Origin of the sequence: Microbacterium martis (assembly GCF_047246685.1) — a bacterium.
In the GTDB taxonomy this organism is placed as follows: domain Bacteria; phylum Actinomycetota; class Actinomycetes; order Actinomycetales; family Microbacteriaceae; genus Microbacterium.
In genome coordinates, this window is the sequence record NZ_JBFOKT010000004.1 from 90,626 (window position 1) to 146,542 (window position 55,917).

A 55,917-nucleotide genomic window follows, 5' to 3' on the forward strand; every position below is an offset into this window, starting at 1 on the left:
CGATGGATCGAGACCGAGTTCGTGAACGACATCCCGGCATGGGACGGCGAGCTGGAGTCGCCCGAGGCGAGCGCCTCGCGTCACACGGTCGTCGTCGAGGTCGGAGGCAAGCGACTCGAGGTCAGCCTGCCCGACCGCGTGGCCGTCGCCGCCGGCACCGCGGGGCGTCCGGCCGTGGTGCCGCCGTCGCGCCGCAGTCATGCCACCACGGCCAACGCCGGAGCCTCGGGCGACGCCGTGAAGTCGCCCATGCAGGCGACCGTCGTCAAGGTCGCGGTCGAAGACGGTCAGCAGGTCGTCAAGGGCGACCTCGTCGTCGTGCTCGAGGCCATGAAGATGGAGCAGCCGCTGCAGGCGCACAAGGACGGCGTCGTCGGCAACATCAACGCCGATGCCGGGACGACCGTGTCGGCCGGCCACCAGCTGCTCACCATCAGCTGACGCGACGCTTCGACAGGCTCAGCGACCCAAAGCAGCGACGCTTCGACAGGCTCAGCGACCCACGCAGCGACGCTTCGACAGGCTCAGCGACCCAGGCAGTGGGGTCCCTGAGCCTGTCGAAGGGCCATCAGCTGATGTAGCCGAGGTGCATCGCGCGGCTGGCGTCGGTGATGCTGCTCGACAGCGACGGGTACGCGGCGAACACGCGCGAGACCTGATCGACCGTGAGTCGTCGCTCGACGGCGACGGCGATCGGGTAGATGAGCTCCGAGGCCTTCGGAGCGACGATCACGCCGCCGATCACGGTGCCCGACCCCTTGCGGGCGATGATCTTCACGAAGCCGTCCTTGATGCCCATCATCTTGGCGCGGGGATTCGCGGCGAGCGGCAGCTTGTAGACGAGCCCGTCGGCGATTCCGTCCTCCACGTCCTTCTCGGAGTAGCCGACGGTCGCGATCTCGGGAGCGGTGAAGATGTTCGAGGTGATCTTGATCAGCTCGAGCGGGATGACGATGTCGCCGAGCGCGTGGAAGACCGCGGTGCGGCCCTGCATCGACGCGACGGATGCCAGGGGGAAGAAGTTCGTGCAGTCGCCGACGGCGTAGACGTTGGGCACCGAGGTGCGCGCGACCTTGTTGACCCGCACGTGCCCCGATTCGTTCAGCTCGATGCCGGCCTCCTCCAGCCCGATGCCGGCGGTGTTGGGGATCGACCCGACCGCCATCAGGCAGTGGCTGCCCTCGACCGTCCGTCCATCCGACAGCGTCACGACGACGCCGTCGGCGGTCGCCTCGACCCGCTCGGCGCGCGACTTGGACAGCACCTGCATCCCGCCGCGCTTGAACACCTTCTCGAGCACGTGCGCCGCATCCTTGTCCTCACCGGGGAGCACCTGGTCGCGGCTCGAGACCAGCGTCACCTTCGCGCCGAGGTTCATGTAGGCCGAGGCGAACTCCGCGCCGGTCACCCCCGACCCGACCACGATGAGGTGCTCGGGGAGCACCTTCATGTCGTACAGCTGGGTCCAGGTCAGGATGCGCTTGCCGTCGGGCTTGGCCGAGTCGAGCTCGCGGGGCGAGGCGCCGACGGCCACGACGATCGTGTCGGCCTCGACGCGGTCGAAGTCGGTGCCGCCGTGACCCGTGGAGACCACGATGGCGTTGGGCCCCTCGAGCCGGCCGTGGCCGGACAGCATCCGCACCCCCGCCTCGAGCAGCGTGGTGCGCATGTCCTCCGACTGCTGGCCGGCGAGGGCGACGAGCCGCTTGTTCACCGCGGCGAGGTTGATCGCGATCTCGGGCTTGAGGGGCTTGCCGTGCTCGCCCGTGGCGTAGAAGTTCACGCCGAGGTCGCTCGCCTCCGAGATCGCGACGGCCGCGTCGGCGGTCGCGATCAGGCTCTTCGACGGCACGACGTCGGTGAGCACGGCGGCGCCGCCGACGCCCACGCGCTCGATCAGCGTCACCTCGGCACCGAGCTGGGCGGCCGCCAGGGCCGCCTCGTATCCGCCGGGTCCGCCGCCGAGGACGGCGACGCGCTGAGTGCGCTCGAAGGGGGTGGAAGTCATGCAACCCATTCTTCCGCAATCCTGGCACGGGGACCCGCACCTTCCTAGAGTGGATCCATGCCCCACACGCACAGCAACCCTCTCGACGACCCGACCGCGAACCCGTTCGAGGTCGCCGCGCAGGCCGCGGCCGACATCGCCCGGCTGACCGGAGTCGAGAAGCACGACATCGCCCTGACCCTCGGCAGCGGATGGGGCAAGGCCGCCGACCTCATCGGCGAGACCGTCGCCACCGTCCCCGCCACCGAGGTCACCGGGTTCTCGAAGCCGGCCCTCGAGGGGCACGTGGGCACCCTGCGCAGCATCCGCACCCCCGGCGGGAAGAACGTGCTGGTGATCGGTGCGCGCACGCACTACTACGAGAACCACGGGGTGCGCCGTGTCGTCCACAGCGTCCGGACCGCCGCCGCCACGGGAGCCGGGATCATGGTGCTGACCAACGGCGCCGGCGGCATCCGCGAGACCTGGAAGCCGGGTCAGCCCGTGCTCATCAGCGACCACATCAACCTCACGGCCGACTCCCCTCTCGAGGGCGCGACGTTCATCGACCTCACCGACCTGTATTCGCGGCGCCTTCGCGACCTCGCACGGTCGATCGACCCGAGCATCGACGAGGGCGTGTACACCCAGTTCCGCGGCCCGCACTACGAGACCCCGGCCGAGGTCCAGATGGCCAAGCACCTCGGCGGCCACATCGTGGGCATGTCGACCGCGCTCGAGGCCATCGCCGCGCGGGAAGCCGGTATGGAGATCCTCGGCTTCTCGCTCATCACGAACCTCGCCGCCGGCATCCAGCAGACCCCGCTCAGCCACGAGGAGGTCATCGAGGCGGGGCGCGAGGCGGAGCCCGTCATCTCGGCACTCCTGGCGAGGGTGGTGGAGGCCCTGTGAGCGACGACAGGCTCGCCCAGGCCCGCGCCTGGCTGCGACAGGATCCCGACCACCAGACCCGCGACGAGCTCGCCGGCCTGATCACGCGAGCGGCCGGTGGTGACGCCGCCGCCCTCGCCGACCTCGACGACCGGTTCCGCACGCGACTCGCCTTCGGCACCGCCGGTCTGCGCGGCGCGCTGGGCGCCGGAAGCAACAGGATGAACCGGGTGCTCGTCGCGCAGGCGGCCGCGGGATTCGCGGCCTACCTCCGCGAGAAGGCGCACGGCGGCACGCCCACAGTGGTGATCGGGTACGACGGTCGCCGCAACTCGAGGGTCTTCGCCACCGACTCGGCGGAGCTGTTCGCCGGTGCGGGGCTGCGCGCGGTGCTCCTGCCCCGCCTCCTCCCGACGCCCGTACTCGCCTTCGCGGTGCGCCATCTCGGCGCGGATGCCGGCGTCATGGTGACCGCCAGCCACAACCCGCCCGACGACAACGGATACAAGGTCTATCTCGGAGGCGCGGATCAGGGGTCGCAGATCGTCGCTCCGTCCGACGCCGAGATCGCCGGGCACATCCAGCGGATCGCGGATGCCGGCGACGTCTCGGCACTTCCACGCTCCACGGCGTACGAGACCGCCGGGGAGGAGGTCGTCGAGGCCTACATCGCGGCGACCGCCGCCGTCGCCCCCGCACCGGAGGGCGCCGAGGGGCTGCGCTGGGTGTACACGGCCATGCACGGGGTCGGCTGGGAGACGCTCTCGCGCATCCTGAAGGCCGCCGGGTACCCGCAGCCCACGGTCGTCGACGAGCAGCTGACACCTGACGCGACCTTCCGGACCGTGTCGTTCCCGAATCCCGAGGAGCCCGGCGCGATGGACCTGTCGTTCGCCGCCGCGCGACGGGCGAAGGCCGACTTCATCCTGGCCAACGACCCCGACGCCGACCGGCTCGCCGTCGCCATCCCCGACGACGAGGCCGCGGGCGGCTGGCGCCGTCTGACCGGCAACGAGATCGGGCTCCTGCTCGGTGCGCGAGCGGCCCGGGCCGCGGCCGGCGTCGCGGGGGCATCGCTGGCGTGCTCCCTGGTCTCCTCCCCCGGACTCGGTGCGGTCGCCGCGCACCACGGGCTCGACTTCCACGAGACGCTGACCGGGTTCAAGTGGATCTCCCGCGCCCCCGGCATCGTGTTCGGCTTCGAGGAGGCGCTGGGATACCTCGTCAACCCCGAGACGGTCCGCGACAAGGACGGCATCTCCGCCGCCGTCGCGATCCTCGGCCTCGCCGCCGAGGCCCGCGGCCGCGACGCCGGGATCGCCGACCTCATCCGCGAACTCGGCGACACCTACGGTCATTTCGCCAGCGGGCAGGTGTCGGTGCGCGTGGAGGACGTCTCGCTCATCGCCGATGTGATGCTCGCGCTCCGCACCCTCCCGCCGACCCACCTCGGCGACAGGTCCATCGCGTCGGCCGAAGACCTGCTGCAGGCCGGGCCCGGGCAGCCCTCCGGCGACGTGCTGCGGTACCGCCTGAGCGACGGCTCGCGGGTGATCGTGCGGCCGAGCGGCACCGAGCCCAAGCTCAAGGTCTACATCGATGCCCGCGCCGACTCGGCCGAAGGCGCCGTGGCGGCCGTGGCAGAACTCGAGGCGGCCGTCCGCTCACTCCTCGACGAGCGCTCCTGATCATGCCCACCCGACGTGTCGTGGTCAGCGCGCACAACGGCGTGCACGCGCGCCCCGTGGCCGAGCTCGTGCGACTCGCGCAGTCGCACCGGGCACCGATCACGCTCCGCACCGCCGACGGCTCCACCGTCGACCTCAGCAGCGTTCTGGCGGTGATGGACCTCGCGATCGGCCCGGGCGACCTGGTGGTGCTCGAGACGCGGCCGTCCGACACGTCGGACGCCGTGCTCGACCAGCTGGCCGCCGTGCTCGATCCGCGCGGCTGAGCCGTCGCGTCAGCCGTCGATGACGGCGACCAGCTCGTCGAGGAAGGCCTCGAACGTGGCGCCCCGGCGCACGATGCGCTGCACGCTCTCGCGTTCGCTGAACACCTCGACGAGCTGCTCGAACACCGTCTGGAACGCGGCACGGTCGCTCTCGCTGAAGGCGGCGAGGGCGACGACCTGCACCCGGCTGCCGCCCCAGGCCGCCGACCCGTCCGCGACGCCGATGGCGATGGCGGTGCGGGTCGCCGTCATCTGCAGCGCGTGCGGCACCGCCAGGGCGTCGGTGAAGGCCGTCGACGACATGCGCTCGCGCGCGATCGTGTTGTCGACGTAGTCCTCGCCGATCAGTCCGGCGTCGACGAGGAGACCGCCGAGGCGACGGATGATCGCCTCCTCCCCCTCGTCGGGGAGGGGGTGCACGTAGGCGTCGGCGTCGAAGTACCGCGCGAGCTCGCCGCGAAGCCGGGTGAGCCGGCGACCTCGCCGGAGCCGGGCGGCGGCCTGCTGGATGCGGTCGACGTCGGCGTCGGTGAGGAACGGCTGGATGCGCACGAAGCGGTCGCCCGCCGAGCCCGGTTCGATGGTGCTCAGCACGAGGTCGGTGTCGAACGACGACCACTCCGGGTCGACGTTGGTGACCACCCGGGTGACCTCGATCGCCGATCCCAGAGAGCGGTCGACGCTGGAGCGCAGCAGCTCGTGGAGCTCGTAGTAGCCGGGGCAGACGATCGTCGCCGTCAGGATCGATTCGGCCTTCCTGCTCCGTTCGAGGCGCCCGCCGACGTGCATGGCGATGTAGGCGATCTCGTCGTCGTGGATCGGTGTGCCGAGCCGATCGTGCAGACCGCTGGCGATCGACACGGCCACCTCGAAGATCATCGGGTACGAGGACTTGAGCGAGCGCGTGAGCGGGTTGCGGGTCAGGGCGCTCTCTTCGGCGCGGCGCAGCAGGTTCTGCACGTGCAGAGCCAGGCGCAGCACGAAGGTCTCATCGACCAGATCGACCTGGTAGTCGTCGGCGGCCCGGGTGATCTCCGCACGCACGGCGTCTTCGACATCACGGTCCACGCCGCTGCGCGCGACCTCGCGCGTCGCCTCTCCTCCCGGGGCCACGATGCGCGTCAGCACGAGCGACGCGAGGTGTCCGCTGTCGCCCTCTCCCAGCACCACCCCGAAGTGCTCCTCCGCGAGTCGGGCGATGACCGCGCCGACGCGCGGCAGCTCCTCCCGAGCGGCGGGGGGTGCGGCGTCGAGGGCGTGCCCGGCCGCGACCCGCTCCGCCGCGATGGCGATGTGCAGCAGAACGTCGGCGATCGCGAGCTCGTTGACGTAGTAGCCGAGCTCGCCCAGCTCCCGCACCAGCGACGACTTGAAGGGCCCGACCGCGTGCGCTGCGACCGCGCTGCCCGACAGCGCCCGGCGGAAGGTCTCGGGATGGAACGACGCGTCGTCCATCTCGTCGTGCGCCAGCCGGCTGAGCAGACGGCGCTGGGCCGCCTCGTTGCCCCGCAGACGCACGAGCTCACGATCGCGCTCGAGCTCGAGATCGGTGCCGTCGAGCAGAGCGCGCACGCGCACGAGGTCCGCCTCCAGAGTGGCCTCGCTCACGTGCAGCTCGGCCGCCGTGTCGAACACGTCGACGCCGCCCGGCGCGTCGAGGAGCATGCGCACCAGGGCGTGCAGCCGGTCGCGCGGCGCCGAATCGCCGGTCTGCCGCATCCGGACGGCTCCACGGGCTCCGGGACCCGCGCGGTACCCGGCCGGGCCCGACTCGATCACGCCGGCGCCGGGCGTGCGCGCGTTGAGCGCGGCGACATAGGAGCGGATGCTGCGCGGCGTCACCCCGAGCAGATCGGCGAGGTTCCCCGCGGTGGCCCAGCCCTCCTGGCGGAGAAGGGTCGCGAGGAGCCGGTCCTGACGCTGACGCGACATGATCCCTCCGACTCCCGCGTGCTGACGGCGCTGTCCTGGCGTGATCTCCATGATGTCAGCAAGCACGGGCCGACGCGCGGAAGCGCTCGTTCCGCGGGGGCGGAAAGGAATGTGTTGGCACCCCGCGGCCGCGGTTCACAGACTGTTCTCAGGAAGGTGGAATCGATGAGGATCCTCGTGGTGTGCGGCGCCGGCGCGTCGAGCACGTTCGTCGCACAGCGACTCCGTCGCGCGGCCTGCGATGCCGGCCTCGACTGGCAGGCCGCCGCGGGCATGGAGCACTCGGTGGCCGCGAGCGACCACGATCTCATCCTCGTCGGCCCGCATCTCGCGGATCGACTCGACGTCATCCGCGGACGCGCCCACTCCCCGGTGGCCGTGCTGCCCGACGACATTTTCGCCGATCGCGACGGTTCGCTCACCCTCGCGTTCGCCCGCGCCTTCCTCGCCGATCTCCGGAACACCCCGAAAGGAACACCATGACCGTCACACGCACCGTTCGGATCGGCTCCTCCCATGGGCTCCACGCCCGCCCGGCGAAGCTCTTCGCGCAGGCGGCCAAGGAGTCCGGCGTCGCCGTCACGATCGCGAAGGACTCGGGCAAGCCGGTCAACGCCGCCAGCATCCTGGGCGTCATCGCACTCGCCGTCGAGCACGGAGACTACGTGACCCTCACGGCCGAGGGCGACGGCGCGGAAGGCGTGCTCGACACCCTCACCGAGCTGCTCACGACCGATCACGATCAGGATGCCGCCGGATGAGCGAGCTGCGCGGAGTGGGCATCGGGCTGGGCGTCGCCCACGGCCCCGTCGTCCGCATGACCGAGGCGCTGCCGGCACCGGAGAGCACCCCGAGCACGCTGGGGGCGGATGCCGAGCGGGAGCGCGTCCGCGAGGCCGTCTCCGTCGTGGCCCGCGAACTGACCGAGCGCGGGGAGGCCGCCGGCGGATCGGCGCAGGAGGTGCTCGAGGCGCAGGCGATGATCGCCGAGGACCCGACCCTGCAAGACGAGGTCGACGCGCGCATCGACGCCGGCTCGACCGCGGAGTGGGCGGTGCACGATGCCTTCGCCGGTTTCCGGGCGACGCTCGAGGCCGTCGGCGGGTACCTCGGCGAGCGCGCCGCCGACCTCGACGACATCGCCCAGCGCGTGCTCGCGCGCCTGCGCGGGGTCGACGCTCCGGGCGTGCCCGATCCCGGCCACCCGTTCGTGCTCGTCGCGCGCGACCTCGCGCCGGCCGACACCGCCCTGCTCAACCTCGACCAGGTGCTCGCGCTGATCACGGTCGACGGCGGGCCGACCTCGCACACCGCGATCCTCGCGCGCGAGAAGGGCATCGTCGCCGTGGTCGGTGTGGCCGACGGCTTCACGCTGACGAACGGCGAGACGGTGATCGTCGACGCGTCCGCAGGGGTCGTGACGACCGACCCGACCGACGATGACACGCAGCGCGCCGCCGAGCGGGCGGCGGCCCGCCGGTCGGCGGACACCGCGCCGAAGAGCCCCGGCGTCCTGGCCGACGGCACCCCGATCGCCCTGCTGGCCAATCTGGGCAAGCCGTCCGATGCGCCCGACGCCGTCGAGCGGGGAGCAGAGGGTGTCGGGCTCTTCCGCACCGAGTTCCTGTTCCTCTCCTCGTCGCAGGCACCGACCGTCGCGCAGCAGCGCGAGGCGTACCGCGAGCTCCTGGAGGCGTTCCCCGGCAAGAAGGTCGTCGTCCGGGTACTGGACGCCGGAGCCGACAAGCCGCTCGCCTTCCTCAACGACGCGCACGAGGAGAATCCGGCGCTCGGACTGCGCGGGCTCCGCGCGCTGCGCGCCAGCGAAGACATCCTGCGCGAGCAGCTCACCGCGCTCGCCGAGGCGGATGCCGCGACAGCGGCCGATCTCTGGGTCATGGCGCCCATGGTCGCCACCGTCGAGGAGACCGTCTACTTCACGGCTCTCGCGCGCGAGTACGGCCTGAAGACCGCGGGGGTCATGGTCGAGGTGCCGGCGAGCGCCCTCCTCGCCGACCGAGTGCTGGCGCACGCCGACTTCGCGTCCATCGGCACCAACGACCTCACGCAGTACACCATGGCCGCCGATCGCATGCTGGGATCGGTGGCCGGGTTCCAGAACCCGTGGCATCCGGCCGTGCTCCGTCTCGTGCGCGAGGTCGGATCCGCGGGCGCCAGCCTCGGCAAGCCGGTCGGCATCTGCGGCGAAGCGGCCGCCGACCCTCTGCTCGCCGTCGTCCTCGTCGGGCTCGGCGCGACGAGCCTGTCGATGGCGCCCTCTGCCCTGTCCGACGTGCGGCAGACCATCTCCCGATACACCCTCGAGCAGGCCCGCAGCCTGGCCGAGATCGCGCTGGCGGCCGATGACGCCGCCGGTGCCCGCGATGCCGTGGCCGAAGCCGCCGCGGCGCTCCCCCCACAGAAGAAAGAGACGACATCATGACGACGACGTCACCAGCCGCCACGAAGAAGGGCGGCGCCCGCGTGGGCGTGCAGAAGTTCGGCACGTTCCTCTCCGGCATGGTCATGCCGAACATCGCCGCGTTCATCGCGTGGGGATTCATCACCGCCCTGTTCATCCCCGATGGCTGGCTGGGCAGCAACAGTCCGGTCGCCGCGTGGCGCTGGGCCGATTCGGCGATCCTCGGCGGCGGTGAGATCGACGGCGTGGCCTACCCGGGCCTCGTCGGGCCGATCATCACCTATCTGCTGCCCCTCCTCATCGCCTTCACGGGTGGCCGCATGGTGCACGGTCACCGCGGCGGCGTCGTGGGTGCGGTCGCCGCGATGGGCGTGATCAGCGGCGCCAACGGAACGGTCATGTTCTTGGGCGCGATGATCGTCGGTCCGCTCACCGCCCTGGTCCTGAAGTGGGTGGAGAAGCCGTGGCAGGGCAAGATCAAGCCCGGCTTCGAGATGCTCGTCGACAACTTCTCCGCCGGCTTCGTGGCCTTCTTCATGGCGCTCGCCTCGTTCTTCTGGCTCGCACCCGTGATGCGCTGGATCACCGACATCCTCGGCGGCGCGGTCGGCTGGCTGGTCGAGACCGGCCTGCTGCCCCTCGCGAGCATCATCGTCGAGCCGGCGAAGGTGCTGTTCCTGAACAACGCGATCAACCACGGCGTGTTCACTCCGCTCGGCACCGAGCAGGTGCAGGAGACCGGGCGCAGCCTGCTGTTCCTCGTCGAGGCGAACCCCGGTCCTGGCGCCGGCCTGCTCCTGGCGATCTCCCTGTTCGGTGTCGGAGTCGCCCGCGCTACCGCCCCCGGCGCCTTCATCATCCAGTTCCTCGGCGGCATCCACGAGGTGTACTTCCCGTACGTCCTCGCCAAGCCGCTCCTGATCCTCGGCCTCATCGCCGGTGGCGCGACGGGCGTGCTGACCAACATGATCTTCCAGTCGGGGCTCGTGGCGCCGGCGGCGCCCGGGTCGATCTTCGCGGTGCTCATCCAGACGGCACCGGGCAGCCACATCGGAGTCATCCTGTCGGTCGTGTTCTCCGCCGCGGTGACGTTCGCGGTGTGCTCGCCCATCCTGCTCGCCTCGCGCCGCCGCGACATCGAGGCCGAGGCGGCGAACGGCGACCCGCTCGCCGCCGCGATCGCTCAGACCGAGGCGAACAAGGGCAAGTCGTCCGCTGCCATGGACGCGCTGCGCGCGTCGTCGGGCACCGCGGCAGCCGGCGCCGCCGGCGCAGGAACCGCCGTCGCCACCGATCGCCGCATCTCGAACATCGTGTTCGCCTGCGACGCCGGCATGGGTTCCTCGGCGATGGGCGCGAGCGTGCTGCGCAACAAGTTCAAGAAGGCGGGCGTCGAAGACGTCACGGTCGTCAACCAGGCCATCGCGAACCTCGACGGCACGGCCGACCTCGTGATCACGCAGCAGCAGCTGACCGATCGCGCGAAGGCCCAGTCGCCGAACTCCATCCACGTGTCCGTCGACAACTTCATGAACTCTCCGAAGTACGAAGAGGTCGTGGAGATGGTGCGCGAGCAGCGCGACGCCGGCGCGTGACCGACCAGGCGGGGCGGATGCTGCGGCATCCGCCCCGCCTCACCACTCAGAGAGGAAACACCATGAGCGTTCTGACCCTCGGCCAGGTCCGCATCCATTCCGGGAGCACGAGTCAGGAGGCCGCGCTGCAGGAGGCCACCGACATCCTGGTCTCGGCGGGCGCCGTCACGCCCGCGTACGTCGACGCGATGCGCCAGCGGGAGGAGACGGTCTCGACCTTCATGGGCAACGGCCTCGCCATCCCCCACGGCACCAACGAGACGAAGGACGCGATCCTCGGATCCGCGCTCTCCGTGGTCCGCTACGACGGCGGCGTCGACTGGGCGGGCGAGCAGGCGACCTTCGTGATCGGCATCGCGGGGCGCGGCGACGAGCACCTCGAGATCCTCTCCCAGATCGCGATCCTGTTCTCCGACGAGGACGACGTCGCCCGGCTCAACGCCGCGCAGACGCCCGACGAGCTGTTCGCCCTGCTCTCGTCGGTGAACGACGGATGAGCGGCGGACGAAGCATGAAGGCCGTCCACTTCGGAGCCGGCAACATCGGCCGCGGCTTCGTCGGCCTGCTGCTGCACGAGGGCGGCTACGAGGTCGTCTTCTCCGACGTCGCGGATGCCCTCGTCGACGCGATCAACGCGGTCGACGAGTACACCGTGCATGAGGCCGGCCCGGGCGGCGTCGACCGCACGGTCACCCGCTTCCGCGCCGTCAACAGCCGCACCGACCCGGAGGCGCTGACCCGGGAGATCGCCACGGCCGACGTCGTCACGACCGCTGTGGGGCCGACGGTGCTGCGCTTCGTGGCACCGGCGATCGTCGCCGGCCTCGCCGAGCGGTCGCCCGATGCCGCGCCGCTGCAGGTGATGGCCTGCGAGAACGCGATCGGAGCGACAGACCTGCTGCGCAGCGAGATCACCCAGGCCGCGGGGACGGATGCCGCCGAGCTGCTGCCGCGGGCGGTGTTCGCGAACACGGCCGTCGATCGCATCGTGCCGGCTCAGCCCGAAGGCGCCGGCGTCGACGTCACCGTCGAGCCGTACTTCGAGTGGGCGATCGAAGCGCGGCCATTCGGCGACGCCCCGCCCCGCATCCCCGGTGCGCACTTCGTCGACGACCTCGCCCCGTTCATCGAGCGGAAGCTCTTCACGGTCAACACGGGCCACGCGGCGACCGCCTATTTCGGGGCGCGCGCCGGAGTGGAGCGCATCTCCGACGCGCTGGCCGATGACGACATCGCCGCGCGGGTGTCGGCCGCGCTCGAAGAGACGTCTGCGGTGCTCGTCGCCGCGCACGGGCTCGACCCGGCCGAGCTGGCGGACTACCGGGCCACGATCCTCGACAGGTTCCGCAATCCGGCTCTCGTCGACACCGTACAGCGCGTCGGACGCCAGCCGCTGCGCAAGATCTCGCGCAACGAGCGGTTCATCGGTCCGGCCGCGATGGCCGCCGAGCGCGGTCTGCCGGCAGAGGCGCTCATCGCCGCCGTGGCCGCCGCGCTCGAGTTCGACGACTCCGACGACGAGCAGTCGGTGGAGCTGCAGCGCCTGCTCCGCACAGAGGGCGCACGGGCATTCACCGAGGTGGTCACCGGACTCGATCCCGAGCATCCGCTCTTCTCGGCCGTGCAGGATGCCGTCGCGGCACGGCAGCGCGATCTGCAGGCCGACTGAACCCGCGCCGCTCCGTCGCCGCCCCCGCCCACCGATACGATCGGTGGGCGGGGGCGATTCCGATGGCACGAGGATGTGCGGGGAGAGGCATGAACAGATACGCCGTGATCGGCGCGGGCCCGTCCGGGCTCGCCACAGCGCGCGCTCTGCAGCGACGGGGCATCGCGGTCGACGGGTACGAGGCGTCGCACGGCGTGGGTGGACTGTGGGACATCACCAATCCGCGCAGCACCATGTACGAGTCGGCGCATCTGATCTCGTCGCGCACCACGACCGAGTTCGCCGAGTTCCCGATGCGCACGCGCGTCGACTACCCCGGCCACCGGATGCTGCGCGCGTACTTCCAGGACTATGCGGATCACTTCGGCCTCTCGGAGCTCTTCCGCTTCGAGACGCGCGTCACGCGCCTCGAACCGCGTGACGGCGGGTGGGACCTCACCAGCACCGGTCCCGACGGCGACATCACGCGGTGGTACGCCGGCGTGGTGCTCGCCAACGGCACCCTCGCCGAACCGAACGTTCCGGTGTTCCCGGGGTCGTTCTCGGGCGAGCTGCTGCACACGAGCGCATACACGTCGCCTCGTCGGCTCGAGGGCAAGCGGGTGCTCCTCGTCGGTGCCGGCAACTCGGGGTGCGACATCGCCGTCGATGCCGTCCACCGTGCGGCGTCCGTCGACATGAGCGTGCGCCGGGGGTACTACTTCGTGCCCCGGTACCTGTTCGGGCGTCCGAGCGACACCCTGAACCAGGGCCGCCCGCTGCCGGCGCGCCTCAAGCAGGGGCTCGACAGCCGGGTGCTCCGGGCCTTCACCGGCGACCCGGTGCGCTTCGGGTTCCCGCGCCCGGACTACCGCATCTACGAGTCGCATCCGATCGTGAACACCATGATCCTCAACCACCTGGGGCAGGGCGACCTGCGCATCCGCGCCGACGTGGTGCGGTTCGACGGACCGACGGTGCACTTCCGCGACGGGACCGCGGGCGACTACGACACGGTCCTGCTCGCGACCGGGTATTCGCTCGACTACCCGTTCGTCGACCGGGAGCACCTGGCGTGGCGGGGCGCCGCGCCTCGACTCTTCCTCAACATGTTCCCCGCCTCGTTCAACGGGCTGTACGTCGTGGGCATGATCGAGGCGTCGGGCATCGGCTGGCAGGGGCGCTACGAGCAGGCCGACCTCCTCGCGGCCTATCTCGAGGCCGTCGAGCACGACCCGACCCGCGCCGCGAGATTCCGCGAGCGGGTCATCGGCTCACCGTGGCCCGACGTCTCGGGGGGCTATCGCTACCTGGGCCTCGATCGCATGGCGTACTACGTGAACAAAGACGCCTACCGCTCGGCGGTGCGCCGCGAGAAGAACGCACTGGAGTCCGCATGAACGTCGACGACGTCGTGCTCTCCTTCACGCCGGGAACGCTCACGATCCTCAACGTGGTGCTCGGTCTGATCATGTTCGGCATCGCGCTCGACACGTCGCCGAGCGATTTCCGCGTCGTGGCGAAGCATCCGAAGCCGTTCGCCATCGCCCTGCTGGCACAGCTGCTGCTCCTGCCAGTCGCCACCTTCCTGCTGACGCTTGTGCTGCCCGTCGCGCCGTCGATGGCGCTGGGGATGCTGCTCGTCGCCTGCTGCCCGCCGGGCAACATCTCGCAGGTGCTCACCCATCGGTCCGGCGGCAACGTCGCCCTCTCCGTCTCACTCACGGCGGTCGGCAATCTGCTCTACATCGTCGCGATGCCGCTGAGCATCACCTTCTGGGGCTCGCTGCATCCCACCGCCCGTACCCTGCTGCGCGAGGTCGCGCTCGATCCGTGGCGGATGCTGCTCGAGATCGTGCTCATCGTCGGCCTGCCGTTCGCTCTCGGACTGGCGCTGCGGGCGCGCGCGCCGCGCTTCGCCGCCCGGGTGCAGCCGTTCGTGAAGTGGTTCAGCCTCCTCGCCCTGGTGGGCTTCATCGTGGCGGCGCTCGTCGGCAACTGGGCGGTCTTCGTGCAGGTGCTCGGCGTGATCCTGCTGGTCGTCGCGGTGCACGACGCGGTCGCGCTCGCCGTCGGCTACGGCACCGCGGTCGCGGGCGGCCTGGGAACGCGGGAGCGCAAGGCCATGACGTTCGAGGTCGGCATCCGCAACGCCGGGCTCGGGCTGGGTCTGGTCTTCCTCTTCTTCGACGGGCTCGGCGGCATGGCGATCGTGGCGGGCTGGTGGGGCATCTGGGACATCGTCGCGGGGCTCGTCGTCGCCGGCCTCTGGGCGCGACACACACGCCGACGCACGGGCACGGCGACCGGCGACGCCACCGGGCGCACCGCCGCCGAGGTGGGTCCGTGAGCCGGGTCCTCATCACCGGCGGCGCGGGCTTCCTCGGCACACATGTCGCACGAGCCCTCGCCGCCGACGAACGCGTCGAGATCGTGGTCGCGGCCGACGTGCGCACCGTCGCGGTCGACGACGGCGTCGTCGGCGCCGCGCTCGACGTCACCGACGCCGCCGCGATCGCCCCCCTGCTGCGTGAGCATCGCATCGACACCGTGGTGCACCTCGCGGCCATCGTCGACCCGGGCCGAGATGTCGACCGGGAGTACCGCGTCGACGTGCTCGGATCAGCGAATGTGCTCGCCGCCTGCATCGAGACGGGCGTGCGCCGGATCGTGGTCTCGAGCTCGGGTGCCGCCTACGGATATCACGCCGACAACCCGGAGTGGATCGACGAGGACCAGCCCCTCCGCGGCAACGACGCCTTCCCCTACTCGCGGCACAAGAGGCTCGTCGAAGAGCTGCTCGCCGAGCACCGCGTCACGCATCCGGGCCTGGAGCAGGTGGTGCTCCGCATCGGCACCATCCTCGGTCCGACCGTGCGCAATCAGATCACGGCGCTGTGGGACGCTCGCCGGCTGCTGCGCATCGCCGGCTCCGAGTCACCCTTCGTCTTCGTGTGGGTCGACGATGTCGCGGCGATCATGGCGCGGGCGGTGATCGACGGCCCGCCCGGCGTCTTCAACGTCGCCGGCGACGGCCGCATGACCGTGCCGCAGATCGCCCGTCGCCTTCACAAGCGCGAGCTGGTCGTGCCCGCCGGGGTGCTGACGACCGCGCTCCGTCTCGGACGGATGCTGCGCCTCACCGACCACGGTCCGGAGAAGGTGCCGTTCCTGCGGTACCGTCCCGTGCTCGCCAACGACCGCTTGAAGAAGCGGTTCGGCTACACGCCGCGGCGCACGAGTCTCGAGGCCTTCGAGGAGTATCTGGCCACGCATCCCGGTGTCGCTCGCGGCGGGAGATCGGAGCCCGGATGATCCCGATCAGCCGATCCGCTTGACCAGGGCGTCGAGGCCCATCCCGTAGTCGATACGGACGACCGGCAGCGCGAGCTTGTCGGTGCCGATCTCGACGTATCCGGGTTCGATCGTCCGCGCCATCTCGAAGCCGGCCTTCAGCACGCCCTCTTTCGCAGTGTCGTTGTAGTGACCGAACGGGTAGGCGATGACCTCGCGCACCCCGAGGGTGTCACCCGACTGGTTGAGGTCGGCCGCGATCTCGTCGACCGTCCAGTTGACGATGCGCCCCTGGCCGTTCGCGCCGGCCTGATGCATGTCGTGCGTGTGGGATCGCCGGAGGACGTACATCGACGGAGGCGGGTCGGAGCGGTAGGCCGTGATCATGAACGAGGTCGCGAGCAGCTTGTACTTCTCCACCACGGGAGCCGCGAGGTCGAACCACGTCTGGTCGGCGTCGTCGTCGGTGATGATCACCGATCGCGCCGGCAGGAAGAGGCGTCCGTCGATGAAGGCGCTGAGCTCGTCCCAGGTCGGCAGATAGAAGCCGGTCGTCGCGATGTGGTTCATCTGGGCATCGAAGTCGCCGATGTAGGCGTAGTTACCGCGCAGCCACCCCGACTCCCCGTCGGGGTTCGTCGTGAACTGGTGGTACATGAGGATGGGGACCTTCGCGTTCTCGGCGACGTTCTCCTCCGGCGTCTTCCACGCCCCGAACAGCTCGATCTGCTGGTCGGTGCAGGTGACGGGATCGGCGCCGTTGATCCGCGACGCGGCGTCGAACGCCGCGGCCGACTCGGCCGTGGGGTACCAGCCGGCGAAGACGAGGCCGTCGGCCGACGGGATCGGCAGCCCGGCATAGAGGCCGTTCTGCCACTGCAGCATCGGCTCGAGGGCGATCCCCTCACCGGCGAAGCTCACCGCGCACGCGAGCGGGTTGTCGGCGTCGGCGATGAGCTGCTCCGTCGGGGTGAGCGGGGTCGGCTCCGGAGTCGGCGACGCCGTCGGCTCGGTCTGGGGCGCGTCGTCTACGGGCGCCCTGTTCATCCAGGCGAAGGCGGCGACACCCGCTCCGATCACCACCACGCCGACCACGACCGCCACGACGACGGGCCAGCGGCGTCGTTTCCGTTCCGCGCCCACGTCAGACGTCGAATCCGTCGGCGATCATCTCGACCAGCTCCTCGCGCTCCTCGACCGGGAGGAAGGCCGCGGCCGCGGCGTTGAACTGGAACGTCTCGAGGTCGTCGAGGTCGTAGTCGAACGTCTCGACGAGACGAGCGAGCTCGCGCGTGAGCGAGGTGGCGCTCATGGTGCGGTTGTCGACGTTGACCGTCACCGCGAAGCCCAGTTGATACAGCAGATCGAACGGATGATCGGCCAGCGTGTCGCCCCACGCGGCGATCGCGCCGGTCTGCAGGTTCGACGAGGGCGACAGCTCGAGCGGGATCTCACGATCGCGGACCCAGCGGGCCAGATCGCCGAACCGCACCTGCACCTCGTCGCCCTCCTGGGTGATGACCTGCAGGTCCTCGGCGATGCGCACGCCGTGCCCGAGCCGCAGCGCGCGTCCGTCGAGGAGCGCCGAGCGGATCGAGGCGAGCCCCGCGGCCTCACCCGCGTGCACGGTCACCGGGAAGAAGTTCTCGGCCAGGTAGTCGAAGGCACCCCGGTGGTTCGACGGCGGGAAGCCGTCTTCGGGTCCGGCGATGTCGAAGCCGACCGCACCCCGGCCGCGGAAGTCGACGGCGAGCTCCGCGATCTCCTGTGCGCGGTCGGTGTGACGCATCGCCGTGATCAGCTGGCCCACGCGGATGCTGCGCCCCTCGCGATCGGCGGCGTCCTCGCCCTCTTCGATCCCCTGCTGCACCGCCTCGACCGTCTGCTCGAGCGTGAGGCCGCGGGTCAGGTGCTGCTCGGGGGCCCAGCGCACCTCGCCGTAGATCACACCGTCGGCCGCGAGGTCCTGCACGAACTCCCGGGCGACGCGCGTGAGCCCCTCCTGCGTCTGCATGACGGCGGTCGTCAGGTCGAACGTCTTCAGGTACTCGACCAGAGAGCCGGAGTCGCTCTGCTTCGCGAACCAGCGGCCGAGAGCGGCCGGCTTCGCCTCGGGCACGTCGAGGCCGATCGCATCGGCGAGCTCGATGATCGTCGCCGGGCGCACGGCCCCGTCGAGGTGGTCGTGCAGCGAGACCTTCGGGAGACTGCGCAGCGAGACGCCCTGGATGCTGACGTCGCCGTTCGCATCGATCGACATGGTGGTCCTCTCGGTCGCGGGGGGGTTCTCGTTTCAGGCTAGCGGTCGGAGCTCACGCGGTGATGCGCTCGCGCACGATGCTGCCCCGCGCGGGAGCCCGGTGGTCCGATTCCTCAGCCGGCCGAAGCTCCCACGAGCCCTCCAGCGCCTCGAGAGCCCGCGCGAAGCGCGCCTCGTCGGCGGCCGACAGGGTGAACAGCGGCTGACCCGCGCTCACGCGGTCGCCCGGCTTGGCGTGGAGGTCGATGCCCGCCTCGAAGACCACCGGGTCCTCCGCCCGCGCGCGACCCGCTCCCAGACGCCAGGCCGCGATGCCGAACGGCAGGGCGTCCATCCGCGTGACGACGCCGTCCGCCGGCGCCGTCACGACGTGCGTCTCGCGCGCCGTCGGCAGTGCAGCATCCGGATCGCCGCCCTGCGCGCGGATCATCGCGTTCCAGCTGTCCATCGCCCGCCCGTCGTCGAGCGCGGCCTCGACGTCGGCATCCGGCTGTCCGGCGAGAGTCAGCATCTCGCGGGCCAGCGCGATCGTCAGCTCGCGCACGTCGGCAGGACCTCCGCCGCCCAGGACCTCGACCGACTCTCGCACCTCGTTGGCGTTGCCGATGGCGAGACCGAGCGGCACGTTCATGTCGGTGAGGAGGGCCGTGGTCGCGACACCGGAGTCGGTGCCGAGGGCGACCATGGTGCGCGCCAGCTCGCGCGCGCGGTCGATGTCCTGCATGAACGCCCCGGAGCCGAACTTCACATCGAGGACCAGCGCGTCGGTCCCCTCGGCGATCTTCTTCGACATGATGCTCGACGCGATGAGCGGGATCGCCTCGACCGTGCCGGTGACGTCGCGCAGGGCGTAGAGCTTCTTGTCGGCGGGGGCGAGTCCCGAGCCCGCCGCGCAGATGACGGCGCCGACCTCGCTCTGCATCTGCGCGAACATCTCCTCGTTGCTGAGCGCCGCGCGCCAGCCGGGTATCGACTCGAGCTTGTCGAGCGTGCCACCCGTGTGCCCGAGACCGCGGCCGCTGAGCTGCGGGACCGCCACGCCGAACGAGGCGACCAGCGGAGCGAGCGGGAGCGTGATCTTGTCGCCCACGCCGCCCGTGGAGTGCTTGTCGACGGTCTTCTTTCCCAGCGACGCGAAGCTCATCCGCTCGCCCGATGCGATCATCGCATCGGTGAGCACGCGAATCTCGTCGCGACCCATGCCGCGCTGGAAGACCGCCATCGCGAACGACGCCATCTGGGCGTCGGAGACGTAGCCGCGCGTGTACGCGTCGACCATCCAGCGCAGGGCCGGCTCGGGCACGGCCCCGCCGTCGCGCTTGGCACGGATGACGTCGACCGCGTCGAAGGGCTCGACGCTCATCGCCATTCTCCTTCCGGCTCCTGAGCCGGTCGAAGGGCGCGGGGGCCGAACGCATCGGGCAGGACCTCGTCGATGGTGCGGATGCCGGACACCGTCTCGAGCAGCATCCCCGGCATCGCGTGCTCGAACAGCAGCTGCCGGCAGCGGCCGCAGGGCATGATCGTCTGTCCTTCGTTGTTCACGCACACGAACGCGACGAGCTGACCGCCGCCCGACATGTGCAGGTCGCCGACGAGCGCGCATTCGGCGCACAGCGTGACCCCGTACGAGGCGTTCTCCACGTTGCATCCCGCGACGATGCGCCCGTCGCCGACGAGCGCCGCCGCACCGACGCGGTACCGCGAGTACGGCGCGTACGCCTTCGTCATGGCATCGGTCGCGACCTGGCGGAGCTCATCCCAGTCGATGTCGGTCATTTCTCTCCTAAGACTTGATGTACGGCTTGCCGCTCGCGGCGGGGCCTCGGATCTGTCCGGCGAATCCGGCGACGGCCAGCAGCGTGACGACGTACGGCAGCATGAGCATGAACTCGCTCGGCACCGGGGTCTTCAGGATCGACAGCAGGTTCTGCAGGTTCGTCGCGAAGCCGAACAGCAGCGCGGCGAGCGTCGCCCTGATCGGGTCCCACCGTCCGAAGATCACCGCGGCGAGGGCGATGAAGCCCAGGCCGGCGGTCATCTCCTTGCCGAACTGCGGCACCGAGACGAGCGTGAAGTAGGCGCCGCCGATGCCGGCGATGGCACCCGCGAGCAGCACGTTCCAGAAACGGGTCGGGTTGACCTTGATGCCGACCGTGTCGGCCGCCTGCGGGTGCTCGCCGACGGCGCGGAGCCGCAGGCCCCACTTCGTGCGGTACAGGCCCCACGCGACGACGGCGACCGTGATGAACATCAGGTAGACGATGAAGGTCTGGTTGAACAGCACGGGTCCGATCACGGGGATGTCGCTGAGCACCGGGATGCGGATGCGACTGAACCGCTCGGGCGTGTTCAGCTCGGCCTCGTTCGGTGCGAGGAGCGCGCCGTAGAGGAACCCGGTCAGTCCCGTCACCAGCACGTTGAGCACGACGCCGACGATCACCTGCTCGACGAGGTACTTGATCGCGAACGCGGCCAGGACGCTGGCGACCAGGACGCCGCCGAGCATCGCGCCGAACAGACCGACGAACGGATTGCCGGTGATGCTCGAGAGCAGGGCGGCCGAGAAGGCGCCCAGCAGCAGCTGCCCCTCGATCGCGACGTTGACGACGCCGGCCCGCTCGCCGATGACCCCGCCGAGCGCTCCGAACACGAGCGGCACCGACAGCGACACGGCTCCGAACAGGAGGCTGGTGACGGGAACGAGCCCGCCGGCGCCCGCCCACACGAGGAAGCCGAACACGGCGAGGACGCCGAACCCGGCGACCAGCCAGAGGGAGGCGCGACGGTAGCTCCACGCGCGGAGGAACGCGGCCACGACGAGGACGACGAGGACGGCGAGGACGACCCAGCTCGTCGGGCCCGTCGGCAGGGCGACGACGGGGAGCTCGAACGACTGCGACTGATCGCCGAGACGGAAGGAGGTCGTCCCGGTGCGGGGCACGAGGACGAACAGCAGCGCCAGCAGCGCCGTCACGACGGCGAGGGTGATGGGCGCCTTGAGGTGCCGTTCCTTCACGGTCGCGAGCTGGACCGTGCCGTCGGCCGCTTCGGTCTGCGCGAGGGACATCATGCGGTCACCGCCTTCTTCGCGGCCTTGGCTCTCGCCTTGGCGGCCTTCTCGGCGTCCGACTTGGGGAGGAAGAACACCGCCCGCAGCAGCGGCGGGGCGGCGATGAACAGCACGACGAGCGACTGCACGACCAGCACGATGTCGACCGGGATGTCCTGCGCCTGCATCGAGAAGGATCCCGCCTTGAGCGCACCGAACAGGATGCCGGCGGCGAAGGTGCCCCAGGCGCGGCTCCGGCCCAGCAGGGCGACCGTGATCGCGTCGAAGCCGATGCCGGCGTCGATCGTCTCGGTGATGCCCGTGGTGACCGCGCCCTGCAGCTGGTTCATCCCTGCGAGGCCCGCGAGGCCGCCGGCGAGCAGCATCGCGTACACGTACACCCGCTCCACGCTGATGCCCGCCGCCCGTGCGGCGTGCGGGTTCTCGCCGACCGCGCGCATGCGCAGGCCGAGCGACGAGCGCTCGATGAGCCACCAGACGAACAGGGTCGCGATGATGACGATCACGAAGCCCAGGTCGAGCAGCGGGAACCGGGAGCCGAGCAGTTCGGGGAACTGCGCCGTCTCGGGCGTCGGCGAGCCCAGGGCCTGGTTGGTCCCGGGCTTCTGCAGGAGGCCGGGCGTGCGGATCATCCACAGCAGCAGGTAGTACGCGACGTAGTTGAGCATGATCGTGAGGATCACCTCGTGCGCACCCGTGCGGGCCTTGATGAGTCCGGCGATCGCACCCCAGAGGGCACCGCCGGCGATGCCCGCGATGAGGGTGACCGGGATGTGCAGCCACATCGGCAGGTCGAGCCCGAACGTCAGCAGACCGGCGACGCCGACGCCGACGAGCATCTGGCCGCGCGCACCGATGTTGAACAGGCCGACCCGGAAGGCGAGCGCGACGCCCAGTCCGGCCGCGATCAGCGGAGCCGCGAAGCCGAGGGTGTTGGTGAGCGGGCGGATCTGCGTCGCGAAGTCGGCTCCGCGGGCGTTGAAGATCGCTCCGCGGAACAGCGCCTCGTAGCCGTTGTAGACCGCGTTCCACACGGCGGCGAACGTGTCGCTCGGCCGCTGGAAGAAGTAGCCCGACGCCGTCAGGACGTCTTCGTTGGTGAAGGCGATGAGGATGCCGCCGACGACCAGCGCGAGGAAGATCGCGAGGATCGTGGTGACCGCGCTGCCTCGCAGCATCTCCTTGAGGATCACGTTGCCGCGGGGGGCCGGAGGCACATCTCCGGCCAGGGGGCCCGAGGCGCGGGGCAGCTGCTCGGGGGGAAGGCCTTTGGTGACGTCGTCCGCTCCCGGTGTCGTCCCGCTCATGCGGCAACCTCTCCCTCGGCGGCACCCGCCATCATCAGTCCCAGCGTCTCGCGCGGGGTGTCGCCGGGGACGATCCCGACGATGGTTCCTCGGTACATGACCGCGATGCGGTCGGCGAGCGCCGCCACCTCGTCGAGCTCGGTGGAGACGACGACGACGGGGATGCCGGCATCGCGGGTCTCGATGATGCGCTTGTGGATGAACTCGATCGAGCCCACGTCCACGCCGCGGGTGGGCTGTGCGGCGACCAGGAGCCGAAGCTCGCGGCTCATCTCCCGCGCGATGACGACCTTCTGCTGATTCCCGCCCGACAGCGTCCCCGCAGGGGTGTGCGGACCTTGCGTGCGGATGTCGTACTCCTCGATCCGCGCCAGGGCGAACTCCTCGAGCGCCCCGCGCCGGATGGTGCCGGCACGGCTGAACTCCTGGTCGCCGGAGCGGTCGAGGATGAGGTTCTCCGCCACGGAGAACCCGCCGACCAGGCCGTCCTCGTTGCGGTCCTCCGGCACGAAACCGACGCCGGCGTCGAGGATCGCGCGGACGCTCCTGCCGACGAGCTGAGTGCCGTCGAGGGTGATCGAGCCCTCCACGCGGGAGGCGAGACCGACGATGGCCTCGACGAGCTCGGTCTGTCCGTTGCCCTGCACGCCGGCGATGGCGAGCACCTCGCCCGGGCGCACGGCGAAGTCGACGTCGTCGACCACGATGGCCCCACTCGGGGTGAGCACGCGCAGACCCTCGACCACCAGGCCGCCGTCACCCGGACGGGCGGGCTCCTTCTGCACGGTGAGCTCCACCGCGCGGCCGACCATGAGCGAGGCGAGCTCGGCATTGGTGGCGGTCGGCGAGGCGTCGCCGACCACACGGCCGAGCCGCACGATCGTGATGGTGTCGGCCACCTCGCGGACCTCGCGCAGCTTGTGCGTGATGAAGACGATCGCCGTCCCCTCCTCACGCAGCTGACGCATGATGCCCATGAGCTCGTCGGTCTCCTGCGGCGTCAGCACCGCGGTGGGTTCGTCGAAAACCAGCACCTGCGCATCCCGCGAGAGCGCCTTGATGATCTCGACGCGCTGCTGCACGCCGACCGGCAGATCGCCCACGATCGCGTCGGGGTCGATGTCGAACCCGAATCGCGAGGCGACGGCGCGCACGTGCTCCCGGGCCTGCGCGATGTCGAGGGTGCCCAGCCCCTTGGTCTGCTCGTGGCCGAGCATGACGTTCTCGGCGACCGTGAACACCGGGACGAGCATGAAGTGCTGGTGCACCATGCCGATCCCCGCGTTCATCGCGTCGCCGGGGCCGCGGAACCGCTGGACCACGTCGTCCAGCAGGATCTCCCCCTCGTCGGCCTGATACAGGCCGTAGAGGACGTTCATCAGCGTCGACTTGCCTGCGCCGTTCTCGCCGAGCAGGGCATGGATCTGCCCCGGTTCGACCACCAGATCGATGTGGTCGTTGGCCACGAGGCTGCCGAATCTCTTGGTTATGCCGCGAAGTTCGAGCTTCATATCTGCACCTTATCCAGAAGTGTCATCCAGAAGAGTCCGAAGAATCTCCGGCGCATCGTACGGGGATCGCCCGGATGCGCCGCGAACGGTCATCGTCGTCCGTCCACGGCACGGGGCGAGTGGCCGATTTCACCACTCGCCCCGCCCTGGACCTTCAGCGACTCACGGGGAGTTCGGGGACTCCACGGTGATGTCGCCGGCGATGATCTGCTCCTGCAGCGCCGCGATCTCGTCGAGGAGACCGTCGGGCAGCTCACCCTCGAACGCGCCGAAGCCGGAGAGCTTGACGCCCTCGTTCTCGAGCGTGCCCACGTACGGAGCCGGGTCGAAGTCGCCCTTCGAGGCCGCGATGGTGGCGTCTTCGACGGCGACGTCGATCGCCTTCATGATCGAGAAGAGCGTGACGTCGGTGACGCTCTCGTCGGCGACGGCCAGGTCGCTGTCGACGCCGACGAGGAGGGTGTCCTTGCCGCTGTCCGCGATGGCGGCGGCAGCGCTCTGGTAGATCGGACCGCCGACGGGGAGGATGACGTCGACACCCTGGTCGAGCACGCCCTGAGCGGTCTGCTTGGCCGTGTCGTTGGCGTCGAAGCCGCCCGTGAACGAGCCCTTCTGCGAGGTGATGTCCCAGCCGAAGAGCTCGACCGCGGCGGACTTGTCCTCGTTGTACTTCTCGACGCCGAGCTGGAAGCCGTCCATGAACACGGCCACCGACGGGATCTGCATGCCGCCGAAGGTGCCGACCTTGTTCACGCCGGCCTGAGCCGACCAGCCGGCAGCGGCGTAGCCGCCGAGGTAGGCCGCCTGGGCGGTGTCGAACACGAGGGGCTTGATGTTCGGGGCATCGGTCGTGCCGTCGAAGTCGTTGTCGGCGTAGTCGTCGATGATCGCGTAGTCGATCTCGGGGTTCGCGAGAGCCGACTCGACGGTCGCGGCGGAGAGCTTGAAGCCCACCGAGACGATGAGGGAGCAGCCTTCCGAGACGGCGGTCTCGAGGTTCGGCGCGTAGTCGTTGTCGTTGGCCGACTCGAACTCGAGGGGCTTGACGCCCAGCTCGTCGGCGGCGCGGTCCATGCCCTCCTTGGCGGACTGGTTGAACGACTTGTCGTTCCATCCGCCGGCGTCGGAGATGAGGCAGGGCAGGAAGTCGGATGCAGCGTCGCCGCCTCCGTCACCGCCCGACTCGGTCGGGGCCTGGCCACAGCCGGCGAGTGCGAAGACGACGCCCGCGGCGATGGTGGCGCCGAGAAGCTTCTTGGTGGTGGAGATGGTCAACTCATGCCTCCTCAACGAACCCGCGGCCCTCGCGGATCGATCAAAGCTACCTACTGTTCCCGCATTTGCGCACACTCGGCCCGCAGGTGCCGGCGAAAGGTTACAAAGCTGAAATCAACCCGGCCGATGAGCATGCGGTCCTGCTCATCAGAGCACATCGCCCTGTCCGGTGAGCTTGAGCGACTCCACGACACCCTTCACCCGCTGGGCGTGCTGAACGGTGGTGACCAGCAGGGCGTCGGGGGTGTCGACGACCACGACGTCCTGCACGCCGACCAGGCAGATGACGCGGGAGGTCTGGCTCACGAGGATCCCGCTCGCGGCATCCGTCAGCACCCGGGCCTGCGGGCCGAGGACCGCCAGATCGTTCTTGCGGCCGTTGGAGATGAGCTTGGTGAGCGAGGCGAAGTCGCCGACGTCGTCCCAGTCGAAGTGGCCGGGGACGACGGCGAGACGCCCTCGCCGCGCCGCGGGTTCGGCGACGGCGTAGTCGATCGCGATCTTCTTGAGGCGCGGCCAGATGCGGTCGACGGCCGGGCCGCGACGGTCGCGGTCGTCCCACGCCTCCGCGAGCTCCTGCAGACCGGCGTGCATCTCCGGCTCGTTCGCGGCGAGCTCGTCGAGGAGCACGCTCGCCTTCGCGATGAACATGCCCGCATTCCACAGGTAGCCCCGATCGGCGAGGTACGCCTGGGCGGTCTCGAGATCGGGCTTCTCGACGAAGCTCTCCACGAGCGCGGCCTCGCGGGCGCGATCGACGACCAGCTCCTCGCCCTTCTTGATGTAGCCGAACCCGACGGCCGGCTCCGTGGGCGCGATGCCGATGGTGCAGATGTACCCCTCGCGAGCGACCTCGACCGCATCGCGCACCGCGAACTCGAACACGCGGGCGCCGCGGATCACGTGGTCGGCGCTGAACGACCCGATGATGACGTCGGGGTCCCTCCGGTGCAGGATCGCCGCCGCGAGGCCGATGGCCGCGGCCGATTCGCGCGGCTCCGACTCCAGGAACACGTTGAGGTCGGGGATGCCGGGCAGCTCGGCTTCGACCGCCGCCCGGTGCGCGCGACCGGTGACGACGGCGATGCGGTCGGGGCCGGCGAGCGGTTCCAGGCGGTCCCACGTGTCGCGGAGGAGCGAATGCCCCGAGCCGGTGAGGTCGTGCAGGAACTTGGGCGCGTCCGCTCGCGAGAGGGGCCACAGTCTGCTGCCGATGCCGCCGGCGGGGATCACCGCGTAGAAGTCCTGGATGGGCGTGCTCATGGTGTCAGCGTATCGGGGCGGTCGGTCGCGCACCGGGACGATCCGCCGATCACCGAGCACCGATATTCTGCAGCGCCTCCTCGGCGGCCGCTATGGTCGACAGCATGCGCCAGTCCCCCCGACGACTGCTCCCCCGTTCCCTGCGCGTGCTGGTCGCCGCCATCGCCCTGACCCTCGGCGCCGCGGCCCTCGCCCCTGCCACGGCGTCGGCCGCCGGCGGACCGGCCGGCGACGTCTTCGCCCTCACCAACGCCCAGCGCGCACAGGCGGGTCTGCCGGCGCTCGTCTCCGACTCCGCGCTCGACGCGGCAGCCGCGGAGTGGGCCCGCCAGCTGGCCTCGTCGTGCACGTTCGCGCACAGCACCTCGGCCTGGCGGAGCTCGCGCGTCGCCGCGTACGGGTGGGTCGCGACCGGTGAGAACATCGCGGCCGGACAACCGGATGCCGCGTCGGTGGTCTCGGGGTGGATGAACTCCCCCGGCCATCGCGCCAACATCCTCGACAAGCGCTACACCGGGCTCGGCGTGGGCTATGCGACCGGCACCTGCTACCGCACCTACTGGGTGCAGATCTTCGGCATCGGATCGCCGGTGAAACGGTTCCCCGGCGGCGTCGGCGACCTGACGGGCGACAAGGACCCCGACGTCCTCGCCCGGACGTCGACGGGCGAATTGCGCATCTACCCCGGCACGGGGAAGGGGTCCTTCCTTCCGTCGTTCGCCGCGATGCCCTCGTGGGGCAACCGGCCCTTCTCGACCCTCGGCGACTTCACCGGCGACGGCATCCCCGACATCACCCGAACCGAGACCGACGGGCGCCTCATGCTGCATGCCGGGAACGGGAAGGGCGGCTTCCTCGCACCGGTGCAGATCGGCACCGGGTGGTCGGGCTTCTCGCAGCTCATCGGCGGCGTCGACTTCACCGGCGACCAGCTCCCCGACGTGATCGGGCGCACGCCGGGAGGCGACCTGCTGCTGTACGCCGGGAACGGCCGCGGCGGCTGGCTCACCGGCGGCGGCTCGCGGATCGGTAACGGCTGGCACACCATGGACTTCGTCTCGCACGTGGGCGACTTCAACGGCGACGGACGGAGTGACCTGATCGCCCGCCGGCTCGACGCCTCCCTCTGGATCTACCCGACGACGGGTCGCGGGGCCTTCGGGACGCCGTCGCAGATCGGTCACGGGTGGGGCGCCATGACGTCGATCCACGGCGCCGGCGACTTCGACGGCAACGGCACGCAGGACATCATCGCCCGCACCAAGGACGGGACCCTCCTCCTCTACGGCGGCAACGGGCGTGGCGGGTTCCTCGCCTCCCGGACCATCGGCAGCGGCTGGAACGGAATGAGCCAGATCGGCTGATTCCGGCGCCGTCCCGCGGCACACGTCGGTGCACACCTCCGTGCGGATCTCCGTGCGGATCTCCGTGCTCCGCACGGATGTGCGCGCATCTCCCTCGTCGGAAGCTGGGGTCATCCCAGAACACGATGAGAAGGAGATGGGACATGACGGATCTGCAGACCGCGACGATCAGCGAAGAGGATCGCGCGCTCAAAGCCAAGCACCGTTCGATGTGGGCGTCGGGTGACTACCCGGCGCTGGCCTCGGACCTCATCTGGACGCTCGGTCCCCGCCTCGTCGACGCACTGGACGTGCGTGCCGGCGAGCGGGTGCTCGACGTGGCGGCCGGAACGGGGAACGCGGCGATCCCCGCCGCCCTCCGCGGCGCGGAGGTGATCGCGAGCGACCTGACCCCCGAGCTCTTCGGAGCGGGTCACCGTCTGGCCGAAGCGGCCGGGGCGGAGCTGACCTGGGTCCCGGCCGATGCGGAGGCACTCCCCTTCGCAGACGGCGAGTTCGACGTCACGATGTCGAGCATCGGCGTGATGTTCGCGCCGCACCACGAGCGCAGTTCCGCCGAACTGCTGCGCGTGACCCGACCGGGAGGGCGCATCGGCGTGCTGAGCTGGACGCCGCAGGGCTTCATCGGGCGGATGTTCGCTGCCATGAAGCCGTTCAACGCTCCGCTCCCCCCGGGGGCGCAGCCTGCGCCGCTGTGGGGCGACGAGGAGCACGTGCGGGAGCTGTTCGGCGACCGCGTCACCGACGTGGTCGCGCACCGCGATGTCGTGCGCATCGACCGCTTCGCCAGCGGCGAGGAGTTCCGCGCGTACTTCGCGTCGCACTACGGCCCCACCATCGCCGTCTACAACCGCAACGCCGACGACTCGGCGCAGACCGCCGCGCTCGACGCGGCCCTGGCGGCGGTCGGCGACGACGCGCTCGACGCCGACGGCGTCATGGCGTGGGAGTTCCTGGTCGTCACCGCCACGGTGCGCTGACACGGACTGATCGATCAACGACGAGAACAAGGAAGGAGGAGGGTGTCATGCTCCCTCACGATCCGCTTCATCTCTACCGTCTGCACGAGGAGCAGCTGATCCGCGAGGCGGAGGCGCGACGCCGCCAGCGCGAACACCTCCAGCAGCGAGCGCATCAGCGTCGTCTGGAGCGCGAGGCCGCACGAGCCGAGAGGCGTGCCGCTCGGGCCGGAAGGAGAGCGGGGCGAGCGCTTCTCACCCTTCTCCTCCCGGCCCGTCGCGGCTAGAATCGAGCGGTGCTGGGGCCACCGCTGACTCCGCGGGAACGCGCGGTGCTGAGCGCCGTCGAACGGCGAAGGAGCAACTCGGAGATCGCTGCCGAGATGTTCATCTCGGTGCGCACGGTCGAGAGTCACATCGCGAGCCTGCGCCGCAAGCTCGCCGCCGATTCGCGCAGCGCCCTGATCTCGGCCGCCCAGCACGAGCGCGAGACGGTCGTGGGTGTCCCCGGCAACCGTCTCCGCGGCCGAGGTCGGGATCTCGCCCGGCTGATGCCCCTCATCGCGACGAGTGCGACGGTGACGATCACGGGAACGGGAGGCGTGGGCAAGACCCGTCTCGCCCTCGAGTGCGCTCGCCTGCAGGAGGAGCGCGTTCCCGTGATCGTCGTCCTCGACCAGGCGGCCCCCGAAGACGTCGTGGGTCGCGTGGCGCGTGCGCTCGACGTCGGTTCCGTTCCCAGCAGCGATGTCACGGCGGCGATCGCCGTCGCCCTCGCCGCCCATCCGCACCTGCTGGTGCTCGACAACGCCGATCACGTCGGCGCCGCGACGGGCGAGCTCGTGGCGGCACTGCGTCTGCGCGCCCCGGAACTGGCGGTGCTGACCACGTCGCGCACCCCGCTCGGGTCCGTCGACGAGATCGTGCACGCTCTGCAGCCGCTGGCGACCGAGGGTCCGGATGCTCCCGCCGTCGCCCTCCTGCTCGACCGGATGAGCGCCACCGAGCCGACCGAGCGCGATCTACGGGCCGCGGAGGCCATCGCCTCCCGCCTCGACGGCCTGCCTCTGGCACTGGAGCTCGCGGCATCGGCCGCACGGCATCTGCCTCTGGGCGAGTTGGCCGAGCGTCTGGAGCGCGGCTTCGCGTCGCTCGATCGAGCCGCGCCCCTCGGGCGCCACCGGAGCCTCGAGACCGCGTTCGACTGGACGTGGGACCTGCTGAGCGACGCCGAGAAGAACGTCCTCTCGCGCCTGGCGGCGCTCCCGCGGACCTTCGACATGGATCTCGCCGTGGCGGTCACCGATCCCGGCGCCGAAGGCACCGTCATGCGGCTGCTCGACCGCTCGCTGATCGCGCCGTCGCTGTTCCCCGGTCGGTGGCGGCTCCTCGCCGTCCTGCGCGAGTTCGTCCTCGCACGGACCGATCCTACGCTCGTGAGCGAGGTCCTCGACGCACACGCCGAATTCGTCGACGGCGTCGCCGCCTCGTTCATCCGCACGGCCCGCACCGACGCGAGCCTCGACGCCATGATGACGTCGCACCTGCTCTGCCCCGAGGCCAACGCCGCGCTCCGCTGGTCGGTCAGCCAGCGTCTGCCCGTGGCGGTGCGGCTGGCCTCGACCCTCGCCGTCGGCGTCGAGCAGTACGGCTCCGACGTCGCCAGCATCGAGGGCCTCGTGATGGCCGCTCGCGACGAGGAGCTCCTCGCGACGGCATCCCCGCAGCAGCTCGCCGTGCTCGGCAACGCACTGGCCGTGTTCGATCTCGAACGCGTGGGCGCTCTCGCCGACCTCGCCCTCGCGAGGGCGTCGGAGACCGATCCGCACGAACTGCGCGCCGCCCACCAGCTCGCCGGCCTCGCCGCCGCATATGGCCCCGATCCCTCCGCCGCCTTCGCGCACCTCGACGTCGCGGAGCGCTTGGCGCTCGCCGACGGCGAGGCCTGGGAAGTGGCCGCGGCGCGTCAGTTCCGCGGTGTCGCGCTCCGCGCGTTGGCGGCATCCGATGCGGGCGTCGAGCTCGAGCGCGCGCTCGAGGCGTGGGAGTCGTCCATGCGGGCCTATGGCCGAGCCGGCGATCTGACGCACGTCAACAACGTGCGCTTCATGATGGCGCTGACCGCCGCCGAGACGGGCCACGATCCCGAGCGCGCCGCGAGCTGGGCCGCGGAGTGCGTCGCCTACGCCGAGTCGACCGCGAACGAGCACGAGCTCGCTCACGCCCATCTCGTGCAGGCGACCCTCGGTCACTGCGACGACGACGACCTCGCCGAGCTCCTCGCGGTGTTCCGTCGACTCGGCGATCTGCGCTGCGTCGGTCGCACCATCCTGCTGACCGCCGGACGGGCGTCCGACCTCGCGAAGCGCGCCGACCTGCTCCGGGCCGCCCTGGGCATCGCCGAGGCCGCGGGCGACACCGGGCGCCGCATCCGCACCCTCGAGATGCTGGCGGCGACGCTGCACGAGGCCGGCGACGATCCGGCGGCCCTCCTCGCTCTCGACGCGCTGGCTCAGCTGGTCGGACGCGCCGCTGCCGAGGCCGCTTGCCCCGCGGAACTCTCGGCCTCTTTCGCCGTCATCTGAAATCTCGACATCGAGATACTTAGGGTCCCCTTCGTCGCCCCCTCCCTGCGGACGGGAATAGGATGGACCGTGATCGGGCGTGCCTGACACCTGCGCGGCACGCGACCGAGTCACATCGATCCAGGGAGGACGACCGTGTCCACGAGCGCTCGCTTGACACCGTCGATTTCGGAAACCACGTCCAAGACCCCCCGCGGAACCCTCTACCGGGGTCGCGAAGGCATGTGGTCGTGGGTGCTTCACCGCATCACCGGAGTCGCCATCTTCTTCTTCCTGTTGGTGCACGTGCTCGACACGGCACTGATCCGGGTGTCGCCGGAGGCCTACGACGCCGTCATCGGCACCTACAAGAACCCGATCATGGCGCTCGGCGAGGTCGTGCTCGTCGCCGGCATCGTCTTCCACGCGATGAACGGCCTGCGCATCATCGCCGTCGACTTCTGGTCGAAGGGCGCGCGCTATCAGCGCCAGTTGTTCTGGGGCGTGCTCGCCGTCTGGGTCGTCATCATGGCCGGGTTCGTCCCGCGCCACCTCATGCTCGCGTTCGCCGGTTTCGGAGGAGGACACTGATGGCCGCGCAGACCGTCGCCGCCCCCGTCCGCCGCCCGCGCGGATTCAACCTCGAGAAGTGGGGGTGGATCTTCATGCGCGTGTCGGGCGTCGTGCTCGTCGTGCTGATCTTCGGCCACCTCTTCATCAACCTGATGGTCGGCGAGGGCATCCACGCCCTCGACTTCGCCTTCATCGCCGGCAAGTTCGCCACCCCGTTCTGGCAGTGGTGGGACGTGCTGATGCTGTGGCTCGCACTGATCCACGGCGGCAACGGCATGCGGACGATCGTCAACGACTATGTGACGAACGACAAGGCGCGCAAGGCGCTGGTCTGGGCGATCGGCCTGGCCGCCGGGCTGCTCATCGTCCTCGGCACGCTCGTCGTGTTCACGTTCGACCCCTGCCTGGGCGTGACCGAGTCGAGCACGCTGTGGGAACAGTGCCAGACACTGGGCAAGTAGAAGAGAAGGCATACGAGAAGTGACCACCCAGACCCAGGACTCCTTCGTGCGCGACGGCGTGCACTACCACCAGTTCGACATCGTGATCGTGGGCGCCGGAGGCGCCGGCATGCGCGCCGCGATCGAGGCCGGCCCCGGCGCGAAGACCGCGGTGATCTCCAAGCTGTACCCGACGCGCTCGCACACCGGCGCGGCGCAGGGCGGCATGGCGGCGGCTCTCGCGAACGTCGAGGAGGACTCCTGGGAGTGGCACACCTTCGACACGGTCAAGGGCGGCGACTACCTCGTCGACCAGGATGCCGCGGAGATCCTGGCGAAGGAGGCCATCGACGCGGTCATCGACCTCGAGAACATGGGTCTCCCCTTCAACCGCACGCCCGAGGGCAAGATCGACCAGCGCCGCTTCGGCGGGCACACGGCCGAGCACGGCAAGACGCCGGTGCGCCGCGCGTGCTACGCCGCCGACCGCACCGGCCACATGATCCTGCAGACGCTGTTCCAGAACTGCGTCAAGCTGGGCATCAACTTCTTCAACGAGTTCTACGTGCTCGACCTGCTCACGGTGAAGGATGCCGCGGGCAAGACGCTGATCGCGGGCGTGGTCGCCTACGATCTCGCGACCGGCGAGCTGCACGTCTTCCAGTCCAAGGCGGTGATCTTCGCGACCGGCGGCTTCGGCAAGATCTTCAAGACGACATCCAACGCGCACACGCTGACCGGCGACGGCGTCGGCATCGTCTGGCGTAAGGGCCTCCCCCTCGAAGACCTCGAGTTCTTCCAGTTCCACCCGACCGGTCTCGCCGGTCTCGGCATCCTCCTCACGGAGGGCGCACGAGGCGAGGGCGCGATCCTGCGCAACGCCTCGGGCGAGCGGTTCATGGAGCGCTACGCCCCGACGATCAAAGACCTCGCGCCCCGCGACATCGTCGCCCGCTGCATGGTGCAGGAGGTCGCGGAAGGTCGAGGCGCCGGCCCGCACAAGGACTACGTGCTGCTGGACTGCACCCACCTGGGCGCCGAGGTGCTCGAGACCAAGCTCCCCGACATCACCGAGTTCGCGCGCACCTACCTGGGCGTCGACCCGGTCGTCGAGCCCGTGCCGGTCATGCCCACCGCGCACTACGCCATGGGCGGCATCCCGACCAACAACAACGGCGAGGTGCTGGCCGACAACGACACGGTCGTCCCCGGTCTCTACGCCGCCGGCGAGTGCGCCTGCGTGTCGGTTCACGGCGCCAACCGTCTCGGCACGAACTCGCTGCTGGACATCAACGTCTTCGGCAAGCGCAGCGGCCGCAACGCGGTCGAGTACGTCAAGACCGCCGAGTTCGTGCCGCTCCCCGAGAACCCGGCGGGCTTCGTCTCCGAGATGATCGAGGGCCTCCGCGAGAACCAGGGAACCGAGCGCATCGCCGTGCTGCGCAAGACGCTGCAGGACGAGATGGACAAGGGCGCGCAGGTGTTCCGCACGCACGACTCGCTGCAGCACGTGCTCGGCGTCATCGCCGAGCTGCGCGAGCGCTACAAGAACATCCACGTCGACGACAAGGGCAAGCGCTTCAACACCGACCTCCTCGAGGCCGTGGAGCTGGGCTTCCTGCTCGACATCGCCGAGGTCGTCGTCTACGCCGCGCAGAACCGGGAGGAGAGCCGCGGCGGCCACATGCGCGACGACTTCCCGAAGCGCGACGACGACAACTACATGAAGCACACGATGGCCTACCTCACCGGAGACGCGCACTCCTCCGACCCGAGCGACCACATCCGGCTCGACTGGAAGCCCGTCGTGTTCACGAAGAACGACCAGGGCGAGTTCAACTACCCGCCGATGGAGAGGAAGTACTGAGCATGTCCACCGCCGTCGCCGAAGCCCCCGCGGACACCACCGCCGAGACCGGCATCCAGTCGTTCATCGTCACCTTCAACATCCGCCGGTTCGACCCGGAGGTCGACGCCGAGCCGCACTGGGTCGACTACGACGTGGAGCTGTACTCGACCGACCGCGTGCTCGACGCCCTGCACAAGATCAAGTGGGAGGTCGACGGCTCGCTGACCTTCCGGCGCTCGTGCGCCCACGGCATCTGCGGTTCCGACGCCATGCGCATCAACGGCCGCAACCGCCTGGCGTGCAAGACCCTCATCAAGGACCTCGACATCTCGAAGCCGATCTACGTCGAGGCCATCAAGGGCCTGCCGCTCGAGAAGGACCTCGTCGTCGACATGGAGCCCTTCTTCGCCTCGTACCGCGACGTGCAGCCGTTCCTCGTGGCGAACTCCGTGCCGGAGAAGGGCAAGGAGCGCGTGCAGTCGATCGTCGATCGCGAGATCTTCGACGACACCACCAAGTGCATCCTCTGCGCGGCCTGCACCTCGTCGTGCCCCGTGTTCTGGACCGACGGACAGTACTTCGGTCCGGCCGCGATCGTCAACGCGCACCGCTTCATCTTCGACTCGCGCGACGACAACGCCGACGTCCGCCTCGACATCCTCAACGACAAGGAGGGCGTGTGGCGCTGCCGCACGACCTTCAACTGCTCGGAGGCCTGCCCGCGCGGCATCGAGGTCACGAAGGCGATCGCCGAGGTCAAGCAGGCGGTGCTGCGCGGCCGCCCCTGAGCACGCGCCGTCGCTCCCTGCGCGGATAAGGTGGGGAGGTGCCCCGCCCCGGTGACGCCCCGATCGAATCGGGTCGACTCGATGTCGCCGTCGAGCGTGCCACCGCGTTGACGCAGCGGACGCTGGCGCTGTTCCCGGTGCGCGTGTGGCGCCACTTCCTGCAGAACAACGGCTTCCTGCTCGCCGCCGGCGTGAGCTACCAGGCGCTGTTCGCGATCTTCGCCGCGATCTACCTGGCCTTCGCCGTCGCCGGGCTCTGGCTGGGCGGCAGCACCGACGCGGTCGACGCCATGATCGACCTCGTCAACAGCTACATCCCGAATCTGATCGCCCCCGACAGCCGCGTCGTGACGCCGGAGCAGGTGCAGGAGATCGCGTCGGGAACGACCGGGGTGCTCAGCGTCACCGGGCTGATCGCGCTCGGGACGGTCGTCTGGACGGCCATCGGCTGGGTGACGTTCTCGCGGCGCGCCGTGCGCGACATCTTCGGCCTCGAGCCCGATCAGCGCAGCTACGTGCTGCTGAAGGCGAGGGATCTCCTCGCTGCGCTGATCTTCGGCGTCGCGTTGATCGTCGGCGCCGTCCTCAGCTCCGCCAGCGCCGCGGTGCTCAGCTGGATCCTCGCGATGCTGGGTTGGGACGGCGGATCGGAGGGTCTCAATCTCGGCATCCGGATCGGCACCGTCGCCGTCTCCTTGGGGCTGATGTCGGCCGCGCTGGCCGCCATGGTGCGCTTTCTCACCGGGACCTCGCTGCGGTGGAGGATCATCGCGCCCGGCGCCCTGCTCGGCGGCGCCGCCATGACGGTGCTCCAGTTCGGGGCCGGGTTCCTGCTGGGCTACACGCCGACGAATCCGCTTCTGGCCACGTTCGCCATCTTCATCGGCCTGCTCCTGTGGTTCCGCGTCAACGGGGTCGTCATGCTCGTCGCCGCCTCCTGGATCGCCGTGGCCGCCGCGGACCGCGACCTGCCGCTGCTGCGACTGAACGAGGCGGAGCGCCGTGCGGCCGAGCACGAGGCCCTCGTGACGGCGGCGCGGATCCGCGTGCGCGATGCGCGCGTCGCCCGCGCGACAGCACCGTGGCACCGCTCGTGGAGCACCGGGCGGTCGCTGAGGATCGCCGAGGCCGAGCTGCGCGAGCTGGAGGCCTCTCCCCCTCCCCCCGCGCCGGCGAAAGGCATCCTCGCTCGGCGCCTGGCGACCGAGCGGCACTCCCCGAGAGGCGATGTCCCCGGCCCTCGTTAGGCTGGGAGGCATGCCCCACCTGCGCATCGCGACCGTCAACGTCAACGGGATCCGAGCGGCCGCTCGCAACGGAATGAGCACCTGGCTCGACGCCGCCGACATCGACATCCTGACCCTCCAGGAGGTCCGCGGACAAGACGAGCACATCGAGGCGGCGCTCCCCGGTTGGTCGTTCGTCCACGACGAGGCCTTGGCGAAAGGGCGGGCCGGTGTCGCGATCGCGAGCCGCACTCCCGCGCTGGCGTCGCGCACCGATTTCGGCCCGGTCGACTTCGATTCGCAGGGCCGGTGGATCGAGGCCGACTTCCTGATCGGCGACCGGCCGCTCACGGTGGTCAGCGCCTACGTGCATTCCGGCGAGGCCGACACGCCGAAGCAGGACGAGAAGTGGAAGTTCCTCGACGCCTTCGAGGCGCGGCTGGCGTCGCTCGGAACCGAGGGCGCGCTCGCACTCGTCACGGGCGACCTCAACGTGGGCCATCGCGAGCTCGACATCAAGAACTGGCGCGGCAACCGCACCAAGGCCGGCTTCCTGCCCCGGGAACGCGGCTACTTCGATCGCTTCCTCGGCGCGGCCGGAACGCAGGTCACCGGAGTCGACGGTTCGGTCGGCACGGGACTCGGGTGGGTCGACGTCGGACGACGCTTCCACGGCGAGGTCGAGGGTCCCTACACCTGGTGGTCGATGCGGGGGAAGGCGTTCGACAACGATTCCGGGTGGCGCATCGACTATCACCTCGCGACTCCGGCGCTCGCGGAACGGGTGGAGGCGTATCAGGTCGTCCGGGCTGCCGCCTACGATCAGCGGTGGAGTGATCACGCGCCCGTGGTCGTCGACTACCGCTCCTGATTTCCGGCGTCCGCATAGCGGTACCAGCCGCGGTACTCCAGGACGGTCCCGACGATCGGGTTGCGGGCGCGCATCGCGATCGTGCGTCGACGTGCTCGGTCGTCCCAGCCGTCCACCAGGTCCACGTGCACGCTGAGAGGCCCCCGCAACCAGAATCGGCGCCCGGCGATCCGCAGCGCCACGCGACGGGTCTGCATCCGGAGAGATCCGTCGGCGGTGACGCTGCACTCCTCGATGAGCTCGACACGCCCGCGGGCGCCCAGGAGGTTGCGCACCAGCCCCGGGTGCACACTCGCCGTGAGGCGGTCGACGATGTGCTGCGTCGCACCCGGGAAGCGGAACTCCCGCGAGGTGTCGAGCGTCGGACGACCGGCCGCCGAGCGCCCGGAGCGCATGGTCAGAGTGAAGGGCACGTTCTGCCCGAACCGCGACACCAGCATCCGCGGCCCGACCAGCGGCGACGCGAGGCCGGCGAGTCGACCGAATCGGCTTCCCGCCACCTGGAAGACCCCCTCCGCGGTGTCTTCCGCACGGGGAGCGCGCATCTGGGCCAGGATCTCGGGGTGGAGCCGGTGCGCATCGGCTCCGAGCGCCGCCAGGAAGACCGCTCCTCGCGCCGTCGGCCTGGTCTGCGTCATGCCGCCAGCGTAGGCGATGGGGCAGGCCGGGCGGGGCCGGGCGTCCGCATAGGATTGACGGGTGACGAAACCTCGCCTCTACTCCGGAATGCAGCCCTCCGCCGACTCCCTCCAGATCGGCAACTACATCGGAGCGCTTCTGCAGTGGCGTGAGCTGCAGACGTCGTACGACGCCTTCTTCTCGGTCGTCGATCTGCATGCGCTCACGGTTGCGCAAGATCCGAAGGAGCTGCGCGAGAAGACCCGCCGCACCGCCGCGCAGTACATCGCGGCCGGGATCGAGCCATCGCAGTCGACCCTCTACGTGCAGTCGCACGTGCGGGCGCACGCCGAGCTCGCCTGGATCCTCAGCACGATCACGGGCTTCGGCGAGGCCGGGCGCATGACGCAGTTCAAAGACAAATCGGCCCGCTACGGCCAGGATGCCACCAGCGTCGGACTGTTCACCTACCCGGTGCTGATGGCGGCGGACATCCTGCTCTATCAGACCGACGTCGTCCCCGTCGGCGACGACCAGAAGCAGCACGTCGAGCTCACCCGCGACCTCGCGGAGCGGTTCAACACGCGCTTCGGCACGACCTTCACCGTTCCGCTGCCGGTGATCCAGAAGGAGACCGCGCGCATCTACGACCTCCAGAACCCGACGTCGAAGATGTCGAAGTCGGCGGAGAGCGATGCGGGCGTCCTCTGGATGCTCGACGATCCGGCGAAGTCGGCGAAGAAGATCATGCGGGCGGTGACCGACAACGAGGGTTCCGTGCGGTTCGACCGGGAGGCCAAGCCGGGCGTCTCGAACCTGCTGACGATCTACGCGGCCCTCACCGGCCGGCAGGTCGCCGCGATCGAGGACGAGTACGCGGGTCGGGGCTACGGCGATTTCAAGAAGGGTCTCGCCGAAGTGGTGGTGAGCGAGTTCGAGCCGGTTCGCGCGCGCGCGCTGGAGCTGCTCGCCGACCCCGCCGAGCTCGACCGCATCCTCGCCGAGAACGCCGGACGGGCGGATGCCGTCGCCGACGCGACGCTGTCGGATGTGTACGACCGGGTGGGCCTGCTCCGCCGCGTCTGAGCGCGTGAGGACCGGCCCCTAGGATGGGGGGCGTGACCGATCCGCAGTTCCCGCCTCCGTTCCCGCCGCAGGCTCCGCCGCCCCCGCCCGCGTATCCGGTCCGGTCTGCGCAGGGTGCACCCGCGATGCCGACGCCCGGGCCGGCTGCGCACCCCGTGGCCGCGCCTCCCGGCGCGTACCAGGTGCCGTTCGGCGGGTACGGGACGCCGGCGGGGGTCGACGTCCGGCCCGCGCAGGGTTCGCGGGGCCCGGGCTTCCTCGGCCTCCTCGCCCTGATCCTCGCCGTCGTCGCAGCCGTCGTCATCCCGATCATCGCCGGAGTCGCCGGATTCGAGATCGGACGCCGGCTTCCGGAGGGCCTCACGACGACCACCGATGATGTCCTCACCATCCTCTCGCCCGCCCGCGATCAGGTGCTGTGGGCGGAGCTGTCGTTCTGGACGGGCACGGTCCTCGGTGTCGCGGCGATCGTCATCGGCATCATCGCCATCCGCAAGAGGCTCGGCCGCGGCCCGGGGATCGGCGCGGTGGTCGTGGCCGCGGTCGCGCCGATGATCTTCTTCGTCGTGCTGCCGATCGCGTTCTCCACGGGGAGCGCGGCGGGATTCGTCGGCCTCTCCGCCTGAGCACCGCCCGCTCAGCGAGGCGCGTGGTGCTTCTGCTGAGCGGCCAGGAGCCCCTCGGCGACGAGCAGCTCGACCGCGTCCGCGGCATCCGACACGAGGATCGGCAGGGTGGCGCGCTCGTCCTTGCCGAACGGCGCGAGCACCCAGTCGGCCGGGTCCTGGCGGCCGACCGGTCGGCCGATGCCGACCCGCACCCGCGGGAAGTCGGCCGTCCCGAGCGCGCGGGCGACGTCGCGTACGCCGTTGTGCCCGCCGTGACCGCCGCCGACCTTGAGCTTGACCGTGTCGAACGGGATGTCGAGCTCGTCGTGCACGACGATGATCCGCTCGGCGGGAACCGAGAAGAACCGCGCGAGCGCGGCCACGGGCGCCCCTGAGACGTTCATGAACGTGTTCGGTTCGGCGAGGACCAGCTTGTCGGCGCCCGGGCGCAGCCACGTCTCGATCACACGCGCCCCGGCCTTGTGCTCGCGAAACGACTCGCCGCGGCGTGCGGCGATCTCGTCGACCACCATCTGACCCACGTTGTGCCGGGTGCTCTCGTAGCGCGGCCCCGGATTGCCCAGGCCCACCACCAGCCAGGTGGATGACATGTCTTCTCGTCCTTTCGCGCCGGTCCCGCGAGGGACTCGGTCAGGATACGACGGAGGGGACGCGATCGGATCGCGTCCCCTCCGGGGTGAGTCAGACGGAGGTCACTCCGCGGCGTCCTCCTGGGCGGCCTCGGCCTCGGTCTCGCCCTCGGCGGGCTCCTCGGCCGTGGTGTCCTCTTCGAGCTCGAGCACCGGAACCGAGATCGCGACGACGAGCGTCTCAGGATCGGTCAGCAGCGACGAGCCCTGCGGGAGGGCCACGTCGGCCGCGGTGATGTGCGCGCCCTCTTCGAGGCCCTCGACGGAGACCTCGATGTTCTGCGGGATGTGCGTCGCCTCGGCCTCGATCGACAGCGTGGTGGCGTCGAGGTTGGCGATGGTGCCCGCGAAGGACTCGCCCACGAGCACGACCGGAACGTCGATGGTGACCTTCTCGCCCTTCCTCACGACGAGCAGGTCGATGTGCTCGATGATCTGGTGCACCGGGTCCTTCTGCACGTCCTTGACCAGGGCGAGCTGAGCCTTGCCCTCGATGTCGAGCTCGAGCAGCGCGTTGGCGCGGCGGATGATCAGCGAGACCTGGTGGCCCGGGAGCGCGACGTGCACCGGCTCGGTGCCGTGGCCGTAGATCACGGCGGGGATCTTGCCGGCAGCGCGCAGGCGACGGGCGAAGCCCTTGCCGAAGCTCTCGCGGAGCTCGGCGTGGACCTTGGTGTCTTCGGACATGAGGTTCTCCTTCGGGGCACGCAGCGAAGGCGCCGCGCGGTGGTCTTGGAATTGTGGGCTCGAACGCAGACGCGTGAGGAAAGCCACCGGGCTTGCTTCGCCGCGTCGATAACGGATGTCCGCGCACGCGCAGAAGCATCCCTCGCCGAGGTACAGATCAATGGTACCGGATGACCCGATAGGCTGAAGACACCGGTCCTCATCTGCAGATCACGGAGATTCCCATGCTCGACGGCGCCTTCCTCTCGCACGTAATCCTCTGGCTGATCGGTGCGATGACCGTCTGCGCCGTCGTCGGCAGCTTCGCGGCCCTGTTCTCCATGGGACGCTCCGGCTACCGCAAGGACTGACGACTTCGATCCGACCCGGCATCCGCCGAACGGGTCAATAGAACTCGACCGTGTCGACCACGGCGCGCAGCGGCTGATCATCCAGAAGGCGCGCGGCGTTCTCGGCGAAACGGCGCGCGATGCGCTCCTCCTCCTTCGAGCTGAGCGCCGCCGTGTGCGGACTGACGAGGACGCTCGGATGCGTCCACAGCGGGGATGCCGCGTCGAGCGGCTCGTTCTCGAAGACGTCGAGCCCGGCGAACGAGATGCGCCCGTCGTCGAGCGCCGCCAGAAGCGCCGCTTCGTCGACCACGCTGCCCCGCCCGACGTTGGTGAGGATCGCCCCCGGCTTCACCGCCTCCAGTGCGTCGGTTCCGATGAGGTGGCGCGTCTGGTCGGTGCCAGGGAGCGTGACCACGATCGCGTCGACCTCGCGCACGGCATCGACGAGACGGTCGAGCGGCACGAGCCGATCGACGCCGTCGACCGGCTCACCGGAGCGGGTCGTGCCCCACACCCGGGCGCCGAGAGCGGCGAAGCGGCGCGCGCACTCCGCTCCGATCCCGCCGAGCCCGACCACCAGCACGGTCATCTCATCGATCTGACGCATCTCCCAGCGGTCGGGCCAGGTGCGACGGCGCTGATCGGCGAGCAGGCGCGGAAGCCCCTTCGCCCCCGCCAGCACGGCGAAGACGGCGAACTCGGCGAGCGTGCCCCCGTGCACCCCGGCACTGGTGGTGAACACGACGCGATCGAGGTCGGTGCGGTCGAGGCCCGCCGCCTTCACCGTGCTGCCGCCTCCTGCCGCGGTGGTCATCACCCAGCGCAGGCGGGGATTGGCTCTCACCGTCCGTGCCAGCGCGGCGGCATCGACGTCGGGGATGCCGAAGAGGACATCGGCCGAGTCGACCATCTCGTCGAAAGCCTTCTGCTGCACGTCGGTGCGCCGGTGGGCGGGGTCGCCGGTCCAGTCGGCGGGCCCACGCATCGGAGGCATCAGGTCGTGATCGCGCACGACCTCCAGGCGGGGTTCCAGCTCTTCGATCAGAGCGCACAGCTCCTCGGGCAGGGGCACGGCCACGACGGCGCGCAGCCTCTTCTCGATCTCGGTCATGCGGATCCTCCTCGAACGTCTCGACTCGACCAGCGTAGGGGCCCGTCGTCGCCCGCCCGGTCGTCCGGCCTTCACATGCCGACGCGAAGGCGACACGCGTGCGCGGCGCGCATCGTCACAGCGATACGCTGAACGCACCCCTTCTTCACGATCGAGGAGCTTTCCGTGCCCGAAGCATCAGCGAACATCGGAGTCGTCGGACTCGCCGTCATGGGTTCGAACCTTGCCCGCAACCTCGCCAGCCGCGAGGGGAACACCGTGGCGATCTTCAACCGCAGCTACGAGAAGACGCAGACGCTGCTCGATGACCACCCCGAGGCCGGCTTCGTCCCGACGTCGACCTACCAGGAGTTCGCCGATGCGCTGCAGAAGCCGCGCACGGCGATCATCATGGTCAAGGCCGGTGGCGCGACGGATGCCGTCATCGACTCGCTGGTCGAGGTCTTCGAGCCGGGCGACATCATCGTCGACGGCGGCAACGCCTACTTCCCCGACACGATCCGCCGCGAGAAGACGGTCCGCGAGACGGGCATCAACTTCGTCGGCGCGGGCATCTCGGGCGGCGAGGAGGGCGCGCTCACCGGCCCGTCGATCATGCCCGGCGGGTCTGATGAATCGTGGATCACTCTCGGACCGATCCTGAAGTCCATCGCCGCCGTCGCCGAGGGCGAGGCCTGCGTGACGCACGTCGGCCACGACGGCGCCGGCCACTTCGTCAAGATGGTGCACAACGGCATCGAGTACGCCGACATGCAGCTGATCGCCGAGGCCTACGACCTCATCCGACGTGGCACCGGCAAGACGCCGGCGGAGATCGCCGAAATCTTCGCGGAGTGGAACCGGGGCGAACTCGAGTCGTACCTGATCGAGATCACCGCCGAGGTGCTGCGTCAGGTGGATGCCGAGACCGGCAAGCCGCTCGTCGACGTCATCCTCGATCAGGCCGGAGCCAAGGGCACCGGCGCGTGGACCGTCCAGACCGCGCTCTCGCTCGGCGTCCCCGTGTCGGGCATCGCCGAGGCCACGTTCGCACGCTCGCTCTCGTCGCACCCCGAGCAGCGCGCGGCCGCCGCGGCGCTGCCCGGCCCCGACGACCTCCGAGAGGGTCAGGGACCCGCCTTCGAGGTGACCGACGAAGACGGTTTCATCGAAGACGTCCGTCTCGCCCTCTACGCGTCGAAGATCGTCGCCTACTCGCAGGGCTTCGACGAGATCCGCGCGGGAGCCGCCGAGTACGGCTGGAACATCGATCTCGGCGCCATCTCCAAGATCTGGCGCGGCGGCTGCATCATCCGCGCGCAGTTCCTCAACCGCATCGCCGAGGCCTACGCCGAGACGCCCGACCTGCCGGTGCTGATGGCGGCGCCGTACTTCGCCGAGGCGCTCACCCGCGGGCAGGCGTCGTGGCGCCGGGTCGTCGTCACGGCGGCGCAGTCGGGCATCCCGGCTCCGGCCTTCTCATCGTCGCTGTCGTACTACGACGGCATCCGCGCCGATCGGCTCCCGGCCGCGCTCGTGCAGGGTCAGCGCGACTTCTTCGGCGCGCACACCTACCGTCGCATCGACAAGGAGGGCACCTTCCACACGCTGTGGTCGGGCGACCGCACCGAGATCGAGGCGGAAGACACGCACTGATCGCGCGGACCCGCAGACGTCAGGCGACGATGTTGTGGTTGCGCCGGAAGACGTTCTGCGGGTCCCACCGGCTCTTGATCTCGCGCAGACGCGCGTAGGCCTCCCGCGTGAACATGCCCGGCACCGCGTCGGGCCGTTCCGTGTCGGCGAAGTTGCCGTACTCGGCGGTCCGACGGGATCGGATCGCCTGCCAGTCGGCGTCGATCGCGGCCCGCGTCTCGTCGTCGACGAGATCCGGCAGGTCGAACGCCCCCACCAGTACGAACCAGCGCGCCGACCGCGCCGGGAACGGGGTGGCCTCCTGTGGCACGTCTCCGAACGCCCCGCCCAGCGAACGGAGGAAGACGACGGATGCCGGATACGCGCGGCGGAACGCGAGCAGCCGCTCGATCAGCTCGTCGTCGAGGTCGGCGTAGAGACCGTTTCCCCCGAGGAACCCGGGTGGGGACTGCTGCTCCTCGCCCTCCGGCTGCGGCATCTCCAGCAGCACGTCGCGGTATGCGGGTGCGGTGACCTCGGTCGTCACCCCGTCGAGCGCCGACACCGGCTCGAGCGCCGCGCGCAGAGCCTCGGGTTCGGGCGCGGCCCAGACCGCGCTCAGACGGGCCCCTGCGGGGGCGCTCGGATCCATCGGCGGCACGTCCATGAAGGTGACCGTCAGCTCGCGCGGAGCATCGCGCAGGAGATCGCGCGTCGCGCGCAGCACCGGGGCGGCGTCGCCGTCGACCACGCTCTCGGCGAAAGCGATGCCCGGCGCCGGGTGCGCCGCGAAGTCGAAGCGCGTGACGACGCCGAAGTTGCCCCCGCCCCCGCGCAGCGCCCAGAACAGGTCGGGATGCGTCTCGGCTGAGGTCTCGACGATCTCGCCGCTCGCGGTCACGAGCTGGGCGCCGATGAGCTGATCGACGGCCAGTCCCCACGCCCGCACCATCCAGCCGACGCCGCCGCCGAGGGTGAGGCCGCCGACGCCGACGGAGGCGGTGTCTCCCGAGCTGAGGGCGAGACCCTGCGCGGCGAGGGCGGTCGCCACGTCCCCCCACACCGCACCGCCGCCGACCCGCACCGTCGTGCCGTCGACCTCGATCGTCGCCAGTCCGCCCAGCTCGAGTCGGATGCCGGCCGGGTCGGCGTCGTGCGACCACGGGCCGTGCCCGCCCGAGACCACGGTGAGGGGCAGTCCGTTCTCGGCCGCGTCGCGCACGACGACGGCGACCTCTTCGGGCGTGGTGGGACGATGGAGGGAGGACGCACGAGCGTCGCTGCTGTCGGTCATGGCGCCAGGGTAGTCGCAGCATCCGACATCGCACCCAGCCAACCCATAGTCGCTTCCATAGAAATCCCATAGGAGATTCCGCAGAATGGTCGCATGACCACCGCTCTGCCCGATCTCCGCCGCCCCGACGGCTCTCCCCTGCGCATCCTCGCCGTCGACGACGAGCAGATGCTCACCGATCTCCTCGCCATGGCCCTGCGCATGGAGGGCTGGGAGGTGCGCACCGCATCGTCCGGGCTCGAGGCGCTGCAGGTCGCGCGCGACTTCGAACCCGACGCGCTCGTGCTCGACATCATGATGCCCGACCTCGACGGGATGGCCGTGCTCAAGCGCCTCCGAGAGGCCGGCAGCCTGGTGCCCGTCCTCTTCCTCACCGCGAAGGACGCCGTGGGCGACCGCGTCGCGGGCCTCACCGCCGGAGGAGACGACTACGTCACCAAGCCCTTCAGCCTGGAGGAGGTCATCGCCCGGCTGCGGGCGATCATCCGCCGCACCGGGCACGCCACGGCGGACGACGGGCAGTCGATCCTCCGCGTCGCCGACCTCACCCTCAACGAGGACAGCCACGAGGTGATCCGCGACGGCGTCGAGATCGAGCTCACCGCCACCGAGTTCGAGCTCCTCCGCTACCTCATGCGCAACGAACGCCGGGTGCTGTCGAAGGCGCAGATCCTCGACCGGGTGTGGAGCTACGACTTCGGCGGCAAGTCGTCGGTCGTCGAGCTCTACATCTCGTACCTGCGCAAGAAGATCGACGCCGGTCGCACCCCGCTCCTCCACACCGTGCGCGGCGTCGGCTACATGATCAAGGCGCCGCAGTGAGCCCTGCGGCGATGACGCGGCGGCCGATGAGCCTGCAGACGCGGCTGATGACCGCGGTGATCGGGTTCGTGTCGCTCATCCTCGTCATCGTCGCGATCATCACCAGTGCGACGCTCGGGCGGACGCTGGAGGACCAGCTCGATGAGAAGGTGAGCAGCAACGCGCATCAGCTGGTGCGCGTGACCCAGGCGTTCGCGCCGTCGTCCGCCACGGCGCGGAACATCCTGACGGGCCCGCTGGCCCCTCCCGTCGGCGTGCTCTTCGTGGTCTCGAGCCCCGTCACCGGGTACAGCGGCGCCGTCGTCGAGAGCTCCGCCGGCGACGAGCTCACCGGGACTCTCGAAGCTCTCACCGAGACGCAGATGGCCGAGGTCGCGGCGGCGCTGAGGGACTCCTCGGTGGCGACGGTCGCACTGACCGACCTCGGGTCGTACCGCATCATGGCGCTCCCGGCAGACAACGGGGTGCTCGTCGTCACCGGCCTCCCCCGCGACGACATCCAGAGCCAGCTCACGCAGCTGCTCACGGTGATCGCGCTCGCCACCATCGGTGGTCTGATCCTGCTGGCGCTCACGACGGCGATCACCATCCGGGTGGGCCTTCGCCCGCTGCGCGCGGTCGCCTCCACGGCGACACGGGTCGCGAACCAGCAGCTCGATCGGGGCGAGGTGTCGATCACCGAGCGCGTTCCGGCATCCGAGGCCGATCCACGCACCGAGACGGGGCTGGTCGGCGCGTCGCTGAACACGCTTCTCGACCATGTCGACGCGTCGCTCGCGGCGCGGCAGAAGAACGAGGAGCAGATGCGACGGTTCGTGGCCGATGCCAGCCACGAGCTCCGCACGCCCCTCGCGTCGATCCGCGGCTACTCCGAGCTGTCGTTGCGCGCCCTCCGCCAGGGCGGGGCGGACGACGCCGGCGCGATCGAGAGCACGACGTCGTCGCTGGAGCGCATCCAGGCGCAGTCGCTGCGGATGACCCGCCTCGTCGAGGACCTCCTGCTGCTCGCGCGACTCGACGAGGGGCGCGAGCTCATCTACGGCACGGTGGACCTCGCCCAGCTCGCCCTGGAGGGACTGTCGGATGCGCGCCCGACGGCGGCCGACCATCACTGGGTGATCGAGGTGCCCGACGAACCGGTCACGATCGTCGGAGATGCCGGACGCATCCACCAGGTCATCGCCAACCTGCTCGCGAATGCGCGCACGCACACGCCCGCGGGCACGACCATCACGCTCGCCGTCACCCGCGAGGGCGAGGAGGCCGTGCTGCGCGTGCACGACGACGGCCCGGGCATCGATCCGGCCCTTCGCGACGAGCTCTTCGCCCGCTTCGCCCGGGGCGACAGCTCGCGAGCGCGACAGACCGGCGGCACCGGACTGGGGCTGGCGATCGTCAAGGCGATCGTCGAGGGGCACGGCGGAGACATCTCGGTCGCCAGCGAGCCGGGCGACAGCACGTTCACGGTCCGCCTCCCCGTCACGCCGGCGAATCCGAGCCCGGCGGCCGAGCCGGAAGACTGAGCGCCAGAGGCCGGGGCTCGAAGCTTGAGCCCGAGGCTTGAGCCCCGAGGTCGGCGGGCGGCGCGGGCCGGCGGGGCGCGGGCTTGGGCCGGCGGGCGGTGTTGCACCTGTCGGGCGAACGTACCGATGTCGGGAGATATCGGCCGTACAGCCCGGCATCCGGTCGATCACCCGACAGACGTGACGGCCCCGAGCCGCGGCAGACCGCCGGACCGGTGGCGGGTCGGCGGGCCGGCGGGCCGGACAGGAGGCGGGTCGGCGGGCTCGCGGCTCGGCGGCGGTGTTACACCCGTCGGGCGAACGCACAGATGTCGGGAGATATCGGCCGTACAGCCCGGCATCCGGTCGATCACCCGACAGACGTGACGACACCCGACCCCCGCCGGTCAGTCTCGCTCGCGGAGCCGGACCACTGCGGCGATGACCGCGGCTTCGACCGAGGGCCAGGCGTGGATGATCTGCGCATAGTCGAATCTCAGCGTCTCGTAGCCGAGTGCGGAGGCGGCGGCATCCCGCACAAGATCCCGATGACGGTGACGTTCGTCGTCGTGATTCCCCCGGCCGTCCGCCTCGAGGATCAGGCGGTCCTCGATCACGAAGTCGACCCGGCCGACGGTGCGGATGACCACTTGGCACTCCATGCGGATGCCGCAGAGATGAAGTCGCAGCCGCAGGAGCGACTCCAGCCCGCTCGCGGCATCCGATCGGGCGAGATCGACGAGCCAGTGGGCGGCGATGGGCAGCCGGCGACGGATGCGTGCGCGCGCCGCGTGAGGGATCTTCCGTTGGGCGAGCGCCGACTCGAGCGCAGCGAAGAACATCTCATCGCCGGCGCAGAGGTAGACGTGCACGAGGGCGTCTTCGAGCGGGGCGAGGCCGAGTGCCGCCCGGCCCGCGAAGTAGTGGCTCACGCAGCGGCACTCGCTGTGATGGGAACGGCCGTGCCCGCCGAGCCACACGTGCGCATCCGTCGTCGTCTGCAGCGTCCAGACGCCGTGCAGCATCAGGGCCTGGGCGCAGGTGAGTGAGCCCCCGTGCTCGGCAGCGGCGACGACGGCCCGATCGGCGTCGTGCGTCGCGAAGACGCCCGGGCGTATCCGCACGATCTCGCCGGCCCGGACAGCACGGCTGAGGGAGGTGCGGCTGAACCCGTACTGCTGGAGCAGTGTTCCTCGTGCCACTCCACCGAGATGGGCGATGACGTGCGCTGCGGAGACCATCCGTCGATCCTGGTGCGCGACGCGATCCGGCAGCCCGATCGGGCGCCGTGTGGAGGAGAACCGCCGGCGCGGCTGGGTGTGCAGGGGAAGTGCGGCGACACACCTGTCGGGAGTCTGCACGGTTGTCGGGCGATATCGCCTGACGGGCCCTGCATCCGGGCGATCGCCCGACAGGTGTGCCCGTATGCCGGCAGAACAGCCGGCGGGCAGCCCCGCCCGCGGCGGGCAGCACGCCCGCCGGTCAGTAGCCGGCGAACGCGTCGGTGGTGAGGCTGCGGGCCTTCTGGAGGGCGGGGGCGAGGTCGGCGATGAGCCGCGGCGGACCCGAGATGAACGCGTGCCGCGCCGCGATGTCTCCCACCGCGCGCTCCAGCGTGTCGGCGTCGAGCCTGGAGCCCTGCGCCCACGTCCAGTGCGGCGGCAGGTCGGCGGGCTCATCCCGCGTGAAGACGACCGTGCGCACCCCGGTGGCGGCGAGCTCGTCGCGGAACGCGAGCTCGCCGGCATCGGACGCCACGTACACCAGCACTACGTCGCGTCGAAGCCCCGCCGCCTGCAGCTGCCGAAGCTGCGACACGAACGGGGTGACGCCGATGCCCGCAGCCACCATGAGGATCGGCGCGTCGCCGCGCGGCAGGATGAAGTCGCCCCACGTTCCCGTCACGGCGAGGGTCGCCCCGGGCTCGGCGGCGGCGAGTGCGCGCTTGTAGCTGGACGGATGCTTCTGATCGCCGTTCTTGTAGGCGATGCGCAGCGTCGGCAGGTCGGCGGGTGCCGAGACGATGCTGAACTCCCGCCTGGTGCCTCGCGCGTCGGGGCGATGGTGCGGCACGTCGAGCTCGAGGTACTGCCCCGGGAGGAACGTCAGCCGCCCCTTCGCGCGGAACGTCAGCTCCTGCGCGGTCGGCGTGACGAACTCCCGCCGCTCGAGCACGAGGCGCACCGATCCGCGCAGGGCGAAGGCGAACGCCACGAGGTTGCCGATGAGGAGCGCGCGCTCCTGGCCGAGCGTGAACAGCCCGCCGACCGAGATCGGCCAGCCCGCGAGCACGCCCACCACGGCCGCCACCACCAGCTGCTGACGGCGACGCGGCGGGAGCGTGAGCGGCTCGGACAGCATGAACGCGCCCAGGAAGAGGAACGGGGACTGCAGCGCGGCGAACTGCAGCGCGGTGAGAAGGTCGAATCCGACGTCGAACTGCTGCGCCTGCACGGCCTGCCGCACGATCGACACGGCGACGGCGACGACGAGGAAGACCGCCACGACGCGGATCTTCTCGGTGCGCCACAGCACGGCCAGGCCCAGGATCGCCACAGGGATCGTCATCACCGGCGTGCCGACCCACCACGACGACGAGGTGCCCAGCCACTCGAACGCGCCGAATGCGCCGAGGATCGACACCACCGCCGCGCCGAAGGCGGCGGGGTTGAGGATGTGGCGTCCCCGCCAGGCGATCAGATACTTCGACAGGCTGGCCAGTGCGCCGGCGAGCGCGAGGCCCGCGAGCGCGGCCGGCTCGATGCCCGGCCGCAGCACGAAGAGCAGGATCAGCGCGGTGACCAGCGACGACTCGATGCGCCACGGGAGCCGCAGGAGACGCTGGGCCGCGGCGTCGACGACCGAGATCACCACGGCGAGCACGACGAACGACACGACGAGTTCGAGGGGTGTCGGCGACACGATCACTCCGAAGAGCGACAGCACCAGGGCGATGACGGCGAGAGCGGCCAGCGCGAACATCACCATCCGGTACATCGACAGCGAACCGAGGACGGCGAGCACCCGCTGGCGCGCGGCGGCGAGAGACGAGATCACGTACCCACTCTTCCGTAATTCCGAACCGGTGGGCGCGCCGGGCGGCCGCCTCCCGCGACGAAGAGCTCCGCCGGGCACCCGGGCGACCTCTCCACGCGGCCGTCGGTCGTCATCCGCACCCACTCCACGCCCCAGTCGGCGGCGAGTCGCGGACCCCCGTCGAAGAAGAGCGCCGTCGCGACCGCATCCGCCCTCATCGCCTCGGGCGCGAACGCCCACGTCGCGGCCCACGTGCGAACGGGTGCACCGGTGCGGGCGTCGAGCACGTGGTGGAGCCCGTCGCCCCAGGCGCGGCGGTTGACCGCCGACGCGCACAGCGCCCCGTCTTCGACGGTGGCGACGCCGATCGCCTTCGCCGGGTCGTAGGGGTGCTCGAGTCCGATGCGGACGGCGGCGCCGCGGACCCGGATGTCGCCACCGGCATCGACGACGAGGGAGCCGGGGGTCGAGCCGAGCACGTCCATCACCCGATCGACCAGCCGCCCCTTGCCGAGGGCTCCGACGTCGAGCAGAGTCGGAGCGGATGCCGTCACGGCGGCATCCGTCCACGACACCCCCTCGCCCCAGAGGGCGGGGGCCGGAACGGGAGCACCCGCGACCAGGGAGTAGTCCGCGTCGTATCCGAGCGCGTCGAGGCTGCGGGCCACGAGCGGATTCACCGCTCCGTCGGTCGCCGCCGACAGCGCGGCGAAGGCGTCGAGCATCGCCCCGGTGTCGGCCGACACCAGCGTGCCGCTCTCGCGGCCGAGGCGACTGACGCCCGAGTCGGGACGGAACCTCGACCATTCCCGATCGAACCGCTCGACCTCGGCTGCGACGGACTCGCGCTCCGACGCGCCGAGGACGCCCGTCGTCTCGATCTCCCAGCGGGTGCCGATCGCGTCGAACCGCCAGTTCGCCATACCCCGACCGGACGCCTATCCGGCGGCCTGCTCCTTGATCTGCTCCACGGCGTCGTTGAAGCCGCCGCTGGTGAGCGACGAGCCGGCGACGCGGCTCACGTTCAGCTCGTCGAGCGCCTTGCCCTCGACGACCTCTCCGATGCCGTCGATGAACTCGCCCTGGTAGCGCTCGGTCTCGGGTGCCTGCGGGTCTCCGGTGACCTCGACGTCGGAGACCACGCCGTCGGAGAGGGTCAGCGTCACCGAGATCTTCTCGACGGTCTCGGGTGTCTGATACGAGCCCTCGGCGGTGTATGTGCCGTCGGCGTAGTCACCCGCGGAATCGCCGCCCGACTCCGAGCCCGTACCCGTGTCGGCGCCCGTGTCGGCGCCATTCGAGGGATCCTTGCCGTCGGCGGGCGTGGAGCAGCCCGCGAGGAGGAGGAGCCCCGCGACGCCGACGAGGGCGGCTCCCTTGTGGACAGAGGTCGGAACGGTCGTGCGGATCATGATGGTCCTCCCGGCTCGGTGTCTGGCGACTGCATGTCGCTGAATCGACCGTAGGGACCGCGGCTATGCGCGGGCTGTGCTCCGGCTCTGCGCTACGCGTCGCCGCCGAACATGCTCGTGACCGAGCCGTCTTCGAAGACCTCGTGAACGGCGCGGGCGAGGAGCGGCGCGATCGGCAGGATCGTGAGCCGGTCCCAGCGGCGCGACTCGGTGAGCGGGATGGTGTCGGTCACGACGACCTCGTCGATCGATGCGTCCTGCAGGCGCTCGGATGCCGGGTCGCTGAAGATCGCGTGCGTCGCCGCGACGATCACGCGATGGGCGCCGTTGGCCTTGAGCGCCTGCGCCGCCTTGACGATGGTGCCGCCGGTGTCGATCATGTCGTCGACCAGCAGGCACGTGCGTCCCTCGACGGCACCGACGATCTCGTGCACCGAGACCTGGTTGGCGACCTTCGGGTCGCGCCGCTTGTGGATGATGGCCAGCGGCGCTCCCAGGCTGTCCGACCAGGTGTCGGCGACGCGCACGCGCCCCATGTCGGGCGAGACGACGGTGAGGATCTCGCGGTCCTCGGGACTCAGCGTGCGCTGGAAGTGCTCGAGCAGCACGGGCTTGGCGAACAGGTGGTCGACGGGGCCGTCGAAGAAGCCCTGGATCTGCGCGGCGTGCAGGTCGACGCTCATCACGCGGTCGGCGCCCGCCGTCTTGAGGAGGTCGGCCACGAGGCGGGCGCTGATCGGCTCACGCCCGCGGCCCTTCTTGTCCTGGCGGGAGTACGGATAGTACGGCGCGACGACGGTGATGCGCTTGGCCGACGCCCGCTTCGCGGCGTCGATCATGATCAGCGTCTCCATGAGCCATTCGTTGACCGGCTCGCCGAAGGTCTGGATGAGGAAGAGGTCGCAGCCGCGGATCGACACCTCGAACCGCGCGTAGATCTCGCCCGAGGCGAAGGTGCGGTGCTCGGTGGGGGCGATCTCGGTGCCGAGGGCGGAGGCGACGGCGGCGGTCAACTCGGGGTGCGAACGGCCCCCGGCGATGACCAGGCGCTTCTTGGTCTTGGCGACCAGCCCGGGGGCGATCCCGTTGTCGCGATCGAGGTCGACCGTCTTCTTCTTGCGCGCCATGTCCGCCTATTCCGCCGAATTCTCGCGGGACGCGGCATCCGCCGCTCCCGTGCCTGCTCTGTTCTTCTCGACCCACCCCTCAATGTTGCGCTGGGGGGCGACGCTCATGGCCAGGGCGCCGGCGGGAACGTCCTTGCGGACGACGGCGCCTGCACCGGTCTTCGCACCGGCTCCCAGCCTAACGGGCGCGACCAGCACGGTGTGCGAGCCGGTGTGCACCTCGTCGCCGATCTCGGTGCGGTGCTTGTTGACGTCGTCGTAGTTCGCGGTGATGGTGCTCGCCCCGAGGTTCACGCCGCGCCCGATCGTGGCATCGCCGACGTACGACAGGTGCGGCACCTTGCTGCCCTCGCCGATCTCGGCGTTCTTCGTCTCGACGTAGGCGCCGATCTTGCCCTTCGCTCCCAGGACCGTTCCCGGGCGCAGGTACGAGAACGGACCGACGGTCGCTCCGGCGCCGATCACGGCGAGCGTGGCGTCGGTCCGGCGGACGACGGCGTCCTCCCCGACCTCGCAGTCGACGAGGGTCGTGTCGGGACCCACCGTGGCGCCCGACGCGACGGTGGTGGCGCGCAGCAGATGGGTGTTCGGGTGGATCGTCACGTCGGGGGCGAGCGTCGCGTCGTCGTCGATCCATGTCGTCGCGGGGTCGATGACCGTGACGCCCTCGAGCTGCCAGCGCCGCACGATCCGGGCGTTCAGCAGCCGCCCGACCTCGGCCAGCTGGGCGCGGTCGTTCACGCCGAAGGTCACCGAGACGTCGGAGACGACGGATGCCGCGACGCGATCGCCGTCGCGGCGCAGCAGACCGGGCACGTCGGTCAGGTACATCTCGCCCTGCGCGTTCGCGACCCCCACCTCGGGCAGATAGGTGCGCAGGGTCGCGGCCCGGAAGACGTACATGCCGGCGTTGATCTCGCGGGTCGCCGCCTCCTCCTCGGTGGCGTCCTTCTGCTCGACGATGCGGTCGACGCCGCCCTCGTCGTCGCGGATGACGCGTCCGTATCCGGTCGGGTCGTCGACGACGGCCGTCATGAGCGTGGCCGGCGCACCCGATGCGCGGTGCTCGGCGACGAACGCGGACAACGTGTCGGCGTCGGCGAGAGGGCAGTCGCCCGACAGCACGAGCACGTCGCCGTCGAAATCGCCCGGCAACGCCTCGACCGCCACCTGGACCGCGCGACCGGTGCCGGGCACATCGTCCTGGTCGACGAAGACGGCATCCGGGTAATCGCCGGAGAGCGCCGAGACGACCTGCTCGCGCTCGTGCCGCACGACCACCTCGATGTGCTGCGCCGACAGTCGCGACGCGGTGGTGAGGACATGCCCGACGAGCGGGCGCCCGGCGATCGGATGCAGCACCTTCGGCAGTCGCGACTTCATGCGCGTGCCCTGACCGGCGGCGAGGATGATGATCGCGAGGTTGTTCTCTGTCATGCTCCGCCGCCAGGACTCGAACCTAGACCTCACAGCTCCAAAGGCTGTCGTGCTGCCATTACACCACGGCGGACCGCGGCGTCCGTGAGGACACCGCCCGTCAAGTCTGCCACGCTGTCGAGATGAGCATCGTCATCGAGCAGGTCGTCGCCGCGACACCGCTTCTCGCCGCGTTCCTCCAGGCGCATCACGACGACATGGAGCCCACGGCGCCGCCCGAGAGCCGGCACGCCCTGCCGTTCGACCGCCTGCTGGCGCCGGGCGTGCGTCTGTTCGCCGCCGAGGCCGACGGCCGCCCGATCGCGACCGGAGCGCTGGCCGCGATCGACGAGGGGCACGAGGAGCTCAAGTCGATGCGCACCGACCCCGCGATGCGCGGTCGCGGGGTCGGCCGGGCCATGCTCGACTTCCTGCTGACGGATGCCGCGGCCCGCGGCATCCGTCGCATCTCGCTGGAGACCGGGAGCATGGACTTCTTCCTCCCCGCGCGTGCCCTCTACGCGAGCGCCGGGTTCGTCGAGTGCGAACCGTTCGGCCACTACCGTCCCGATCCGCTCAGCACCTTCATGACCCTGGAGCTGTCGGCCGCGGCCGGAGCGACCGGGGTCGGCACGGGATAATGATCGGATGAGCGAAGCGGATGAGGTCGATCGGATCGTCGGCGCGTGGAACACCCAGCGACCGGATCTCGACTTCTCCCCTCTCGAAGTGCTGTCGCGGATGGATCGCCTGTCGCGGCACCTGGACCGCGCCCGTCGCGACGTGTTCCGCCGCAGCGACCTGGAGGCGTGGGAGTGGGACGTGCTCTCGGCGCTGCGCCGCGCCGGCGCGCCCTTCCAGCTCTCCCCCAAGCAGCTGCTGCAGCAGACCCTGGTCTCGAGCGGCACGATGACGAACCGGATCGATCGCCTCGTCGCGCGTCGCCTCGTGCGCCGGGAGGCCGACCCCGGCGACGGCCGGAGCGTGCTGGTCACGCTGACCGACACCGGGCGCACCCGGGTGGATGCCGCGATCACCCGACTCGTCGACGTCGAGGCCGACCTGTTGAGCGCCCTGTCGCGGAGCGACCGCGACCGGCTGGCGGGGCTGCTGCGCAAGCTCAGCCTGAGCTTCGACACGTGAGCGCGCGGTGCGTGCGGGCGGGGTGGCGCTGATGGCCATGGCCTCGCCGCTCCCCGTGCGCGACGGCGTGGGGGCCACCCGCCTCCACCTGCCCTCGAGCGGTCCGTGGCCGACGATCGCGGCGTACATGGTGGAGCGCTTCGCGCATCTCGACCCCGAACGCCTGCGCCAGCGCTTCGACCGCGGCGAGATCGTCGCCCGCGACGGGTCGGCGGTCGCGCGCGACGCCCCCCTCGGTGCGGAGGAGTTCATCTGGTACTACCGCGAACCGCCGCAGGAGACGCCGATCCCGTTCGACATCGAGGTGCTGCACCACGACGATCATCTCGTCGTGATCGACAAGCCGCACTTCCTCCCCACGACCCCCGGTGGGAAGTTCGTGCAGAACTCCGCTCTGGTGCGGCTGCGCAACC

53 protein-coding genes, 1 tRNA gene and 1 pseudogene (2 of these 55 only partly in view) are annotated in these 55,917 nt (G+C 70.4%); 32 read left to right on the plus strand and 23 right to left on the minus strand.

What is annotated here, in order from left to right; genetic code table 11:
* Positions 1-441: the 3' end of an acetyl/propionyl/methylcrotonyl-CoA carboxylase subunit alpha gene (locus tag AB3M90_RS15400; protein WP_412953587.1), read on the plus strand. 1,326 nt of this gene lie to the left of the window's left edge; 441 of the gene's 1,767 nt are visible here — the last part of the coding sequence; the start codon falls outside the window, past its left edge; its stop codon occupies positions 439-441.
* Positions 442-568: 127 nt separating this feature from the next.
* Here AB3M90_RS15400 and AB3M90_RS15405 read toward each other — a convergent pair whose 3' ends face one another.
* Entirely contained in the window at positions 569-2,017 is a 1,449-nt protein-coding gene (locus AB3M90_RS15405; protein WP_412953590.1) for an NAD(P)H-quinone dehydrogenase, read from the minus strand.
* A gap of 48 nt (positions 2,018-2,065) precedes the next feature.
* On the opposite strand from AB3M90_RS15405, the gene AB3M90_RS15410 reads away from it, so the two are divergent.
* Genes AB3M90_RS15410 through AB3M90_RS15420 form a run of 3 tightly spaced genes read left to right on the plus strand, consistent with a single transcriptional unit; the run spans position 2,066 to position 4,832 of the window.
* Positions 2,066-2,899: a purine-nucleoside phosphorylase gene (locus tag AB3M90_RS15410; protein ID WP_412953593.1), complete on the plus strand. Its 834-nt coding sequence runs from the start codon at positions 2,066-2,068 to the stop codon at positions 2,897-2,899.
* Positions 2,896-4,566: a phospho-sugar mutase gene (locus AB3M90_RS15415; RefSeq protein ID WP_412953596.1), complete on the plus strand. Its 1,671-nt coding sequence runs from the start codon at positions 2,896-2,898 to the stop codon at positions 4,564-4,566. The genes AB3M90_RS15410 and AB3M90_RS15415 overlap by 4 nt, the downstream gene beginning before the upstream one ends.
* Before the next feature lie 2 nt (positions 4,567-4,568).
* Positions 4,569-4,832: an HPr family phosphocarrier protein gene (locus AB3M90_RS15420; protein WP_412953599.1), complete on the plus strand. Its 264-nt coding sequence runs from the start codon at positions 4,569-4,571 to the stop codon at positions 4,830-4,832.
* Between the two features lie 9 nt (positions 4,833-4,841).
* Here the strand turns inward: AB3M90_RS15420 and AB3M90_RS15425 are convergent, their stop codons facing one another.
* Entirely contained in the window at positions 4,842-6,764 is a 1,923-nt protein-coding gene (locus AB3M90_RS15425) for a BglG family transcription antiterminator (RefSeq protein WP_412953885.1), read from the minus strand.
* A gap of 165 nt (positions 6,765-6,929) precedes the next feature.
* Between AB3M90_RS15425 and AB3M90_RS15430 the strand changes: the two genes are divergently transcribed.
* The 9 genes from AB3M90_RS15430 to AB3M90_RS15470 all read left to right on the plus strand — a co-directional run bounded on the left by AB3M90_RS15430 (position 6,930) and on the right by AB3M90_RS15470 (position 15,744).
* Entirely contained in the window at positions 6,930-7,247 is a 318-nt protein-coding gene (locus AB3M90_RS15430; RefSeq protein ID WP_412953602.1) for a PTS sugar transporter subunit IIB, read from the plus strand.
* Positions 7,244-7,525, plus strand: a complete 282-nt coding sequence (locus tag AB3M90_RS15435; protein WP_412953604.1) for an HPr family phosphocarrier protein — start codon at positions 7,244-7,246, stop codon at positions 7,523-7,525. The genes AB3M90_RS15430 and AB3M90_RS15435 overlap by 4 nt, the downstream gene beginning before the upstream one ends.
* Positions 7,522-9,207: a phosphoenolpyruvate--protein phosphotransferase gene (gene ptsP / locus AB3M90_RS15440; RefSeq protein WP_412953607.1), complete on the plus strand. Its 1,686-nt coding sequence runs from the start codon at positions 7,522-7,524 to the stop codon at positions 9,205-9,207. Before AB3M90_RS15435 ends, ptsP begins: the two co-directional genes overlap by 4 nt.
* Positions 9,204-10,781 (plus strand): PTS mannitol transporter subunit IIBC, encoded by a 1,578-nt coding sequence (locus AB3M90_RS15445; RefSeq protein ID WP_412953609.1) that lies wholly within the window; start codon positions 9,204-9,206, stop codon positions 10,779-10,781. Before ptsP ends, AB3M90_RS15445 begins: the two co-directional genes overlap by 4 nt.
* A gap of 62 nt (positions 10,782-10,843) precedes the next feature.
* Positions 10,844-11,278, plus strand: a complete 435-nt coding sequence (locus tag AB3M90_RS15450) for a PTS mannitol transporter subunit IIA (protein WP_412953611.1) — start codon at positions 10,844-10,846, stop codon at positions 11,276-11,278.
* A gap of 14 nt (positions 11,279-11,292) precedes the next feature.
* Entirely contained in the window at positions 11,293-12,450 is a 1,158-nt protein-coding gene (locus tag AB3M90_RS15455) for a mannitol-1-phosphate 5-dehydrogenase (protein WP_412953887.1), read from the plus strand.
* A gap of 89 nt (positions 12,451-12,539) precedes the next feature.
* Positions 12,540-13,829 carry a flavin-containing monooxygenase gene (locus tag AB3M90_RS15460; RefSeq protein WP_412953614.1) on the plus strand — a complete coding sequence of 430 codons (1,290 nt, stop codon included), beginning with the start codon at positions 12,540-12,542 and terminating at the stop codon, positions 13,827-13,829.
* The gene (locus AB3M90_RS15465; RefSeq protein WP_412953616.1) at positions 13,826-14,779 is read left to right on the plus strand and encodes a bile acid:sodium symporter family protein; all 954 of its coding nucleotides are present in this window, start codon (positions 13,826-13,828) and stop codon (positions 14,777-14,779) included. The genes AB3M90_RS15460 and AB3M90_RS15465 overlap by 4 nt, the downstream gene beginning before the upstream one ends.
* Positions 14,776-15,744: an SDR family oxidoreductase gene (locus AB3M90_RS15470; RefSeq protein WP_412953617.1), complete on the plus strand. Its 969-nt coding sequence runs from the start codon at positions 14,776-14,778 to the stop codon at positions 15,742-15,744. The genes AB3M90_RS15465 and AB3M90_RS15470 overlap by 4 nt, the downstream gene beginning before the upstream one ends.
* A 6-nt stretch (positions 15,745-15,750) precedes the next feature.
* Here AB3M90_RS15470 and AB3M90_RS15475 read toward each other — a convergent pair whose 3' ends face one another.
* The 9 genes from AB3M90_RS15475 to AB3M90_RS15515 form a co-directional block, all read right to left on the minus strand.
* Positions 15,751-16,866: a polysaccharide deacetylase family protein gene (locus AB3M90_RS15475; protein ID WP_412953619.1), complete on the minus strand. Its 1,116-nt coding sequence runs from the start codon at positions 16,864-16,866 to the stop codon at positions 15,751-15,753.
* 1 nt (position 16,867) lies between these two features.
* On the minus strand, positions 16,868-17,983 hold the full coding sequence (locus tag AB3M90_RS15480; protein WP_412953621.1) for an adenosine deaminase: 1,116 nt from the start codon (positions 17,981-17,983) through the stop codon (positions 16,868-16,870).
* 52 nt (positions 17,984-18,035) lie between these two features.
* Complete coding sequence (locus tag AB3M90_RS15485) at positions 18,036-19,346, minus strand: thymidine phosphorylase (RefSeq protein WP_412953624.1); 1,311 nt, start codon at positions 19,344-19,346, stop codon at positions 18,036-18,038.
* Complete coding sequence (locus tag AB3M90_RS15490; protein WP_412953626.1) at positions 19,343-19,762, minus strand: cytidine deaminase; 420 nt, start codon at positions 19,760-19,762, stop codon at positions 19,343-19,345. The genes AB3M90_RS15485 and AB3M90_RS15490 overlap by 4 nt, the downstream gene beginning before the upstream one ends.
* Positions 19,763-19,769: 7 nt before the next feature.
* Positions 19,770-21,053, minus strand: coding sequence for an ABC transporter permease (locus tag AB3M90_RS15495; RefSeq protein ID WP_412953890.1), 1,284 nt, complete (start codon positions 21,051-21,053; stop codon positions 19,770-19,772).
* Positions 21,053-22,363 (minus strand): ABC transporter permease, encoded by a 1,311-nt coding sequence (locus AB3M90_RS15500; protein WP_412953628.1) that lies wholly within the window; start codon positions 22,361-22,363, stop codon positions 21,053-21,055. Before AB3M90_RS15500 ends, AB3M90_RS15495 begins: the two co-directional genes overlap by 1 nt.
* Positions 22,360-23,874 carry an ABC transporter ATP-binding protein gene (locus AB3M90_RS15505; protein ID WP_412953630.1) on the minus strand — a complete coding sequence of 505 codons (1,515 nt, stop codon included), beginning with the start codon at positions 23,872-23,874 and terminating at the stop codon, positions 22,360-22,362. The genes AB3M90_RS15500 and AB3M90_RS15505 overlap by 4 nt, the downstream gene beginning before the upstream one ends.
* A gap of 162 nt (positions 23,875-24,036) precedes the next feature.
* Positions 24,037-25,149 (minus strand): BMP family lipoprotein, encoded by a 1,113-nt coding sequence (locus AB3M90_RS15510; protein ID WP_412953632.1) that lies wholly within the window; start codon positions 25,147-25,149, stop codon positions 24,037-24,039.
* Positions 25,150-25,296: 147 nt separating this feature from the next.
* Positions 25,297-26,412 carry a mannose-1-phosphate guanylyltransferase gene (locus AB3M90_RS15515; protein WP_412953634.1) on the minus strand — a complete coding sequence of 372 codons (1,116 nt, stop codon included), beginning with the start codon at positions 26,410-26,412 and terminating at the stop codon, positions 25,297-25,299.
* Positions 26,413-26,516: 104 nt separating this feature from the next.
* On the opposite strand from AB3M90_RS15515, the gene AB3M90_RS15520 reads away from it, so the two are divergent.
* From AB3M90_RS15520 to AB3M90_RS15565, 10 genes and pseudogenes are all read left to right on the plus strand, one after another.
* On the plus strand, positions 26,517-27,776 hold the full coding sequence (locus AB3M90_RS15520; RefSeq protein ID WP_412953637.1) for an FG-GAP-like repeat-containing protein: 1,260 nt from the start codon (positions 26,517-26,519) through the stop codon (positions 27,774-27,776).
* 143 nt (positions 27,777-27,919) lie between these two features.
* Positions 27,920-28,756: a class I SAM-dependent methyltransferase gene (locus AB3M90_RS15525; protein WP_412953640.1), complete on the plus strand. Its 837-nt coding sequence runs from the start codon at positions 27,920-27,922 to the stop codon at positions 28,754-28,756.
* A gap of 47 nt (positions 28,757-28,803) precedes the next feature.
* On the plus strand, positions 28,804-29,022 hold the full coding sequence (locus AB3M90_RS15530; protein ID WP_412953643.1) for a hypothetical protein: 219 nt from the start codon (positions 28,804-28,806) through the stop codon (positions 29,020-29,022).
* 9 nt (positions 29,023-29,031) lie between these two features.
* A pseudogene (locus tag AB3M90_RS15535) lies at positions 29,032-29,583 on the plus strand (response regulator transcription factor); the annotation flags it as partial.
* Between the two features lie 1,872 nt (positions 29,584-31,455).
* On the plus strand, positions 31,456-31,890 hold the full coding sequence (sdhC, locus tag AB3M90_RS15540; RefSeq protein WP_412953645.1) for a succinate dehydrogenase, cytochrome b556 subunit: 435 nt from the start codon (positions 31,456-31,458) through the stop codon (positions 31,888-31,890).
* Complete coding sequence (locus AB3M90_RS15545; protein WP_412953648.1) at positions 31,890-32,333, plus strand: succinate dehydrogenase hydrophobic membrane anchor subunit; 444 nt, start codon at positions 31,890-31,892, stop codon at positions 32,331-32,333. Before sdhC ends, AB3M90_RS15545 begins: the two co-directional genes overlap by 1 nt.
* A 19-nt stretch (positions 32,334-32,352) precedes the next feature.
* The gene (sdhA, locus tag AB3M90_RS15550; protein WP_412953651.1) at positions 32,353-34,179 is read left to right on the plus strand and encodes a succinate dehydrogenase flavoprotein subunit; all 1,827 of its coding nucleotides are present in this window, start codon (positions 32,353-32,355) and stop codon (positions 34,177-34,179) included.
* Positions 34,180-34,181: 2 nt separating this feature from the next.
* The gene (locus AB3M90_RS15555; protein ID WP_412953652.1) at positions 34,182-34,949 is read left to right on the plus strand and encodes a succinate dehydrogenase iron-sulfur subunit; all 768 of its coding nucleotides are present in this window, start codon (positions 34,182-34,184) and stop codon (positions 34,947-34,949) included.
* 38 nt (positions 34,950-34,987) lie between these two features.
* The gene (locus AB3M90_RS15560) at positions 34,988-36,196 is read left to right on the plus strand and encodes a YihY/virulence factor BrkB family protein (RefSeq protein WP_412953654.1); all 1,209 of its coding nucleotides are present in this window, start codon (positions 34,988-34,990) and stop codon (positions 36,194-36,196) included.
* Between the two features lie 10 nt (positions 36,197-36,206).
* Positions 36,207-37,046, plus strand: coding sequence for an exodeoxyribonuclease III (locus AB3M90_RS15565; RefSeq protein WP_412953656.1), 840 nt, complete (start codon positions 36,207-36,209; stop codon positions 37,044-37,046).
* Here the strand turns inward: AB3M90_RS15565 and AB3M90_RS15570 are convergent.
* Positions 37,034-37,684, minus strand: coding sequence for a DUF4166 domain-containing protein (locus AB3M90_RS15570; RefSeq protein WP_412953658.1), 651 nt, complete (start codon positions 37,682-37,684; stop codon positions 37,034-37,036). The genes AB3M90_RS15565 and AB3M90_RS15570 overlap by 13 nt on opposite strands.
* 61 nt (positions 37,685-37,745) lie before the next feature.
* Between AB3M90_RS15570 and trpS the strand changes: the two genes are divergently transcribed.
* A complete protein-coding gene (trpS, locus tag AB3M90_RS15575) occupies positions 37,746-38,750 on the plus strand; it encodes a tryptophan--tRNA ligase (protein ID WP_412953660.1) in 1,005 nt (334 codons plus the stop codon).
* 23 nt (positions 38,751-38,773) lie between these two features.
* A complete protein-coding gene (locus tag AB3M90_RS15580) occupies positions 38,774-39,376 on the plus strand; it encodes a hypothetical protein (RefSeq protein ID WP_412953662.1) in 603 nt (200 codons plus the stop codon).
* Positions 39,377-39,387: 11 nt separating this feature from the next.
* Here the strand turns inward: AB3M90_RS15580 and pth are convergent, their stop codons facing one another.
* Complete coding sequence (gene pth, locus AB3M90_RS15585; protein WP_412953664.1) at positions 39,388-39,969, minus strand: aminoacyl-tRNA hydrolase; 582 nt, start codon at positions 39,967-39,969, stop codon at positions 39,388-39,390.
* Between the two features lie 102 nt (positions 39,970-40,071).
* Positions 40,072-40,695 (minus strand): 50S ribosomal protein L25/general stress protein Ctc, encoded by a 624-nt coding sequence (locus AB3M90_RS15590; RefSeq protein WP_412953666.1) that lies wholly within the window; start codon positions 40,693-40,695, stop codon positions 40,072-40,074.
* A gap of 224 nt (positions 40,696-40,919) precedes the next feature.
* Here AB3M90_RS15590 and AB3M90_RS15595 point away from each other — a divergent pair, with 224 nt between their 5' ends.
* On the plus strand, positions 40,920-41,045 hold the full coding sequence (locus AB3M90_RS15595; RefSeq protein ID WP_412953668.1) for a hypothetical protein: 126 nt from the start codon (positions 40,920-40,922) through the stop codon (positions 41,043-41,045).
* Between the two features lie 34 nt (positions 41,046-41,079).
* On the opposite strand, the gene AB3M90_RS15600 is transcribed toward AB3M90_RS15595, so the two are convergent.
* On the minus strand, positions 41,080-42,138 hold the full coding sequence (locus tag AB3M90_RS15600) for a D-2-hydroxyacid dehydrogenase (RefSeq protein WP_412953670.1): 1,059 nt from the start codon (positions 42,136-42,138) through the stop codon (positions 41,080-41,082).
* A gap of 165 nt (positions 42,139-42,303) precedes the next feature.
* Here AB3M90_RS15600 and gndA point away from each other — a divergent pair, with 165 nt between their 5' ends.
* Positions 42,304-43,773, plus strand: coding sequence for an NADP-dependent phosphogluconate dehydrogenase (gene gndA, locus AB3M90_RS15605; protein WP_412953672.1), 1,470 nt, complete (start codon positions 42,304-42,306; stop codon positions 43,771-43,773).
* 19 nt (positions 43,774-43,792) lie between these two features.
* Here gndA and AB3M90_RS15610 read toward each other — a convergent pair whose 3' ends face one another.
* Positions 43,793-45,046: an FAD-binding oxidoreductase gene (locus tag AB3M90_RS15610; protein WP_412953674.1), complete on the minus strand. Its 1,254-nt coding sequence runs from the start codon at positions 45,044-45,046 to the stop codon at positions 43,793-43,795.
* A gap of 93 nt (positions 45,047-45,139) precedes the next feature.
* Between AB3M90_RS15610 and AB3M90_RS15615 the strand changes: the two genes are divergently transcribed.
* On the plus strand, positions 45,140-45,868 hold the full coding sequence (locus AB3M90_RS15615) for a response regulator transcription factor (RefSeq protein ID WP_412953676.1): 729 nt from the start codon (positions 45,140-45,142) through the stop codon (positions 45,866-45,868).
* Positions 45,869-45,894: 26 nt separating this feature from the next.
* On the plus strand, positions 45,895-47,391 hold the full coding sequence (locus tag AB3M90_RS15620; RefSeq protein WP_412953679.1) for a sensor histidine kinase: 1,497 nt from the start codon (positions 45,895-45,897) through the stop codon (positions 47,389-47,391).
* A gap of 386 nt (positions 47,392-47,777) precedes the next feature.
* Here the strand turns inward: AB3M90_RS15620 and AB3M90_RS15625 are convergent, their stop codons facing one another.
* The 7 genes from AB3M90_RS15625 to AB3M90_RS15655 form a co-directional block, all read right to left on the minus strand.
* Positions 47,778-48,611, minus strand: coding sequence for a DUF559 domain-containing protein (locus tag AB3M90_RS15625; protein WP_412953681.1), 834 nt, complete (start codon positions 48,609-48,611; stop codon positions 47,778-47,780).
* Between the two features lie 241 nt (positions 48,612-48,852).
* Entirely contained in the window at positions 48,853-50,427 is a 1,575-nt protein-coding gene (locus AB3M90_RS15630; protein WP_412953683.1) for an FAD-dependent oxidoreductase, read from the minus strand.
* Positions 50,424-51,329, minus strand: coding sequence for an FAD:protein FMN transferase (locus tag AB3M90_RS15635; RefSeq protein WP_412953685.1), 906 nt, complete (start codon positions 51,327-51,329; stop codon positions 50,424-50,426). The genes AB3M90_RS15630 and AB3M90_RS15635 overlap by 4 nt, the downstream gene beginning before the upstream one ends.
* A gap of 15 nt (positions 51,330-51,344) precedes the next feature.
* Positions 51,345-51,818, minus strand: coding sequence for an FMN-binding protein (locus AB3M90_RS15640; RefSeq protein WP_412953687.1), 474 nt, complete (start codon positions 51,816-51,818; stop codon positions 51,345-51,347).
* Between the two features lie 92 nt (positions 51,819-51,910).
* Positions 51,911-52,945, minus strand: coding sequence for a ribose-phosphate diphosphokinase (locus AB3M90_RS15645; protein ID WP_412953689.1), 1,035 nt, complete (start codon positions 52,943-52,945; stop codon positions 51,911-51,913).
* Positions 52,946-52,951: 6 nt separating this feature from the next.
* Positions 52,952-54,382 (minus strand): bifunctional UDP-N-acetylglucosamine diphosphorylase/glucosamine-1-phosphate N-acetyltransferase GlmU, encoded by a 1,431-nt coding sequence (gene glmU, locus AB3M90_RS15650; RefSeq protein WP_412953691.1) that lies wholly within the window; start codon positions 54,380-54,382, stop codon positions 52,952-52,954.
* Position 54,383: 1 nt separating this feature from the next.
* Positions 54,384-54,455: transfer RNA gene (locus AB3M90_RS15655), tRNA-Gln, on the minus strand.
* 49 nt (positions 54,456-54,504) lie between these two features.
* Here AB3M90_RS15655 and AB3M90_RS15660 point away from each other — a divergent pair.
* The 3 genes in view from AB3M90_RS15660 to AB3M90_RS15670 are tightly spaced (at most 31 nt apart) and all read left to right on the plus strand, a layout consistent with a single transcriptional unit that may run on beyond the window.
* Positions 54,505-55,002 (plus strand): GNAT family N-acetyltransferase, encoded by a 498-nt coding sequence (locus AB3M90_RS15660; protein ID WP_412953693.1) that lies wholly within the window; start codon positions 54,505-54,507, stop codon positions 55,000-55,002.
* A gap of 7 nt (positions 55,003-55,009) precedes the next feature.
* Positions 55,010-55,504 (plus strand): MarR family winged helix-turn-helix transcriptional regulator, encoded by a 495-nt coding sequence (locus tag AB3M90_RS15665; protein WP_412953694.1) that lies wholly within the window; start codon positions 55,010-55,012, stop codon positions 55,502-55,504.
* A gap of 31 nt (positions 55,505-55,535) precedes the next feature.
* Positions 55,536-55,917: the beginning of a pseudouridine synthase gene (locus AB3M90_RS15670; protein ID WP_412953696.1), read on the plus strand. It continues 545 nt past the right edge of the window; the window shows 382 of its 927 coding nt (coding positions 1-382); its start codon is at positions 55,536-55,538; its stop codon lies off the right edge, out of view.

What these genes read in the sequence shown, in the direction of transcription:
- glmU (WP_412953691.1), bottom strand. Translation starts at nt 54,382, where the DNA reads ATGACAGAGAACAACCTCGCGATCATCATCCTCGCCGCCGGTCAGGGC.
- AB3M90_RS15460 (WP_412953614.1), top strand. Translation starts at nt 12,540, where the DNA reads ATGAACAGATACGCCGTGATCGGCGCGGGCCCGTCCGGGCTCGCCACA.
- AB3M90_RS15455 (WP_412953887.1), top strand. Translation starts at nt 11,293, where the DNA reads ATGAAGGCCGTCCACTTCGGAGCCGGCAACATCGGCCGCGGCTTCGTC.
- AB3M90_RS15595 (WP_412953668.1), top strand. Translation starts at nt 40,920, where the DNA reads ATGCTCGACGGCGCCTTCCTCTCGCACGTAATCCTCTGGCTGATCGGT.
- AB3M90_RS15410 (WP_412953593.1), top strand. Translation starts at nt 2,066, where the DNA reads ATGCCCCACACGCACAGCAACCCTCTCGACGACCCGACCGCGAACCCG.
- AB3M90_RS15620 (WP_412953679.1), top strand. Translation starts at nt 45,895, where the DNA reads ATGAGCCTGCAGACGCGGCTGATGACCGCGGTGATCGGGTTCGTGTCG.
- AB3M90_RS15430 (WP_412953602.1), top strand. Translation starts at nt 6,930, where the DNA reads ATGAGGATCCTCGTGGTGTGCGGCGCCGGCGCGTCGAGCACGTTCGTC.
- AB3M90_RS15530 (WP_412953643.1), top strand. Translation starts at nt 28,804, where the DNA reads ATGCTCCCTCACGATCCGCTTCATCTCTACCGTCTGCACGAGGAGCAG.
- AB3M90_RS15465 (WP_412953616.1), top strand. Translation starts at nt 13,826, where the DNA reads ATGAACGTCGACGACGTCGTGCTCTCCTTCACGCCGGGAACGCTCACG.
- pth (WP_412953664.1), bottom strand. Translation starts at nt 39,969, where the DNA reads ATGTCATCCACCTGGCTGGTGGTGGGCCTGGGCAATCCGGGGCCGCGC.
- AB3M90_RS15525 (WP_412953640.1), top strand. Translation starts at nt 27,920, where the DNA reads ATGACGGATCTGCAGACCGCGACGATCAGCGAAGAGGATCGCGCGCTC.
- AB3M90_RS15600 (WP_412953670.1), bottom strand. Translation starts at nt 42,138, where the DNA reads ATGACCGAGATCGAGAAGAGGCTGCGCGCCGTCGTGGCCGTGCCCCTG.
- AB3M90_RS15635 (WP_412953685.1), bottom strand. Translation starts at nt 51,329, where the DNA reads ATGGCGAACTGGCGGTTCGACGCGATCGGCACCCGCTGGGAGATCGAG.
- AB3M90_RS15640 (WP_412953687.1), bottom strand. Translation starts at nt 51,818, where the DNA reads ATGATCCGCACGACCGTTCCGACCTCTGTCCACAAGGGAGCCGCCCTC.
- AB3M90_RS15615 (WP_412953676.1), top strand. Translation starts at nt 45,140, where the DNA reads ATGACCACCGCTCTGCCCGATCTCCGCCGCCCCGACGGCTCTCCCCTG.
- AB3M90_RS15625 (WP_412953681.1), bottom strand. Translation starts at nt 48,611, where the DNA reads ATGGTCTCCGCAGCGCACGTCATCGCCCATCTCGGTGGAGTGGCACGA.
- ptsP (WP_412953607.1), top strand. Translation starts at nt 7,522, where the DNA reads ATGAGCGAGCTGCGCGGAGTGGGCATCGGGCTGGGCGTCGCCCACGGC.
- AB3M90_RS15515 (WP_412953634.1), bottom strand. Translation starts at nt 26,412, where the DNA reads ATGAGCACGCCCATCCAGGACTTCTACGCGGTGATCCCCGCCGGCGGC.
- AB3M90_RS15420 (WP_412953599.1), top strand. Translation starts at nt 4,569, where the DNA reads ATGCCCACCCGACGTGTCGTGGTCAGCGCGCACAACGGCGTGCACGCG.
- AB3M90_RS15665 (WP_412953694.1), top strand. Translation starts at nt 55,010, where the DNA reads ATGAGCGAAGCGGATGAGGTCGATCGGATCGTCGGCGCGTGGAACACC.
- AB3M90_RS15660 (WP_412953693.1), top strand. Translation starts at nt 54,505, where the DNA reads ATGAGCATCGTCATCGAGCAGGTCGTCGCCGCGACACCGCTTCTCGCC.
- AB3M90_RS15445 (WP_412953609.1), top strand. Translation starts at nt 9,204, where the DNA reads ATGACGACGACGTCACCAGCCGCCACGAAGAAGGGCGGCGCCCGCGTG.
- AB3M90_RS15435 (WP_412953604.1), top strand. Translation starts at nt 7,244, where the DNA reads ATGACCGTCACACGCACCGTTCGGATCGGCTCCTCCCATGGGCTCCAC.
- AB3M90_RS15590 (WP_412953666.1), bottom strand. Translation starts at nt 40,695, where the DNA reads ATGTCCGAAGACACCAAGGTCCACGCCGAGCTCCGCGAGAGCTTCGGC.
- AB3M90_RS15450 (WP_412953611.1), top strand. Translation starts at nt 10,844, where the DNA reads ATGAGCGTTCTGACCCTCGGCCAGGTCCGCATCCATTCCGGGAGCACG.
- AB3M90_RS15425 (WP_412953885.1), bottom strand. Translation starts at nt 6,764, where the DNA reads ATGTCGCGTCAGCGTCAGGACCGGCTCCTCGCGACCCTTCTCCGCCAG.
- AB3M90_RS15570 (WP_412953658.1), bottom strand. Translation starts at nt 37,684, where the DNA reads ATGACGCAGACCAGGCCGACGGCGCGAGGAGCGGTCTTCCTGGCGGCG.
- AB3M90_RS15645 (WP_412953689.1), bottom strand. Translation starts at nt 52,945, where the DNA reads ATGGCGCGCAAGAAGAAGACGGTCGACCTCGATCGCGACAACGGGATC.
- AB3M90_RS15565 (WP_412953656.1), top strand. Translation starts at nt 36,207, where the DNA reads ATGCCCCACCTGCGCATCGCGACCGTCAACGTCAACGGGATCCGAGCG.
- AB3M90_RS15505 (WP_412953630.1), bottom strand. Translation starts at nt 23,874, where the DNA reads ATGAAGCTCGAACTTCGCGGCATAACCAAGAGATTCGGCAGCCTCGTG.
- AB3M90_RS15495 (WP_412953890.1), bottom strand. Translation starts at nt 21,053, where the DNA reads ATGTCCCTCGCGCAGACCGAAGCGGCCGACGGCACGGTCCAGCTCGCG.
- AB3M90_RS15580 (WP_412953662.1), top strand. Translation starts at nt 38,774, where the DNA reads ATGGGGGGCGTGACCGATCCGCAGTTCCCGCCTCCGTTCCCGCCGCAG.
- AB3M90_RS15555 (WP_412953652.1), top strand. Translation starts at nt 34,182, where the DNA reads ATGTCCACCGCCGTCGCCGAAGCCCCCGCGGACACCACCGCCGAGACC.
- AB3M90_RS15520 (WP_412953637.1), top strand. Translation starts at nt 26,517, where the DNA reads ATGCGCCAGTCCCCCCGACGACTGCTCCCCCGTTCCCTGCGCGTGCTG.
- AB3M90_RS15405 (WP_412953590.1), bottom strand. Translation starts at nt 2,017, where the DNA reads ATGGGTTGCATGACTTCCACCCCCTTCGAGCGCACTCAGCGCGTCGCC.
- AB3M90_RS15610 (WP_412953674.1), bottom strand. Translation starts at nt 45,046, where the DNA reads ATGACCGACAGCAGCGACGCTCGTGCGTCCTCCCTCCATCGTCCCACC.
- AB3M90_RS15500 (WP_412953628.1), bottom strand. Translation starts at nt 22,363, where the DNA reads ATGAGCGGGACGACACCGGGAGCGGACGACGTCACCAAAGGCCTTCCC.
- AB3M90_RS15545 (WP_412953648.1), top strand. Translation starts at nt 31,890, where the DNA reads ATGGCCGCGCAGACCGTCGCCGCCCCCGTCCGCCGCCCGCGCGGATTC.
- AB3M90_RS15485 (WP_412953624.1), bottom strand. Translation starts at nt 19,346, where the DNA reads ATGAGCGTCGAGCCCTTCGACGCGGTCGACGTCATCCGTGCCAAGCGC.
- AB3M90_RS15490 (WP_412953626.1), bottom strand. Translation starts at nt 19,762, where the DNA reads ATGACCGACATCGACTGGGATGAGCTCCGCCAGGTCGCGACCGATGCC.
- AB3M90_RS15480 (WP_412953621.1), bottom strand. Translation starts at nt 17,983, where the DNA reads ATGTCGATCGATGCGAACGGCGACGTCAGCATCCAGGGCGTCTCGCTG.